Annotated in this window: 45 protein-coding genes and 1 pseudogene; 22 read left to right on the top strand and 24 right to left on the bottom strand. The window is 65.3% G+C overall.

Annotated elements, in window-relative coordinates:
• Positions 1-195: 195 nt before the first annotated feature.
• From FJ423_RS30630 to rph, 5 genes are all read right to left on the bottom strand, one after another.
• On the bottom strand, positions 196-516 hold the full coding sequence (locus FJ423_RS30630; protein WP_140847066.1) for a low molecular weight protein tyrosine phosphatase family protein: 321 nt from the start codon (positions 514-516) through the stop codon (positions 196-198).
• 4 nt (positions 517-520) lie between these two features.
• On the bottom strand, positions 521-1,693 hold the full coding sequence (gene hemW / locus FJ423_RS30635) for a radical SAM family heme chaperone HemW (protein WP_181174957.1): 1,173 nt from the start codon (positions 1,691-1,693) through the stop codon (positions 521-523).
• The gene (rdgB, locus tag FJ423_RS30640) at positions 1,690-2,382 is read right to left on the bottom strand and encodes an RdgB/HAM1 family non-canonical purine NTP pyrophosphatase (RefSeq protein ID WP_140847068.1); all 693 of its coding nucleotides are present in this window, start codon (positions 2,380-2,382) and stop codon (positions 1,690-1,692) included. The genes hemW and rdgB overlap by 4 nt, the downstream gene beginning before the upstream one ends.
• A complete protein-coding gene (locus FJ423_RS30645) occupies positions 2,382-2,792 on the bottom strand; it encodes a VOC family protein (RefSeq protein ID WP_140847070.1) in 411 nt (136 codons plus the stop codon). The genes rdgB and FJ423_RS30645 overlap by 1 nt, the downstream gene beginning before the upstream one ends.
• A 184-nt stretch (positions 2,793-2,976) precedes the next feature.
• Positions 2,977-3,693 (bottom strand): ribonuclease PH, encoded by a 717-nt coding sequence (gene rph / locus FJ423_RS30655; RefSeq protein ID WP_027169620.1) that lies wholly within the window; start codon positions 3,691-3,693, stop codon positions 2,977-2,979.
• Between the two features lie 198 nt (positions 3,694-3,891).
• Here rph and hrcA point away from each other — a divergent pair, with 198 nt between their 5' ends.
• The 6 genes from hrcA (at position 3,892) to FJ423_RS30685 (ending at position 9,554) form a co-directional block, all read left to right on the top strand.
• A complete protein-coding gene (hrcA, locus tag FJ423_RS30660; protein WP_095767927.1) occupies positions 3,892-4,974 on the top strand; it encodes a heat-inducible transcriptional repressor HrcA in 1,083 nt (360 codons plus the stop codon).
• 71 nt (positions 4,975-5,045) lie between these two features.
• Positions 5,046-5,243, top strand: coding sequence for a hypothetical protein (locus FJ423_RS30665; RefSeq protein WP_095767926.1), 198 nt, complete (start codon positions 5,046-5,048; stop codon positions 5,241-5,243).
• Between the two features lie 119 nt (positions 5,244-5,362).
• Positions 5,363-6,703, top strand: coding sequence for a sorbosone dehydrogenase family protein (locus FJ423_RS30670; protein ID WP_140847073.1), 1,341 nt, complete (start codon positions 5,363-5,365; stop codon positions 6,701-6,703).
• A 331-nt stretch (positions 6,704-7,034) separates the two neighbouring features.
• Positions 7,035-7,652 carry a LysE family translocator gene (locus FJ423_RS30675; RefSeq protein WP_140645935.1) on the top strand — a complete coding sequence of 206 codons (618 nt, stop codon included), beginning with the start codon at positions 7,035-7,037 and terminating at the stop codon, positions 7,650-7,652.
• A 188-nt stretch (positions 7,653-7,840) separates the two neighbouring features.
• Positions 7,841-8,821, top strand: a complete 981-nt coding sequence (gene cysK, locus FJ423_RS30680) for a cysteine synthase A (RefSeq protein ID WP_140847075.1) — start codon at positions 7,841-7,843, stop codon at positions 8,819-8,821.
• Between the two features lie 109 nt (positions 8,822-8,930).
• Positions 8,931-9,554 (top strand): glutathione S-transferase family protein, encoded by a 624-nt coding sequence (locus FJ423_RS30685; RefSeq protein WP_140847077.1) that lies wholly within the window; start codon positions 8,931-8,933, stop codon positions 9,552-9,554.
• Between the two features lie 295 nt (positions 9,555-9,849).
• Here the strand turns inward: FJ423_RS30685 and FJ423_RS30690 are convergent, their stop codons facing one another.
• Together FJ423_RS30690 and FJ423_RS30695 are read right to left on the bottom strand one after the other, a co-directional pair.
• Positions 9,850-11,097, bottom strand: coding sequence for an RNA polymerase sigma factor (locus FJ423_RS30690; RefSeq protein WP_140847079.1), 1,248 nt, complete (start codon positions 11,095-11,097; stop codon positions 9,850-9,852).
• Positions 11,098-11,104: 7 nt separating this feature from the next.
• A complete protein-coding gene (locus FJ423_RS30695) occupies positions 11,105-11,476 on the bottom strand; it encodes a YciI family protein (RefSeq protein ID WP_140847080.1) in 372 nt (123 codons plus the stop codon).
• 260 nt (positions 11,477-11,736) lie between these two features.
• On the opposite strand from FJ423_RS30695, the gene FJ423_RS30700 reads away from it, so the two are divergent.
• The 3 genes from FJ423_RS30700 (at position 11,737) to FJ423_RS30715 (ending at position 15,423) form a co-directional block, all read left to right on the top strand.
• On the top strand, positions 11,737-12,696 hold the full coding sequence (locus FJ423_RS30700; RefSeq protein ID WP_140847082.1) for a TAXI family TRAP transporter solute-binding subunit: 960 nt from the start codon (positions 11,737-11,739) through the stop codon (positions 12,694-12,696).
• A 226-nt stretch (positions 12,697-12,922) separates the two neighbouring features.
• Positions 12,923-15,049, top strand: coding sequence for a TRAP transporter permease (locus FJ423_RS30710; protein ID WP_140847087.1), 2,127 nt, complete (start codon positions 12,923-12,925; stop codon positions 15,047-15,049).
• Positions 15,046-15,423 carry a DUF1850 domain-containing protein gene (locus tag FJ423_RS30715; RefSeq protein ID WP_140847090.1) on the top strand — a complete coding sequence of 126 codons (378 nt, stop codon included), beginning with the start codon at positions 15,046-15,048 and terminating at the stop codon, positions 15,421-15,423. Before FJ423_RS30710 ends, FJ423_RS30715 begins: the two co-directional genes overlap by 4 nt.
• Before the next feature lie 44 nt (positions 15,424-15,467).
• Here the strand turns inward: FJ423_RS30715 and FJ423_RS30720 are convergent.
• The 4 genes and pseudogenes from FJ423_RS30720 to FJ423_RS30730 all read right to left on the bottom strand — a co-directional run.
• Positions 15,468-17,060, bottom strand: a pseudogene (locus FJ423_RS30720) (DUF4166 domain-containing protein); the annotation flags it as partial.
• Between the two features lie 30 nt (positions 17,061-17,090).
• Entirely contained in the window at positions 17,091-17,537 is a 447-nt protein-coding gene (locus tag FJ423_RS30725) for a thiol-disulfide oxidoreductase DCC family protein (RefSeq protein ID WP_140847092.1), read from the bottom strand.
• Between the two features lie 85 nt (positions 17,538-17,622).
• A complete protein-coding gene (locus tag FJ423_RS34690) occupies positions 17,623-17,748 on the bottom strand; it encodes a hypothetical protein (RefSeq protein ID WP_263481806.1) in 126 nt (41 codons plus the stop codon).
• Positions 17,749-17,750: 2 nt separating this feature from the next.
• On the bottom strand, positions 17,751-17,897 hold the full coding sequence (locus FJ423_RS30730; protein WP_095770181.1) for a hypothetical protein: 147 nt from the start codon (positions 17,895-17,897) through the stop codon (positions 17,751-17,753).
• A 397-nt stretch (positions 17,898-18,294) separates the two neighbouring features.
• On the opposite strand from FJ423_RS30730, the gene FJ423_RS30735 reads away from it, so the two are divergent.
• The 3 genes from FJ423_RS30735 (at position 18,295) to ligD (ending at position 22,260) form a co-directional block, all read left to right on the top strand.
• Positions 18,295-18,801 carry a ferritin-like domain-containing protein gene (locus tag FJ423_RS30735; protein WP_095770182.1) on the top strand — a complete coding sequence of 169 codons (507 nt, stop codon included), beginning with the start codon at positions 18,295-18,297 and terminating at the stop codon, positions 18,799-18,801.
• A gap of 81 nt (positions 18,802-18,882) precedes the next feature.
• Positions 18,883-19,746: a Ku protein gene (locus FJ423_RS30740; protein WP_140847095.1), complete on the top strand. Its 864-nt coding sequence runs from the start codon at positions 18,883-18,885 to the stop codon at positions 19,744-19,746.
• Positions 19,747-19,758: 12 nt separating this feature from the next.
• Positions 19,759-22,260 carry a DNA ligase D gene (gene ligD, locus FJ423_RS30745; protein WP_140847098.1) on the top strand — a complete coding sequence of 834 codons (2,502 nt, stop codon included), beginning with the start codon at positions 19,759-19,761 and terminating at the stop codon, positions 22,258-22,260.
• Positions 22,261-22,336: 76 nt separating this feature from the next.
• Here the strand turns inward: ligD and FJ423_RS30750 are convergent, their stop codons facing one another.
• Positions 22,337-23,011, bottom strand: a complete 675-nt coding sequence (locus tag FJ423_RS30750; protein WP_140847101.1) for a winged helix-turn-helix domain-containing protein — start codon at positions 23,009-23,011, stop codon at positions 22,337-22,339.
• A gap of 168 nt (positions 23,012-23,179) precedes the next feature.
• Here FJ423_RS30750 and FJ423_RS30755 point away from each other — a divergent pair, with 168 nt between their 5' ends.
• Together FJ423_RS30755 and FJ423_RS30760 are read left to right on the top strand one after the other, a co-directional pair.
• Complete coding sequence (locus FJ423_RS30755; RefSeq protein WP_140847103.1) at positions 23,180-23,548, top strand: NIPSNAP family protein; 369 nt, start codon at positions 23,180-23,182, stop codon at positions 23,546-23,548.
• On the top strand, positions 23,545-23,889 hold the full coding sequence (locus FJ423_RS30760) for an antibiotic biosynthesis monooxygenase (protein ID WP_140847106.1): 345 nt from the start codon (positions 23,545-23,547) through the stop codon (positions 23,887-23,889). Before FJ423_RS30755 ends, FJ423_RS30760 begins: the two co-directional genes overlap by 4 nt.
• Before the next feature lie 163 nt (positions 23,890-24,052).
• Here FJ423_RS30760 and mbfA read toward each other — a convergent pair whose 3' ends face one another.
• Positions 24,053-25,036, bottom strand: a complete 984-nt coding sequence (gene mbfA / locus FJ423_RS30765; RefSeq protein ID WP_140847109.1) for an iron exporter MbfA — start codon at positions 25,034-25,036, stop codon at positions 24,053-24,055.
• 177 nt (positions 25,037-25,213) lie between these two features.
• Here mbfA and FJ423_RS30770 point away from each other — a divergent pair, with 177 nt between their 5' ends.
• Complete coding sequence (locus FJ423_RS30770; protein ID WP_095770189.1) at positions 25,214-25,537, top strand: hypothetical protein; 324 nt, start codon at positions 25,214-25,216, stop codon at positions 25,535-25,537.
• Between the two features lie 317 nt (positions 25,538-25,854).
• Positions 25,855-26,832, top strand: coding sequence for a threonine/serine dehydratase (locus FJ423_RS30775; RefSeq protein ID WP_140847112.1), 978 nt, complete (start codon positions 25,855-25,857; stop codon positions 26,830-26,832).
• A gap of 239 nt (positions 26,833-27,071) precedes the next feature.
• Here FJ423_RS30775 and FJ423_RS30785 read toward each other — a convergent pair whose 3' ends face one another.
• Genes FJ423_RS30785 through FJ423_RS30800 form a run of 4 tightly spaced genes read right to left on the bottom strand, consistent with a single transcriptional unit; the run spans position 27,072 to position 30,776 of the window.
• Positions 27,072-28,208 (bottom strand): ABC transporter permease, encoded by a 1,137-nt coding sequence (locus FJ423_RS30785; protein ID WP_140847114.1) that lies wholly within the window; start codon positions 28,206-28,208, stop codon positions 27,072-27,074.
• On the bottom strand, positions 28,205-29,125 hold the full coding sequence (locus tag FJ423_RS30790) for an ABC transporter ATP-binding protein (protein WP_140847117.1): 921 nt from the start codon (positions 29,123-29,125) through the stop codon (positions 28,205-28,207). The genes FJ423_RS30785 and FJ423_RS30790 overlap by 4 nt, the downstream gene beginning before the upstream one ends.
• Positions 29,122-30,075 (bottom strand): HlyD family efflux transporter periplasmic adaptor subunit, encoded by a 954-nt coding sequence (locus FJ423_RS30795; protein ID WP_140847118.1) that lies wholly within the window; start codon positions 30,073-30,075, stop codon positions 29,122-29,124. The genes FJ423_RS30790 and FJ423_RS30795 overlap by 4 nt, the downstream gene beginning before the upstream one ends.
• Complete coding sequence (locus tag FJ423_RS30800; protein WP_140847120.1) at positions 30,072-30,776, bottom strand: DUF1956 domain-containing protein; 705 nt, start codon at positions 30,774-30,776, stop codon at positions 30,072-30,074. The genes FJ423_RS30795 and FJ423_RS30800 overlap by 4 nt, the downstream gene beginning before the upstream one ends.
• A gap of 90 nt (positions 30,777-30,866) precedes the next feature.
• Here FJ423_RS30800 and FJ423_RS30805 point away from each other — a divergent pair, with 90 nt between their 5' ends.
• Both FJ423_RS30805 and FJ423_RS30810 read left to right on the top strand, forming a co-directional pair.
• Entirely contained in the window at positions 30,867-31,340 is a 474-nt protein-coding gene (locus FJ423_RS30805) for a CYTH domain-containing protein (RefSeq protein ID WP_140847123.1), read from the top strand.
• Positions 31,337-32,269 (top strand): CHAD domain-containing protein, encoded by a 933-nt coding sequence (locus tag FJ423_RS30810; RefSeq protein ID WP_140847126.1) that lies wholly within the window; start codon positions 31,337-31,339, stop codon positions 32,267-32,269. The genes FJ423_RS30805 and FJ423_RS30810 overlap by 4 nt, the downstream gene beginning before the upstream one ends.
• Before the next feature lie 190 nt (positions 32,270-32,459).
• Here the strand turns inward: FJ423_RS30810 and FJ423_RS30815 are convergent, their stop codons facing one another.
• On the bottom strand, positions 32,460-33,245 hold the full coding sequence (locus FJ423_RS30815; protein ID WP_140847128.1) for a helix-turn-helix transcriptional regulator: 786 nt from the start codon (positions 33,243-33,245) through the stop codon (positions 32,460-32,462).
• 113 nt (positions 33,246-33,358) lie between these two features.
• Here FJ423_RS30815 and FJ423_RS30820 point away from each other — a divergent pair, with 113 nt between their 5' ends.
• On the top strand, positions 33,359-34,213 hold the full coding sequence (locus FJ423_RS30820) for an SMP-30/gluconolactonase/LRE family protein (RefSeq protein ID WP_140847131.1): 855 nt from the start codon (positions 33,359-33,361) through the stop codon (positions 34,211-34,213).
• Positions 34,214-34,382: 169 nt separating this feature from the next.
• Positions 34,383-35,309 carry a DMT family transporter gene (locus FJ423_RS30825; RefSeq protein WP_140847134.1) on the top strand — a complete coding sequence of 309 codons (927 nt, stop codon included), beginning with the start codon at positions 34,383-34,385 and terminating at the stop codon, positions 35,307-35,309.
• Between the two features lie 9 nt (positions 35,310-35,318).
• Here the strand turns inward: FJ423_RS30825 and FJ423_RS30830 are convergent, their stop codons facing one another.
• The 4 genes from FJ423_RS30830 to FJ423_RS30845 form a co-directional block, all read right to left on the bottom strand.
• A complete protein-coding gene (locus FJ423_RS30830; protein ID WP_140847137.1) occupies positions 35,319-37,040 on the bottom strand; it encodes a SulP family inorganic anion transporter in 1,722 nt (573 codons plus the stop codon).
• 132 nt (positions 37,041-37,172) lie between these two features.
• On the bottom strand, positions 37,173-37,442 hold the full coding sequence (locus FJ423_RS30835) for a helix-turn-helix transcriptional regulator (RefSeq protein ID WP_140847140.1): 270 nt from the start codon (positions 37,440-37,442) through the stop codon (positions 37,173-37,175).
• 91 nt (positions 37,443-37,533) lie between these two features.
• A complete protein-coding gene (locus FJ423_RS30840) occupies positions 37,534-38,235 on the bottom strand; it encodes a phosphatase PAP2 family protein (RefSeq protein WP_140847143.1) in 702 nt (233 codons plus the stop codon).
• A gap of 18 nt (positions 38,236-38,253) precedes the next feature.
• Positions 38,254-38,592 (bottom strand): hypothetical protein, encoded by a 339-nt coding sequence (locus tag FJ423_RS30845; protein ID WP_140847158.1) that lies wholly within the window; start codon positions 38,590-38,592, stop codon positions 38,254-38,256.
• A 252-nt stretch (positions 38,593-38,844) separates the two neighbouring features.
• On the opposite strand from FJ423_RS30845, the gene FJ423_RS30850 reads away from it, so the two are divergent.
• Positions 38,845-40,842, top strand: a complete 1,998-nt coding sequence (locus FJ423_RS30850) for a PhoX family phosphatase (protein ID WP_140847146.1) — start codon at positions 38,845-38,847, stop codon at positions 40,840-40,842.
• Between the two features lie 54 nt (positions 40,843-40,896).
• Here the strand turns inward: FJ423_RS30850 and FJ423_RS30855 are convergent, their stop codons facing one another.
• Positions 40,897-41,577, bottom strand: coding sequence for a GNAT family N-acetyltransferase (locus tag FJ423_RS30855; RefSeq protein WP_140847149.1), 681 nt, complete (start codon positions 41,575-41,577; stop codon positions 40,897-40,899).
• Positions 41,574-42,065 (bottom strand): MarR family transcriptional regulator, encoded by a 492-nt coding sequence (locus tag FJ423_RS30860; protein WP_095770137.1) that lies wholly within the window; start codon positions 42,063-42,065, stop codon positions 41,574-41,576. Before FJ423_RS30860 ends, FJ423_RS30855 begins: the two co-directional genes overlap by 4 nt.
• A gap of 234 nt (positions 42,066-42,299) precedes the next feature.
• Here FJ423_RS30860 and FJ423_RS30865 point away from each other — a divergent pair, with 234 nt between their 5' ends.
• The gene (locus FJ423_RS30865) at positions 42,300-43,337 is read left to right on the top strand and encodes a phosphatidylglycerol lysyltransferase domain-containing protein (RefSeq protein ID WP_140847152.1); all 1,038 of its coding nucleotides are present in this window, start codon (positions 42,300-42,302) and stop codon (positions 43,335-43,337) included.
• Positions 43,338-43,493: the final 156 nt, after the last annotated feature.

The following is a 43,493-nucleotide window of genomic DNA, read 5'->3' on the forward strand; positions in this document are numbered from 1 at the left end:
CAAGGAAGCTCCTGGTCGTCCTCAACGCTATCATTCGCGACAAAACCGCATTCGCGTGAACACAGTTGCCATGCCGTCACAGCGAAGCTCCGCCCGCGGTGCAGAATTCTGCACCGCCGCGCCTTTTGCACAGGTCACGGCATGGATTCTCGGGTCATGCCCGAGAATGACGAACGCGAGAGGCATTCGCCTCTTTCAAAGGTATCTGCCGACCCTCGCCTCCAACAGCCGCACCAGCTCCGGGTCCATGAAGTCGTAGTCGTCCGGGATGCCCAGGCAGATGACCCTGGCGCCCTTCAGGCTCGACCGGAACTTCTTCTGCAGCTTGGCGCGGTGCGCCTTTTCCATGACGAAAATGATGTCGGCCCAGGCGACCAGCTCATGCGTCAGCGGATTGTCGGCATCGTGATTGGTGCCTGCCGATTCGACCTCGATGTCTCGGCGCTTGGAAAACACCTGCTCGGCGGTTGGGCTGCGCAGCCGGTTCTGGCTGCAGACGAAGAGGACGTTCTTCAAAGGGTTACCTGGCCAAATCCGCCACCACCGCATCCAGCACGATCATCCCCGCCGTCGTGGCGCGGAGCCTTGCGTTGCCGACAGGCGCCACCAGGCCTTCTTCCTGCAGCACCGAGAGCCGCGCGCTTGAAAGGCCGCGACCCGAGAGCGCCTCGTAGCGCTGCAGGTCGATGCCTTCGGCCAGCCGCAGTCCCATCAGCAGGAACTCGTCCGCCTCTTCGGAACGCGTCAGGATCTCGCCGCCGGTAACGCCGTGGCCTTTGGCCTCGACCAGATTGGCCCAGGTCTCCGGCATTCTTTCCGCGATGGTCACCGTGCGGCGGCCGTTCTCGACGAAGCGACCATGGGCGCCCGGACCGACGCCGACATATTCGCCGTAGCGCCAATAGGTCAGATTGTGCCGGCTTTCCGCGCCCGGCCGCGCGTGGTTGGAAATCTCATAAGCGGGCAGGCCATGCGCCGCCGTTGCCTCCTGCGTCAGCGCGTAGAGGTCGGCGGCATGATCATTGTCGGGCAGCGTGAATTTGCGTGCCGCGTAAAGCGCGTGGAAGGGCGTGCCCTCCTCGATGGTCAACTGATAGAGCGACAGGTGGTCGACGGCATAGCCGATCGCCTGCTCCAGCTCCGCCCCCCACGCCTCCGGCGTCTGGCCGGGTCGCGCATAGATCAGGTCGAAGGAGAGGCGGGGGAAAATGTCGCGCGCGAGGCCAATGGCGTGCAGCGCCTCCTCGACATTGTGCAGCCGGCCGAGGAAGCGCAGATCCTTGTCGTTGAGCGCCTGCACGCCGAGCGAGACGCGGTTGACGCCGGCGGCGCGGTAGCCGCGGAAACGCTCGGCTTCGACCGAGGACGGGTTGGCTTCCAGCGTCACCTCGATGCCGGCCGGCACCGTCCAGTTCCTTGCCACGGCCTCCAGGACGGCGGCCACCGTTTCCGGCTTCATCAGCGACGGCGTGCCGCCGCCGAGAAAGATGCTGGTCACCTCGCGTGGCCCGGTGCGGGCCCGCATGGTTGCGAGCTCCGTCTCGAAGGCGCGGGCAAAACGCTCCTGGTCGACCGGCTGGTGGCGGACATGGCTGTTGAAGTCGCAGTAAGGGCACTTGGCTGCGCAGAACGGCCAGTGGATATAAACGCCGAAGCCGGGGCTGCGGTCGAGCGGTAGGGGCACTGCGCTCATGCGGGTCCTGATCGCGCCAAATCCAATCTGGCCAAATTCAATCGCACTTCGGCGAATTTCTGAAAGGCGCGGGCGCGGTGCGAAAGCGCCGTCGCCTGGCCGGGCCTCCAGCCATGCTTTTCTTGCGCGCTCATCTCGCCAAAAGTCTTGTCGAAACCGTTGGGCAGGAACACCGGATCGTAGCCGAAGCCGAGCGTGCCGCGCGGCGGCCACACCAGCGTGCCTTCGGCCTCGCCGCGATAATATTCGGCCTCGCCGTCGGGAAATGCCAGGCAGATTACGGCGACGAAGCGGCCGGTGCGCTGCGCGGGCTCCGTAGCGCCAACCTCCTGCAGCGCCACCTCGGTGCGCTGCATGGCCATGCCGAAATCCCTGCTGCCGTCCGGCGTCTCGGCCCAGTTGGCGGTATAGACACCGGGCGCGCCGTCGAGCGCGTCGACGCAGAGCCCGGAATCGTCCGACAGCGCCGGCAGGCCGGTCGCCTTGGCGGCGGCATACGCCTTGATATAGGCGTTCTCCTCGAAGGTGGTGCCGGTCTCGTCCGGTTCGGGCAGGCCGTATTCCTTGGCCGATTTCGCCTCGAATCCGAACGGCGCCATCAGGTCGGCGAATTCGCGCAGCTTGCCTTCATTGTGGCTGGCGACGACGATCTTTTTTTCCCCAAGGGAATGAAAAGGTTGCGAGTGCATCAGAAACCCCAGATCCTTGGCTCGGCGAACTCGATCGAATTGCCGGACGGGTCGCGGATATAGATCGAGTGCCCGCCCTGCGGCCATTCGAAATCGCTTTCGATGGCGATGTTGTTGGCGGCGAGATGCCTGCGCCATGCGGCGATTTCATCGGCGGTTGCCGCAAAGCAGAGGTGCCCTTCGCCGGCCGTGCCATGCGGCGGCACCTTCAGCCGAGCGTCCGGCGCCGGCGGGATTTTCGTTGCCTCGGCGTTGAAGAGAAGCAATACGCCGTCGCCGCAGCGGAAGAAAACGTGGCGCCCTTCGACCTTGCCCAAGGCTTCGAGGCCGATGACGTTGCGGTAGAAGGCTTCGGCGGCGTGTAGGTCTGTGACGTAGAGGGCGGATTCGAGGATTGCGGAGGGTATCACGAGGCCCCCCTCTCTGCCCTGCCGGGCATCTCCCCCTCAAAGGGGAAGATTGGCAGCTTCGGCGAAGGCGCCATTCTTGCAACGCTGGCGATTGGCGAAAGCCGTCGTGACACCCAATCTCCCCCCTTGAGGGGGAGATGGCCGGCAGGCCAGAGAGGGGGGCCTAGGCTCGGCATTCGGAAACCTACGCCACCGCCATCTGCTGCAGGCTCACCAGCCGCGAAATGCCCTTCTTCGCCAAGCCCATCAGCGCCGCGAACTGCTCCTCGGAGAAAGGCTCGCCCTCGGCCGTGCCCTGGATCTCGACGATGCCGCCCTTGCCGGTCATGACGAAATTGGCGTCGGTGCCGGCCGAGGAATCCTCCAGGTAATCAAGATCGATGACCGGCTGGCCGTCATGGATGCCGCAGGAAATTGCCGCGACATGGTCCTTCAGCACCTTGGCGACGCTCACCATCTGGCGCGCTTCCATCCAGCGCAGGCAATCGTAGAGCGCCACCCAGCCGCCGGTGATCGAGGCCGTGCGGGTGCCGCCATCGGCCTGGATGACGTCGCAGTCGACGGTGATCTGCTGCTCGCCCAGCGCCTGCAGGTCGACCACGGCACGCAGCGAGCGGCCGATCAGCCGCTGGATCTCCAGCGTGCGGCCGCCCTGCTTGCCGGCGGAGGCTTCGCGCCGCATGCGCTCGCCGGTCGAGCGCGGCAGCATGCCGTATTCGGCCGTCACCCAGCCCTTGCCGGAATTGCGCATCCAGGCCGGCACCTTTTCCTCCAGGCTGGCCGTGCACAGGACATGCGTGTCGCCGAACTTCACCAGGCACGAGCCTTCGGCGTGCTTGGAGACGCCGCGCTCGAAGGAGATGGCGCGCATTTCGTCGGCTTGGCGTTTGGAGGGGCGCATTCGGCCTTCTTTCTTGTCGTTTCCGGAATCGTGGCCGGCTTGTAGACGCATGCGGGGCAAGTCGCAAAGGAAAAGGACGCCGCGCAGGAAAACGGGCCGCGCGACTGCAAACGCGGCACCGTGTGACCGCGAGCGCGGCACCGGGTTGCGCCGCCGTAGCTTAAGTCTATATCTTTCGGAAGGAGGTTTCTCGCCGGAATGAACAAACCAGTCGATCCGACGTCGCAGTCGCCGGTACTTCAGTCACTCGACATGCGCTCGCGCGATATCTTCCGGCGGATTGTCGATTCCTATCTGCGCGACGGCGAGCCGGTTGGCTCGCGCAGCCTGTCGCGCATCCTGCCCTCCTCGCTGTCGCCCGCCACCATCCGCAACGTGATGAGCGACCTCGAGCATCTGGGGCTGATCTACGCGCCGCATGTTTCCGCCGGGCGGCTGCCGACCCAGACCGGCCTGCGCTTTTTCGTCGACGCCTTCATGGAGCTGGGCGACCTTTCCGACGACGAGCGCCGCACCATCGAGGCGCAGGTGCGCGCCTCCGGCTCGGGCGCGACGCTGGAGCATATGCTGACCGAGGCCAGCCAGATGCTGTCGGGCATGTCGCGCGGCGCCGGCCTCGTGCTCGCCTCCAAGCACGAGGTGGCGCTGAAGCACATCGAATTCATCCAGCTCGAGCCCGCAAAGGCGCTCGCCGTGCTGGTGTCGCAGAACGGTGATGTCGAGAACCGCGTCGTCGACCTGCCGGCCGGCACCACCGTGTCGCAGCTGCACGAAGCGTCCAATTTCCTCAATGCGCATATCCGTGGCCGGACGCTGGCCGAGGCGCGGGCGGAAATCGCCCGCATCAAGGACGAGACCAGGGCGGCCCTCGACACGCTGTCGCAGGATCTGGTCGAGAAAGGCCTCGCGGTCTGGGCCGGCGCCGAAAGCGGCCTGCCGGCGCGCCTTATCGTGCGCGGCCGCGCCAATCTCCTGGAAAACGTCACCGCCCAAGCGGACATCGAATTGCTTCGCCATCTGTTCGAGGATTTGGAAACCCAGGACGGACTGCTGCAGCTGCTCGATCTCGCCGAAGAGGGGCCGGGCGTGCGCATCTTCATCGGCTCGGAGAACAAGCTGTTTTCGCTGTCCGGCTCCTCGCTGGTCGTCGCCCCCTATCGCGACAAGGACGCCCGCGTCGTCGGCGCGCTTGGCGTCATCGGGCCGACCCGCCTGAACTACGCCCGCATCGTGCCGATGGTCGATTACACTGCACAACTGATTTCCCGCATGCTTCGTTAGGTGTATCGATATTCAGGTGAGGCCGGCCTGACCTGAACCTCGACACAGCTGAGGGTGCAAAGGAGAAGAACATGGCGCTGGAATCGCTCAAGGCCCAGATCAGCCTGCTGCTCGAGGAAATGGTGAACCAGCCCGAGGACGAGCACGAGATCCAGGAGCAGCTGCGCGAGAAATTGAGGGAGATGCGCGCCATGGGCCTGCCCCTGCCGGCTGATCTCGTCGAGTTGGAAAAGCGCCTCGACGACGACCTGGATGCCGAAGAGGCCTGAGGCCGGCAAGTCACGTGCGCGAGCTTCTCTTTTCGATCGTTAGCCCAATATGTTCTGTCTCCGGGGCCTTATCGACTGAGGCACCCGAGGGCAGGACATAGGCAGAGACGGAGGACAGCATGATGCGGATCGCCGGCCTTGCGGGCCTCGCGCTGGTTTTTGCCACGGCTGCCTTTGCGCAGCAGGCCGGTCAGCCCTTGCTCAGCGGCGAAAAAGCTTTCGGCGACTGGAAAGCCGACCGTCCGGGCGTGCGCCGGCTGCTGAAACCTGAGGATTTGCCGAAACCCGACATGACGGAGTCCGCTTCGAACGGCGGCGGCGTCACCGAGCGCCCCGAGGATGCGAAGCCAAAGCTTCCGCCTGGCTTTTCCGCCGAACTGATCGCATCCGGCATCGACAGTCCTCGCGTCGTGCGGGTGGCGCCGAACGGCGACCTCTTCGTTGCCGACAGCCGGGCGAACCAGGTGCGCGTCTATCGCCTGGCGGAAGGCAGCGCCAAGCCTGCACAGGAGTCGATCTTCGCCAAGGGCCTGACCCGGCCCTACGGCATCGCCTTCTACCCGCCGGGCGACAAGCCGCAATGGGTCTATGTCGCCAACAGCAACAGCGTCGTCCGCTTCCCCTATCGCGAGGGTGACCTCGAAGCGTCGGGCAAGCCGGAAACCATCGTCGCCAAAGTCCCCGCCAGCCACCACTGGACGCGCGACATCGCCTTCTCGCCCGACGGCAAGACGCTCTATCTGTCGGTCGGCTCCGGCTCCAACATCGCCGAGGACATGGGCGCGAAGCCGAAGGGCGGTGTCGAGGCGTGGACGAAATCGCAGCCGCTGGGCGAGGCCTGGGGTCCGGAACAGGGCCGCGCCGATGTGCTGGCCTTCGACCCCGACGGCAACAACCGCAGAACCGTCGCCACCGGCCTGCGCAACTGTTCCGGCATGACCATGCAGCCGGCGACGGGCGCGCTCTGGTGCGTCGTCAACGAGCGCGACGAGCTTGGCGACAACACCCCCTTCGAATATGCCACCGCGGTGAAGGAAGGCGCCTTCTATGGCTGGCCCTGGTATTATATCGGCGACAATGAGGACCCGCGCCACGAGGGCGCCCGCCCCGATCTCGCCGGCAAGGTCACGGTTCCGGACGTGCTGATACAGGCGCATTCGGCGCCGCTCAACATCGCCTTCTATGATGGCGCCAACTTCCCGGCCGATTTTAAGGGCGACGCCTTCGTCACGCTGCACGGCTCGTGGAACCGCAATGTCCGCACCGGCTACAAGGTGGTGCGGCTGAGGTTCAAGGACGGCAAGCCGACCGGCGAATACGAGGACTTCGCCACCGGCTTCGTCATATCCGACGACGCGGTCTGGGGCCGGCCGGTCGGCGTCGCCGTGGCCAGCGACGGCGCGCTGATCCTGACCGAGGACGGCAACGGGACGATCTGGCGTATTACGTATGGTGGGTAGCTCCCCCAACCTCGTCATTCCAGGGCGGAGCAGCCGCGAAGCGGCGTCGCGGAGACCCTGGAATCCATTCCGTGACCCTGATCAAAGAGTGCAGCGGCGCAGAATTCTGCACAGTTGTGGCGCTCGGAGGTCACGGAATGGATCCTCGGGTCTGCGCGCGTCGCTTCGCTCCTTGCTCCGCCCGTGGATGACGAGGTTGGGACGCTCCAGCCAATCTCCAAGGCGCCCGCCGGGCGACCGGCCAAATGCCCGTGCCAGTCGCGCTGGCGTAACGAATTCCAGTGCGAGGGAATTGATAAAAACCCAGCCCCACATACGCTAGGCCAGAACCATGACACTCACCGGATTCCTTGCCTACAGCGCCGCGCTCGGCGTCGCCGCCGCCATTCCAGGCCCCGGCGTCACGGCGCTTGTCGCCCGCGCGCTCGGCTCCGGCTTCCGGTCCTCGCTCGCCATGTCGTTCGGCCTGATGCTCGGCGACCTCACCTATCTCACCGCCGTCGTGCTCGGGCTCGCCTTCGTCGCGCAGACCTTCGGCATGGTCTTCCTCGCCATCAAATGGGCCGGCGTCGCCTATCTCGCCTTCCTCGCCTGGCGCTTCTGGACCAGCGGCATCACGCCCGAGACCGTCGAGGCGCGGAAGGCCAAAGGCGGGCTGGTGTCGAGCTTCATCGCCGGGCTGACGGTGACGCTCGGCAATCCCAAGACGATGATCTTCTATCTCGCCATCACGCCGACCATCGTCGACCTGAAGACGATCACGCTCGCCGACTACGCGATTCTTGCGATGCTCACCGTGGCGGTTCTGTTCGTGGTGCTGGTGCCTTATCTGGCGCTCGCAGCCAAGGCGCGCTGGTTCCTGAAATCGCCGCGCGCGCTGAAGGTGCTGAACCGCACCGCCGCCGGCTTCATGATGGGCGCGGCTGCCGCCATAGCGGCGCGTCAATAGGTTCCAATCTCAACCGATCCCGGATTCGGCCAAACTATTCCTGAAACCCGGCTTGGCGGAAAATGCATTTCCGGCCGCGGGCGCTTTTGAGCAACCGCCCCACTCGGATATTTTCCAGCCTCAGCCTATCTTGCGCGGCTGAAAGCCTTATTCTGTCTGCCTGTGCCATTGCCTTGGGAGCGAAACCAATGAACAAGCCCGTCACCTCCGCGCGCGTGCCCGGCCGCGGCCGCGTCTTCAACTCGATCACGGAGACGATTGGCGACACGCCGCTGGTCAGGCTGGACAAGTTCGCGAAGGAAAAGGGCATCGTCGCCAACCTTCTGGCCAAGCTCGAATTCTTCAACCCGATCGCCTCCGTCAAGGACCGCATCGGCGTCGCCATGATCGAGGCGCTGGAGGAGGCCGGCAAGATTTCGCCCGGCAAGACCACGCTGATCGAGCCGACTTCCGGCAACACCGGCATCGCGCTCGCCTTCGCCGCCGCCGCCAAGGGCTACAAGCTGATCCTCACCATGCCGGAGACGATGTCGGTCGAGCGCCGCAAGATGCTGGCGCTGCTCGGAGCCGAGCTGGTGCTGACCGAGGGCCCGAAAGGCATGAAGGGCGCCATCGCCAAGGCCGACGAGCTCGCCGCGACGCTGCCCAACGCCATCATCCCGCAGCAGTTCGAAAATCCGGCCAACCCCGAAATCCACCGCCGCACCACGGCCGAGGAAATCTGGAACGACACCAATGGCGAAGTCGACATCTTCGTCGCCGGCATCGGCACAGGCGGCACTATCACCGGCGTCGGCCAGGTGCTGAAGAAGCGCAAGCCTTCGCTGCACGTCGTGGCGGTCGAGCCGGAAGCCTCGCCGGTTCTGTCGGGAGGCCAGCCCGGCCCACACAAGATCCAGGGCATCGGCGCAGGCTTTGCGCCCAAAATCCTCGACACCTCGATCTATGACGAGGTCGTCAGGGTCTCGAACGAGGATTCGGTCGCCAATGCGCGTCTCGTCGCCCGGCTCGAAGGCGTTCCGGTCGGCATCTCGTCGGGCGCGGCACTCCAGGCGGCAATCGTCGTCGGCTCTCGGCCGGAGAACAAGGGCAAGACCCTCGTCGTCGTCATCCCCTCCTTCGCCGAGCGCTATCTCTCGACCATCCTGTTCGACGGGCTGGGGGCCTGAACGGACTGGACCGCTGAAAAGGCACCGGTGGCATTCGTCGGCGGCTTGAGGCAGGCGCCGCTTCCGGCTCATATCGCCGCCGGCCCAATCGGCCGATGGGAGGATTTTCATGTACAAGCTCTATACGCGCCCAAACAGCGGCGGCTTCGTCGTCGAGGCGGCGCTTGCCATGGCCGGCGCGCCCTTCGAGCAGATCGACGTGCCCAAGAAGGATCCGCCGGATCCGGCCTTCCTCGCCATCAGCCCTTTGAACCAGGTGCCCGTGCTGATGCTGCCGGACGGTCATTCGTTGACCGAATCGGCGGCAATCTGCATCCTGCTTGCCGAACGCCACCCTGAAGCGTGTCTCGCGCCGCAAGCGGGCTCGCCCGCCCGCGCCGATTTCCTGCGCTGGCTGACTTTCATGTCGTCGGTGCTCTACCCGGCGGTGCTGCGGCTCTATTATGCCCATCGCTACACCGCCGATGGCGACGGCCTGCAGCCGGTTAAGCAGGCGGCGGTCGCCGAGATGGATCGCGGCTTTGCCATTCTCGATCAGGCTTTGGCCGGCCGCGACTGGCTGGCCGGCAAGACGCTGTCGCTGGCGGACATCTACCTCGTCATGCTGGTGGCCTGGCATCCCGAGGTCCAGAAGGCGCGCGGCGCCTGGCCGAACATCGAACGCCTGTGGGCGAGGCTGCGCGAGAATGAGCTGATGCGCAAGCTGAACGCATCGCACGACATGTGGGCCTAGGGCAATTCCAGGCAAGTGCGCAGCGGTTGCGCTGGCAGATCGCACGCCTTGGAGATTGGCCGAAACGGTCCGGCATCGTCATCCACGGGCGAAGCAAGGAGCGAAGCGACGCGCGCAGACCCGAGGATCCATTCCGTGACTTCGACGCGCCGCAACGATGCAGAATTCTGCGCCGTTTGCATCCTTCGGCCAAGGTAACGGCATGGATTCTAGGGTCTGCGCGCGTCGCTTCGCTCCTTGCTCCGCCCTAGAATGACGAGGTCGGGAGGCTGCAGCCAATCTCCCTGGCATTGCCCTAATTCCTGACGAGCTTCGCCTTCTCGCCCTGCAGGAAACGCCGCAGCGCGGCGTCGCGCTCAAGGCCGATCGCCCGGTCGTAGGATTCTGCCGCCTGCTTGATATTGCCGAGTCTCGCCAACAACCCGGCGCGGGCGGCCCAATAGGGCTGGTAGTCCTGCAGCCGCTTGTCGTCGCCCAGCACGTAAAGCGCCGCTAGGCCGGCCGTAGCGCCCTCGGTTTCGGCGATCGCCACCGCCCGGTTGATCGCCACCACGGGCGAGCCGGCCACGGCCTGCAGCGCGTCATACAGCTGGCGGATCGCCGCCCAGTCGGTGCCGCTGCCGCGCCGGCGTGCCGTATGGGCGGACTGCACGGCGGCCTCCAGCTGGTAGCGGCCGATGATCCCCCTTTGCGCGGCGCGCACCAGCAAGGCTTCCGCCTCGTCGATCAGGCTGTCGTCCCAGAGCGCGATGTCCTGCTCGGCTAAAGGCACGAAATCCCCCTCCGGGCCGCGTCTCGCCGAGCGGCGCGCCTCGGCGAACAGCATCAGCGCCAGCAGGCCGAGCGCCTCGGGCTCGTCCGGCATCAGCGAGGCGACCAGCCGGCCGAGCCAAATCCCTTCGGCGGCGAGATTGCGCCGCCGGCTGTCGGTGCCGGTCGGATCCGACCAGCCTTCGGCGAAGGTGGCGTAGATCGCTTCCAGCACCGCGCCCAGCCGCTCGCCGAGCTCCGCCTGCTCCGGCACACGAAACGGAATCCCGGTCTCGCGGATGCGCGCTTTGGCCCGCACCAGCCGCTGGCCCATCGTTGCCGGCGAAACCAGGAAGGCCGAGGCGATCGTCGCGGCGTCGAAACCGAGGATCGTCTGCAGGATCAGCGGCGCGCGCACGCTGGCCTCGATCGCCGGATGGGCGCAGGCGAACATCAGCCGCAGTCGATCGTCGGGCAGATCTTCGCCCCGCACGCGCTCCTCCATCTCCTCGGCGATCAGCTTCAGATGATCGCGCGCCGCCTCGCCGGTCAGACGACGCCGCACGGCGTCCACGTCGCGCCGCCGCGCCACGGCGAGCAGCCAGGCTTCGGGCTGCGCCGGCACGCCGGTTCGCGGCCAGCGTTCGAGCGCGGCGGCGAAGGCATCGGCCAGCGCGTCCTCGGCGCCAGCGACGTCGCGCGTGCGCGCCGCGAGCCAGGCGACCAGCTTGCCGTAGCTGCGCCGGGCGGCCGCCTCGGCCGCCGCCCGCGCGATCTCCGAGCGATCATCCATCGCGGGGTCACTCCGCGGCGGCGACGTACTCTGCCATTTCCCAGATCGGCCGCAACTCGACCGTGCCGGTGCTGGACGCGGGGCAGCGCGCAGCCCATTCGATGGCCGTGTCGATGTCGGCTGCCTCGATCATGTAGAAACCTGCCAGCTGCTCCTTGGTGTCGGCATAGGGGCCGTCGAGCACGTTGGTCTTGCCGTCCGCCATCCGCACCGCGGTAGCCGCCTGCGTCGGGCGCAGCCGCTCGCCGGCGATGTACGCGCCGGATTTCTTCAGCGCCTCGGTATAGGCGCCATAGGCTGCGAGCACCTGCTGGGTCTGCTCCTTCGGAGCATTCGCCATCGCGGCTTCGTCATTGTAGATCAAAAGCATGTATCGCATGGTCTTCTCCCGTTTCTTGAGGGCCGCATCGTCGCGTGCCGGCCTATGTCGTGCGGCCTCGGCCGATTTCGACAGGCGCCGCGAGAATCTTTTTTTGCCGCGCCGCTGATGTGCCGGTCGATCGGCTCCTTTTGCCGCTACTCAACCATTGGTCTAACGCACGCAATTGCGGGTTGGCATTTGCCTTGCGCCGTCTAAACTCGTCGCGGGCTCGCCAGGAGGAGCGGATTGCGGGCCGGCATTTCAGGGAGGAAATCGCGATGTTCAATTTCAGGACCAAGCTTGTTGCCGCCGGCGCGCTGGCCTTGGCGCTCGGCCTTGGCGCCGTGTCGGCCGGGGCGCAGGAATTCATCAATGTGCTCACCGGCGGCACGTCTGGTGTCTACTATCCGCTCGGGGTCGCCCTGTCGGAGATTTACGGCAAGGGCATCGAAGGCGCCCGCACGCAGGTTCAGGCGACCAAAGCGTCGGTCGAGAACCTCAACCTGCTGCAGCAGGGCAAGGGCGAGATCGCCTTTGCGCTCGGCGATTCGGTCAAGATGGCTGCCGAAGGCAACACGGAGGCCGGCTTCCCGGGCAAGCTCGACAAGTTGCGCGGCATTGCCGCGATCTATCCCAATTACATCCAGATCGTCGCCAGCCAGGACTCCGGCATCAAGACGCTCGCCGACCTCAAGGGCAAGAGCCTGTCGGTCGGCGCGCCTGCCTCCGGCACCGAGCTCAACGCGCGCGCCATCTTCGCCGCCGCCGGTCTCAAATACGAGGATCTCGGACGGGTCGAATACCTGCCCTTCGCCGAGTCGGTCGAGCTGATCAAGAACCGCCAGCTCGACGCCACCTTGCAGTCGGCCGGCCTCGGCGTCGCTTCCATCCGCGATCTCGCCACCTCGATTCCCATCAACGTCGTCGCTGTGCCGGCCGAGGACGTCGCCAAGATCGGCGCGCCCTATCTTTCCGTGGTTATCCCGAAAGGCACCTATGAAGGCCAGACGCAGGATGTCGCGACCGCCGCGGTCGGCAATTTCCTGATTACCCGGGCCGACGTCTCCGACGAGACCGCCTACCAGATGACCAAGCTGCTGTTCGAGCATCTCGACCAGTTGGTAGCCGCCCATGCCGCCGCCAAGGCGATCGATCCGGCCAAGGCGCTGGACGGCATGCCCGTGGCGCTGCATCCCGGCGCGGAGAAATATTACAGGGAAAAAGGGCTGCTGAAGTAGAAAGAGTGGTGCGACTAGCTGAGATGTCTTCGCCAAGCACCCCCCTCTGGCCTGCCGGCCATCTCCCCCTCAAGGGGGGAGATCAGCAGCTTGGGCGCCGGCATTTCATCTACGCCGTTGGCGATTTGCGAAAGCCGCGACGACAGCCAATCTCCCCCCTTGCGGGGGAGATGCCCGGCAGGGCAGAGGGGGGTGCCTCGCATTCGTTCGTCTTGGAGCCCGTCGGATGAGCGAAGCCAAGCCCGCAACAACAAGCGACGGCAACCCGCCCACGTTCCATCTTCCCGTCGCCGAGGAACAAGTCGAAGGTCTGCCGCCCGGTTTTGGCGAAGGCCTCGCCGGCAAGGCGGCCTTCCTGATTGCGGTCGCTTTTTCGGTCTTCCAAATCTACATCGCCGCCTATGGCAGCCTGCCCAGCCAGGTGGTGCGGGCCATGCATGTCGGCTTCCTGCTGCTGCTCGGTTTCGGCCTGATCGCCAATCTGCGCGCCAGGAGCGCCGCGGCGAAGGTGGGCTTCTGGGTGCTTGGCGTGCTGGGATTCGCCACCGGCCTCTACAATTGGGTCTTCTATGCCGACCTCATCCGCCGCTCCGGCTTCCTCACCACGCCGGACCTGATCGTCGGCGCACTGCTGGTGGTGCTGGTCTTCGAGGCGGCGCGGCGGCTGATGGGCCTGCCGCTGGCGGTCATCGCCTTCATCTTCCTCGCCTATTGCTTCGTCGGCAATCATTTGCCGCCGCCCTTCATCCATCGCGGCTATGATTTCGCGCAGCTTGTCGACACCTTCGCCTATGGCACCGAAGGCATATACGGCACGCCGGTCTATGTTTCGGCGGCCTATATCTTCATCTTCGTCGTCTTTGCCGCCTTCCTCGAACGGGCCGGCATGATCGCGCTGTTCAACGATTTCGCGCTCGGTCTCGTCGGTTCGTGGCGCGGCGGCCCGGCCCAGGTCTGCGTGCTGTCCTCGGCGTTGATGGGCACCATCTCCGGTTCGGGCGTCGCCAATGTCGTCGCCAGCGGCCAGTTCACCATCCCGCTGATGAAGCGCTTCGGCTTCCGCTCCGCCTTCGCCGGCGCGGTCGAGGCGACCTCATCGATGGGCGGCCAGATCATGCCGCCGGTGATGGGAGCCGTCGCCTTCATCATGGCCGAGACGCTGAACATCCCATACGCCGAGGTGGTCAAGGCGGCGATCATCCCGGCGCTACTCTATTTCGGCGCCTGCTTCTGGCAGGTGCATCTGGAAGCCGGCAAGGCCGGCCTGCACGGCATGGCCAAGGCGGAGTTGCCCAATCCCTGGGAAGCGGTCAGGAAGCACTGGCCGCTCGTGCTGCCGCTCGCGGTGCTGGTCTATCTGCTGTTTGCCGGCTACACGCCGATCTTCGCCGGCACGATGGGCCTTGCGCTGACCATCGTGCTTATCCTCGGCACGCCGCTGGCGGCGTTGATCGGGCCGTTCGCCTTTCGCCTCGTTTTCTGGCTGGCGCTCGGTCTTGCGGCGGCATCCTTCATGCGCTTCGGCGTCAATGTGCTGAGCCTCGTCATCGCAGCGCTCGTCATTGCCTGCCTCGCCTTCAAGGGCGGGCGCGAGACGCTGCGCATTTGCGTCGATTCGCTTGCCGAAGGGGCGAAGAACGCCCTGCCCGTCGGCATCGCCTGCGCCATCGTCGGCATCGTCATCGGCACGCTGACGCTCACCGGCATCGCTTCCACCTTCATCGGTTGGATCATCTCCATCGGCGAGAACAATCTGTTCCTGTCGCTGGTGTTGACCATGCTCACCTGCCTGGTTCTCGGCATGGGCATTCCGACCATCCCGAATTACATCATCACCTCCTCGCTTGCCGGCCCGGCGCTGCTTTCGCTCGGCGTGCCGCTGGTGGTCAGCCACATGTTCGTCTTCTATTTCGGCATCATGGCCGACCTGACCCCGCCGGTGGCGCTCGCCGCCTTTGCCGCCGCACCCATGGCCAAGGAAAGCGGCCTCAAGATCGGCATCCAGGCGACCAAGCTCGCCATTGCCGGCTTCGTCGTGCCGTTCATGGCCGTCTACACGCCGGCGCTGATGCTGCAGGACGCCGGTCCCATCGCGGCGTCGTTCGGCTACCCCGTCGAGGTCGGCTATATCCTCATCAAAGCCTGCATGGGCATCGTGCTCTGGGGCGCCGCCGCCGTCGGCTTCCTCGCCCGCCGCATGGCCTGGTGGGAGCGTCTCGTCGCGTTCTGCGCCGGCCTGCTGCTGGTGGCCGCATTGCCGCTCACCGACGAGACCGGCTGGGCGCTGGGGTTTGTCTGGATCGGCTGGCACTGGTGGCGCGCCCGCCGGCTGTCCACGGCCGGGACCGCATGAGCCTGTGCATCCTCGCCGCAGGCAAGACGGTGACGCTTGCCGTCGCCGCCTTCACGCTTTCCTGGACGCATTCGGTGGAACGGACGCGCTGGCAGGAGGATTGGAAAGTGTTGCCGGCCGGGCTGCAGGCCGTTGAGGCGCGGGTCAAGGGCTCCGGCGCCGGCATGGAGCCGCCGGAGGGCTCTGTGCTGCGCAGCGGCTGGTGGGTCTATGCGCCACGGATCGGACCCCAGCCGCGCCTGGTGCTCGCGGCGTCCGGCGCCACCGGGAAGGGTTGGACGCTGTGCACGGCCGCCGGCTGCCGCGAATTGGGCGAGACGGCCGGCGAACCCACCGTGCTTGAACCGTGCGACGGCTCGAGCCAGCCGCGATAGCGCACGATCAGCCCGGCGACCGGGTGCGATATCTCGACATGGAAGCGGAAGCGGCCGTCCTCGACGGTTTCGTACGCGGTCGAGCGCGGACAAAGCCACATCGGCAGCGGCAGGCCGAGAAAGCTCCAGCGGCGCAGCACGAGCGACAGGCGGTTCTTGCCCGCCACCAACGCCATGGCGAAGGTGAGCGGGCCGAAGCGCTCGCAAAGCAGCCGCTCCGATCGGCGACGCCCGGCAAACTGCCAGCTCGAAAAACCGTACGTTGCGAAAGTCCGCGTCCAGGTCTCACCGTGCCCGTCGGCAGCGAAACGCACCTTGACGGGGACATCGGCCGCGCCAGGTGGGAAGCCGGCCATGCGGGCGGCAAGCCGGCTAAGAATGCCGCCGCCGCGTTCGATGCTGGCGCGTCCATTCGCCATTGCCGCTCCCTCATGCATGGCGCGGATTTCAGCCGGAAGGCTTTCCCACGCATCGCCGAGCAGATCGGGATAAAGCGCCTTCCCTTTGCCGGTGTCGTCCCTGAAGCCGGTGTAAATCGTCTTGCCGGCGAACGGCGTTTCATAGTCCTCCAGCTCGACGTCGCGCACGGCCGCCCGCGCGCCTGGTGGGGGCATGCGGCCGTCGAGCGCCTTGCGGACGATCGCCGCGACCGCCATGGACGGGATCAGCGGCCCGTCATCGCCCTCGGCCAACAGGTGCCAGGACCGCTTGTTTGGTCTGCCCTCTGCATCTGCGCCGTCGACCTCCACGAACATACCGCCGCGATGCTCGCCCCATGACAGCCGGTTGGTCGCCCAATGCATCAGCGGCGCCAGCGGCGACAGCGACCGCACCAGGCCAGCGCGGACCAGCCAAGCCAGGCCGATCAGCGCCCGGTGCAGCAGCTCGGGCACCGGGCCGGCGCCCATCCAGATCATCTTCGTTTCCGGCCACAACGCCTGCAGCGCGCGCAAATCCGGCACGTCGACCAGCGAGAACAGCGTGTTTCTCAACGGCACGCGCCCGGGCGGCGCGATCGTATAGCGCATCTGCTCGGTGAGCGGATAACCTTCGGCCGGTCTGCCGCCCCGCAGCATCTGCACCGGCCGGCCGGCATAGCTTGCAATGGCGCGGATGACGTTCTCGCCGACGCCGGCGAAGGGCGATGGCGCAATGCCGCCGCGGATGCCGTCGACACGCACCATGCCGGCCGAAAGGCGCCGCACGACCGCCGCCGTCAGCACAGGAAAGCTCGACACGCCGGAGAGCACCATCACGCCGGCCGCCTTAGCCGCCGCGTCGAAGGCTGATACCCCGGCGACGAAGTCCGAACCGTCGGCAAGGTCGAGATAGTGGATGCGCGCACCGATACAGGCTTGGACCAGCCGGTGGCGCCCCTCGCCATAGGCCTGGAACGGACCGCTGGCGTCGACCACGATGTCGGGCAGCATGCTGGCGAGTTGCGCGGCAAGGTCGCCGTCGCGGTCGAATGCCGTCGGCACAAGCCTGGCCTCGGTCGCGTCCCGTCCTCTGCAGTAAGCCTCGGCCCTGGCGAGCGACCGGCCGGCGATGATGAGCTCGAGGCGTGGCTCGTTCTCCAGCAATCGGACGATGCGTCCGCCGAAGGTGCCGTAGCCGCCGACGATGAGAAGCTTCATGCCTTGCCCCCAAGCCTGCCGTAACCGCCGTCAGCCGATCAATCGCTCCCGCAACTCGGCCGAGGGTATCTCGCAACTGTCTTTCCGGCCGAATAGCGCGTAGCGGTTCTTGGCGACGCGGTCATAGAGCCAGTCGCGCAGCGGCCGCGGCAGGATGAGCAGCGCCTTCGCGGAGCGCCATGGCCAGCCGAGCGCGTCCATGACGGCGACGAAACTGTCGAGCTTGGTGAAGGCCGCGCCGTCGATGATGGCGAGGTTGCTGTCGTAGTCGTCGGTCGGCAGGCCGTGCTCGCGAAACAGCGCCTCGCCGAGCGGCGACTGCGCGGTGGCGAAGCGGAAACGTCTTTTCCGGTCAAGCTTGAGGATGAGCTGAACGAAGCCCGAGCAGAACACGCAGACGCCGTCGAACACGATCAGCGGCTGGCGGGCGTCATAGGCCCGGTGCGGCAAGATGGGACGTTCGGGCAGGTCGGTCATGGCGGCCCCGGCTGCTTGTGACCCCCTTACGCTGTACCAAGGGGACACTAAGCTAGGGGAGACACTAAGGCAGCCGGCGGCGGCGTCAAAGTCGCGGCGTTGTCGCACGCCAGTTGCCGGCGAGCGTCAACCGCTCGGCGCGATAGGTGGTGGCGCGCTGGTCGGCGGCCGGCCGGCAGATGCGGCCATGGTGGGCTCGTTCGCGGGTCATGATCAGTTCACGCCGACGCCCAGCGAGTTGCCGCGGCGCGCGCAGGCCGGCCCTGGGCCGCGCATGTAGTAGCGCTCCGGCCGATAGGTCGGTGCGACGAATTCGCGAATGGCTGCTGCATAGCCGGCGATGTGATTCCAGAAGTTCATTTTACTGGTCCCTGTCCCGCTTTCGGATGTCCCGTCCGAATTGTTCGAGAGCATAGCGTCGAGGCGTGAATAGTCGGTGAACGTGATGTTAATTTCTGGTCCGAAACACGTTGCTTCGTGGCGGGATTGCGGCTGATTCGGGGTCTTTCGGCGCCTTTCGTCGCGATTCCGCTCCGTGTGACTTTTGCATCACATATGTTTCGTTCCGATGTCGCTTGCGCGCGCATCTGTTTCACGTCCGGCCGGTGACAGGGAATTTCCTTTCGTGCGCCTGGTCGGGCAGGAACCTGTCCCGGAACACGACGTTGACCCCTCAAGGCCGGGGGCGAACCGGCCGTGTTGGCGGCCCTCTGCCGCGCAACTTCCCGACAATGCGAAACATGGAAAGGCAACCGCCATGGGCTTCTTTTCGAAAGACATCAAGACGCTGGACGACCTCTTCATCCACACGCTGCGCGACATCTATTATGCCGAGAAGCAGATCGAGAAATCGCTGCCGAAGATGATCGACAAGGCGACCGATCCGCAATTGAAGGGCGGCTTCGAGAAGCATCTCGCGCAGACCAAGGGTCACATCGAGCGGGTCGAGCAGGTGTTCGAGCTGCACGGCGTCAAGGCCAAGACCGTCAATTGCCCGGCCATCGACGGCATCCTCGCGGAGGCTGACGAAGTCAGCGGCGATGTCGACGACAAGGAGGTCCTCGACGCTGCGCTGATCGCCTCCGCCCAGGCCGTCGAGCACTATGAGATAACGCGCTACGGCACGCTGATCGCCTGGGCCAAGCAGCTCGGCCGCAGCGACTGCGCCAACGTGCTGGCCAAGAACCTCAAGGAAGAAGAGGCGACGGACCGCAAGCTCACCGAGATCGCGGAAAGCAAGGTCAATCTGCAGGCCGCCGAATAGCAGGCTGCGTGGCCAGCCCTCCCGGAACCCAAGCGAACCCCTGTCCGTTGCGATTGAAACCGCATCGCGCAGGAGTTCGCAATGGCACCACGCCCGGCTTGGAAGGGCTATCTCAAACTGTCGCTGGTCACATGCGCCATCGAGCTCACCAACGTCGTGACCCATGCCGAGAAGGTCTCTTTCCGCATCCTCAACCGCAAGACCGGCAACACCGTCAAGCGCATCTATGTCGATGCGGGCACCGGCAAGCCGCTTGAGGAGGGCGACGAGGTCAAGGGCTATGAGGTGAGCGACGGCGACTTCGTCCATATCGAGGAGGACGAGATCGAGGCGGTGCAGATCGAATCCTCACACACGATGAGCCTCGACGGCTTCGTCGAGAAATCCTCGATCGAGCAGATCTACCTCGACACGCCCTACTATGTTTCCCCGGCGGACGAGGTGTCGCAAGAAGCCTTCGCCGTCATCCGCGACGCGATGGCGGCCAGGAAGATGGCGGGGCTTGCGCGCATCGTGCTTTATCGGCGCGAGCGGCCGGTGGCGATCGAGCCGCTCGGCAAGGGCATGGTGCTGACCACCTTGCGCTACGACGACACGGTGCGCCGGCCGGCGACGGTGTTCGAGGACATCGCGGCGGCGAAGACCGACAAGGAGATGATCGACCTGGCCCAGCACATCATCGACGGCAAGAAGACGAAGTTCGACCCGTCGAAATTCGACGACCGCTACGAGGAGGCGCTGCTTGAGCTGATCCGCGCCAAAAAGGCGGGCAAGAAGGCGCCCCAGGCCAAGGCGCAGCCAAAGCCGTCCAATGTGGTCAACCTGTTCGATGCGTTGAAGAAGAGCCTGAACGCGGAAGGCGGCGGCAAAGCCGGCAAGGCCACATCGAAAGCGGCGGCCGGGAAAAGCAAGAGCAAGCCCGCGCCAAAACGCAAATCCGCATAGGAGGATGGCGGCATGGCCGGCCTCGAGCAGTATCACGCCAAGCGCGACTTCAAGAAGACCGCCGAGCCGGCCGGCAAGGTCGGCAGGCAAAAGCAAGGCGGCGGCATCTTTGTCGTCCAGAAGCATGCGGCCACGCGGCTCCATTATGATTTCCGGCTTGAGCATGACGGCGTCTTGTGGAGCTGGGCGGTGACGCGCGGCCCGAGCCTCGATCCGCATGAGAAGCGGCTGGCCGTGCATGTCGAGGATCACCCGATCGACTACGCGTCCTTCGAAGGCACAATTCCGAAGGGCCAATATGGCGGCGGCTCGGTGATCGTCTGGGACGAAGGCAAGTGGACGCCGGATGGCGATCCGGCCAAGGGCATGAAGAAGGGCCATATCGACTTCGAGCTCGAGGGCCACAAGCTCAACGGCCGCTGGCATCTGGTCAGGCTGCGGCCCCGCCCGGGCGAGAAGCGCGACAACTGGCTGCTGATCAAATCCGACGATGCCGCCGCCCGGCCCGGCGAGGATGTTCTCGAGGAGGAACCGAAATCGGTGAAGTCGGGCCTGACCATCGAGGAGGTGGGCGAAGGCAAGACCGCCAGGGGGCAGACACCGAAAGTCTGGCAATCCAACAGGCCGGCTGCCGCCAAGACCAAGGCCGGGCCTGGCAAGCGTCTCGAATTCATCGAGCCGCAGCTGGCGACGCTGGAAAAGGATGCGCCCGCCGGCGAGGACTGGCTGCATGAAGTCAAATTCGACGGCTACCGCATGCAGGCGCAGATCGCCGGCAGCGAGGTCCGGCTGCTCACTCGCGCCGGTCTCGACTGGACGGACAAATTCGATGGTCCTGTCACCGCTGCGCTTGCCAGGCTGAAATGCCGCGACGCCATCATCGACGGCGAGATCGTGGTTTTGGCCGACAGCGGCGTGTCGTCCTTCCCGTTGCTGCAGGCGGACCTGTCGGCCCGCCGCGCCGACCGCTTCGTCTACTATGTCTTCGATCTGATGCGGCTCGACGGCAGGGACCTGCGCCGCGAGCCTTTGGTCGAACGCAAGCAGGCACTGGCAGAGCTGCTGGGCCAGCAGCCCGAACATTCGGCGCTGCGCTTCAGCGACCATTTCCACGAGCCGGGCAAGGTCATGCTGCAGCATGTCTGCCGCATGGGCCTGGAAGGCGTGGTGTCGAAACGCGCCGACGCGCCCTACCGCAGTGGGCGGGGGCTCTCCTGGATCAAATCCAAATGCACGCTGCGCCAGGAATTCGTCATCGGCGGCTATCTGCCCTCGGACAAGACCGGGCGCGGCCTGCGCTCGCTGCTGGTCGGCTTCAACGAAGGCGGCAAGCTGCACTATGCCGGCCGTGTCGGCACCGGCTTTTCCGGCAAGGTGATGACCGATTTAAAGAAGAAGCTCGACGGCCTCAAGGCGGCGGCCTCGCCGTTCTCGGCCGCCGTGCCCAAGGGCAAGGGCCTCACCTTCGTCAAGCCGGAACTTGTCGGCGAGGTGGAGTTCCGCAGCTGGACTTCCGACCGTATAATCCGGCACGCCTCGTTCCAGGGGTTGCGCGAGGACAAGCCGGCGGAGGAAGTCGTGCAGGAACAGCCGAAGAAGGCCGAAACCGGGGCGAAGCCGGGTGCAAAGACCGCGCCGAAACCCTCGGCCGGAACGGCGAAGACCTCGATCAAGCTCTCGCATCCCGACAAGCTGCTATGGCCCGACGAAAAGGTTTCCAAGCGGGACCTGCTCGATCACTACGCTCTGGTCTGGCCGCGCATGGCAGAATTCGTCGTCAACCGGCCGCTGAGCCTGGTGCGGGCGCCGGACGGCATCCACGGCCAGCGCTTCTTCCAGAAACACGCCTCGCCCGGCATGAGCGACAAGATCGCCAGGATGAAGGATCCGACCGATGGCGAGGAGATACTGTTCATCAAGGATTTCGACGGGCTGGCCGCGCTTGTCCAGTACGGCGTGGTCGAGGTGCACATCTGGGGCTCGACGATCGATAAGCTGGAAAAGCCGGACCAGATCATCTTCGATCTCGATCCCGATGAAGGCGTCGATGTCGGCCGCGTGCGCGAGGCGGCGCTCGACATCCACGAGCAGCTCAACGAGCTGTCGCTGCCGAACCTGGTCAAGACCTCAGGCGGCAAGGGCTATCACGTGCTGGTGCCGCTGAAGCCCTCGGCGGAGTGGGACGAGGTCAAGGATTTCGCGCATGATTTCGCCCGCGCGCTCGAGCAGGCCGCGCCCGACCGCTACACGGCGACGCTGTCGAAGAAGGCGCGCACCGGCAAGATCTTCGTCGACTATCTGCGCAACGGCAGGGGCTCGACCACCGTCGCGCCCTATTCCTCGCGCGCCAAGAAGGGCGCGACGATATCGATGCCGGCGACCTGGCCGGAGATAAAGAAGGGCCTGGCGCCGAATGCGTTCCCGCTTGGGGATGCTTCCACGCTGGCACAGCTGAAGAAGGCCGATCCGTGGAAGGAGTTTTTCAAGCTGGGGAAGGTGCTGAAGCGGGGGTAGGTTTGCGTGGACGGCAGAGCCGGCAAAGCCGCGATCCTTCGCGCCGACATTGCGAAGGTATCGCTTGCGCGTGACCCTACGCCAGAAACACCCGCTCAAACTCCTGCTTGCCCGTCGGCGAGAACACCACGGCACGGCTGTCCTTCTCGCGCCGCGCCCATTTCTCGGCGAGGATCTTGTCGAGGATGGCCGCACCCAGCGTGCCGGCGAGGTGCGATCGCCGCACGCTCCAGTCGAGGCAGGCGCGGCAAACCGGCCGCCGAGCCTTGACACCGGTCTCGATGCCGAGCGCGGAAAAATGCGCGGCGCCGGACGGCGAGAGCCTGATCTGGTTGTCGTCGCGCAGCAAAAGCTTCCTGTCGAGCAGCCGGTCGAGCATCGTAACCGCCTGCTCGCCGGCTAGGTGATCGTAGCAGACTCGCGCCACGCGCATGGCCGCGTCGCGCGGTCCCGGCCGCACCCGTCTCGGGCCGACCGCTTCGGCGACGCCGATGATCGCCTCGATCATGCCGGCCACCTGCGCGCCGGCGAGACCGTAATAGCGGTGTCGGCCCTGGCTGGCCAAGGTCAGCAGGCCGCCATCCATCAGCTTCGACAGATGCGAGGAAGCGGTGGGCAGCGACACGCCGGCTTCCAGCGCCAGTTCCGACGCCGTCAGCGCCGTACCGCCCATCAGGGCGTTCAGCATGTTGGCGCGGGCCGGGTCGCCGACCAGGCTGGCGATGCGGGCGATGTCGGGTCCTTCACGCATGGTTCGATCCTCATCGAAGCATTCCTGTCAGGGAAGCACTATTCTGCGGTCGGCTCAAGCAGCGCGGCAAACTCTCCTGGCAGGAGAATGCCTAGCACAAAGGCGCAAGCGATGTTTCGACCGCGGTCGAACCGTCGTCGTCCAAAACCAGCCGACGAGGAGACCGGCATGACCATCACCTGCTTTATCCGCTACGAGATCGACCCGTTCGGCAAGGCGGCGTTCGAGCAATATGCACGGGCCTGGGGCCAGGCCATTCCGCGCTGCGGCGCCGACCTGATCGGCTATTACGCCCCGCATGAAGGCTCGGCCACCACCGCTTACGCCGTCTACAACATCGAGAGCCTCGCGGCCTATGAGGCCTATCGCGCCCGGCTTGCCGCCGACCCGGCGGGCAAGGCAAATTACGAATTCGCGCGGCGCGAGAAATTCATCTTGAAGGAGGACCGCGTCTTCCTGAAGCTGGTGTCCGGGCCGCATGGGCCGAGACAGGTCTTTCGTACCGACGTGGTTGTCAAGGAAGGGGTCGAGACATGATCGCTGTCATCTTCGAGGTGGAGCCGGCGGAAGGCAAGCGCGATGCCTATCTCGGCATCGCCGCCGAGCTTAAGCCGCTGCTCGAGAGCATCGACGGCTTCATCTCGGTCGAGCGCTTCCAGAGCCTGACCGATCCCAGGCGGGTGCTGTCGCTGTCCTTCTGGCGCGACGAGGAAGCGGTGAAAGCCTGGCGCAACACCGAGGAGCACCGGCAGGCGCAGAAAGCCGGGCGCGGCGGCATCTTTGCCGGCTACCGTCTGCGCATCGCCCATGTCATGCGCGACTATGGGATGGAGGAAAGGGCCGAGGCGCCGCAGGATAGCCGCGAGGTGAATGGGTAGGCTCCCCCTTCTCCCCTTGTGGGAGAAGGTGGATCGGCGCGCAAGCGCCGAGACGGATGAGGGGTGGTCCAGCGGAGTGAGACGCTTGCTTTCCCTGGAGCACCCCTCATCCGTCGCCTTCGGCGACACCTTCTCCCACAAGGGGAGAAGGGGAGCGCCGGCGCTACGCATTGCCGATCAGCACGCCCGCCCCGAACACCAGCGCGCCGCCCAGCACCACCTGGAAGGCGGCGCGCCAGAAGGGGGTCTGCATGTAGCGGTTCTGAACGAAAGCAATCGCCCAGAGCTCGAAGAACACCACCACGGCCGCCACGGCAGTGGCCGTCCAGAAATGCGGGATCAGATAGGGCAGCGCGTGGCCGAGACCGCCCAGCGAAGTCATCAGGCCGACGGTCAGCCCGCGCTTGAGCGGCGAGCCGCGCCCCGACAGCTTGCCGTCGTCGGAGGCGACCTCGGTGAAACCCATCGAGATGCCGGCGCCGATCGAGGCGGCGAGGCCGACCAGGAGCGTCTGCCAGGTGTCGTGCGTGGCGAACGCCGCGGCGAAGATCGGCGCCAGCGTCGACACAGAGCCGTCCATCAGCCCGGCCAGCCCGGGCTGCACATAGGTGAGGATGAACTGGCGCTGCTCGGCCGTCGCCTCCTCCACCTTGACGGTTCCCGGCACATGCTGCTGTTCCAATTCATGGGCCGAGCTTTCATGACCCTGCTCGGCCGCGGCGAGGTCATTGAGCAGCTTGCGCGTCGAGGCATCGGTGGTGCGCTTGGCCGCCTCGACATAGAAGCGATAGGCCTGCCGCTCCATTTCCTCGGCCTGCCGCCGCACATGCTCGATGCCGAGCGGCCTCACCAGCCAGTCCGGCTTGCGCTCGAAATAGCCTTTCACATGCTCGCGTCGGATCAGCGGGATGCGCTCGCCGAAGCGCTTGCGGTGAAGCTCGATGAGCGAATCGCGATGGCCGTCCTCTTCCTCGGCCATCGCCTCGAAAACTTTTGCCGATTGCGGAAAGTCCTGCGCCAGGCCATCGGCATAAGCGCGGTAGATGCGTCCGTCATCCTCCTCGGAGGAGATCGCCAGCGCCAGGATCTCCTGCTCCGAAAGCGAATCGAAGGAACGGCGGCCGAAGCCGAAAACACGGGAAAGCATGATGGGATCACTCTACTTTAGAATTGTTCTAAACTAGGATCTTGGCAGCCGAAGGTCAATTGCCAACGGCGCGGGCTGCGGGCACGCGAATGCTGATCCCGCGGAGATCAAACCCTTCATTATTGCCGAATGTTTGCCTATATAACTGACCGCCACCGAAATTGAAGGACGCCCGGCATGACGGACAAGAAGCCCCCGCACGCATTTGACGCCAAGCCGGTTCTCGATCTCATCGCCAGCATCGAGGCCGACCTGCAGCGCCTGAAAGGTCTTGTCGAGGAACAGCTCGATAAATTCGACCCGGCCAACCCGCACAACAAGACGCCGGACGGCAAGCTGACCGAGGAAGGCGCCGAGTGCTGCTACCGCATGTTCGACGAAGGCAAGTCGCGCTACACGGTTTCGCAGCAGATGAAGATATCCTTCGCCGCCGCCACCCACCGCTTCAACTCCTGGCGCAAGCTGGGCGGCAGCAAAAGGACGAAGACGCTGCTGGGGTGAACCTGCGCTTTCGTCATCCTCGGGCTTGACCCGAGGATCCATGCCGTGACTTCTGCCGTAGAATGCGGCGGTGCAGAACAATCGTTCCAAATTCGCTGTAAAGGCGACCCAATTCTGGTCCGCTTTCGCGCGTCACGGACGTCACGGCATGGATTCCAGGGTCTGCGCGCGTCGCTCCGCTCCTTGCTCCGCCCTGGAATGACGAAGGTGACAGCCGCTGGCGCATCTTCCAAAACCTTGTCTCCATGACATTTTTTCGTTGGCGCGACGCCTCGGTTTGCGTGCACCATGACGGGGCTCATCCCGCGAGGCCCATCATGCTCACATTGCCCGGCATATCCGACATCCGCGCCGCCGCCGACCGGCTTTCCGGCCTGATCGTCGAAACGACGCTGATCGAATCGCCCGAGCTCAACAAGCGCTATGGCGGCCGCATTCTGTTCAAGCCCGAGACGCTGCAGCGAACCGGCTCCTTCAAGATTCGCGGCGCCTATAACAAGCTGTCTACCCTGAGCGAGGAAGAGCGCGGCCGGGGCGTCGTCGCCTTCTCCTCCGGCAACCACGCGCAAGGGGTAGCGGCCTCGGCCGCCATGTTCGGCGTCAAGGCGGTGATCGCCATGCCGGCCGATGCGCCGGCGCTCAAGATCGGCAATGTCCGCAAGATGGGCGCCGAAGTGGTGCCGTTCGATCGCTACAAGGACGACCGCATGACGGTCGTTCGCCCCTATATCGAAAAGGGCATGGCGCTGGTGCCACCCTTCGACGATCCGGCGATCATCGCCGGCCAGGGCACGATCGGCCTGGAACTGATCAAGCAGGCGAAAGCGCTTGGCGTGGCCCTCGACGCCGTCGTCGTTCCTTGCGGCGGCGGCGGCCTGTCGAGCGGCATCTCCGTAGCCGTCAAGGACGCTTCGCCGAGCACGCAAGTCTGGGCCGTCGAGCCCCAGCATTTCGACGACACGCGCCGCTCACTGGCCAAGGGCGAGCGGGTCGCGAACGAGCCCGGCCACAGCTCGATCTGCGATGCGCTGCTCACCGCCGAGCCGGGCGCCATCACCTTCGAGATCAACCGCCGGAATCTCGCCGGCGCCATCGCCGTCTCCGACAAGGCCGCCGCCCAGGCGATGCGTGACGCCATGGCTTATCTCAAGCTGGTGGTCGAGCCCGGCGGCTGCGTCTCTTTTGCCGCGCTCTCATCCGGCGAGATCGACCTTGCCGGCAAATGCGTTGCCGTGGTGCTCTCCGGCGGCAATGTCGATTTCGGCACCTATGCGGAGATCATGGCGGCGGCTTAGAGGCGCGGCCTGCACGCGAGAATCGTTGTGATCCTTCGCGCCCCCCTCTGTCCTGCCGGACATCTCCCCCACAAGGGGGGAGATTGGCAGTTTCGGCGCCTCGCCCATCTCTGCAACGTTTGAGGTTGGCGACGGTCGGCGAGGCGTCCGATCTCCCCCTTGTGGGGAGATGGCCAGCAGGCCAGAGGGGGCGCTGTCCCGCCAGCCTTAGGCTTTTGTGCGCAAGATTTTCCGTGATTTCAATCCAGCGTGCGCCTGAACCGCACCAGCGCTACGCCGGCAAACAATGCCACGAACACGACCAGCCAGCCGACTTCCGTCGCCACCGCCGGCAGCTCCGCCCCCTTCAGCATGACGGCGCGGGTGATGCGCAAAAAATGCGTCAGCGGGAAGATCTCGCCAAAGGTCTGCGCCCAGCCCGGCATGCCGCGATAGGGGAACATGAAGCCCGACAGCATGATCGAGGGCAGGAAGAAGAAGAAGGTGAGCTGCAGCGCCTGCATCTGCGTGCGCGCGATCGTCGAGATCGTGTAGCCGAGCAGCACCAGCGACAGCACGAACACCAGCACGGTGGACAGCAGCAGCGACAGCGACCCCATGAAGGGAATGGCAAACAGCAGCTTCGCTGCCGCCAGCACCACCACCACCTGCACCGCGCCCACCACCAGGTAGGGCAGCACCTTGCCCATCATGATCTCGAGCGGGCTCGACGGCATGGCCAGCAGGTTTTCCATCGTGCCGCGCTCGGTCTCGCGCGTCAGCGCGATCGAGGTCATCATCACCATCGTCATCTGCAGGATGATGCCGAGCAGGCCGGGCACGATGTTGTATTGCGAGATGCCTTCGGGATTGTAGCGCCGGTGCACGACGACATCGAGCTGGCCGCGCGCCGCCTCCTTGGCCGTTTCCTCGGTGCCCTGCGCCCTGAGCAGCGCCTGGCCTGCCACGGTGCTCAGCGTCGAGATCGCGCCGCTGGCCACCGCCGGGTCGGTGGCGTCGGCCTCGATCAGGATCTGCGGATTGTCGCCGCGCTCGACGCGGCGGGCGAAATCGGCGGGGATGGTGACGACGAAGGAGACGTCGCCACGCGCCATCAGGAACTCGGCTTCCGCCGCACTTTGCGCGACATGGTCGAAGCGGTAGTAGCCGGTGGTCTGCAGCGCCGAGACCATCGCCCTCGTGTAGGGGTCGCTGCTGGTCGCCACCAGCGCGGCCGGCAGGCTCTTCGGGTCGTTGTTGATCGCATAGCCGAACAGCACCAGCTGGATCAGCGGCACCCCCAGCATCATGGCGAAGGTGATGCGGTCGCGCCGCATCTGGATGAATTCCTTGATGAGCAGCGCGCCCAACCTGGCGAAGGAGAAGACCGCTTTCATGCCATATTGTCCTTCGAGCCGGCCATGAACTGGATGAACACATCCTCGAGGCTGGTCTCGCCTGGCTTCACGGTGACGCCCTTGTGTTCCTTCTCGATGTCGGCCAGCGCCTTTTCGAGCGCCGCCTTGTCGGAGCCGACGACATGCAGCGTCGCGCCGAACGGCGCCACCTGGTCGACGCCGGGCCTGCCCTGCAGCGCCTCGGCCACCTGGTCGAGCCGCGGCCCCTGCAAGACGAAAGTGGTCAGCCCGGCATTCTTCACCACCTCGTCCACAGTGCCGGTGGCGAGCATCTTGCCGTAGGAGATGTAGCTGATGCGGTGGCAGCGCTCGGCCTCATCCATGTAGTGGGTGGAGACGAGCACGGTCAGCCCGCCGCCGGCAAGGCGATGGATCTCGTCCCAGAACTCGCGCCGGGCCTTCGGATCGACGCCGGCCGTCGGCTCGTCGAGCAGCAGCAGCTTCGGCTCGTGCATGATGCAGGCGGCCAAAGCCAACCGCTGCTTCCAGCCGCCGGAAAGCGTGCCGGCCAGCTGGTTGCGGCGGCTGGCCAGGCCGAGATCCTGAAGCGTGCGCGAGACATACTCCTCGACCGGCCTCAGCCGGTAGAGCCGCGCCACGAATTCGAGGTTCTCGCCGATCGTCAGATCCTCGTAGAATGAGAATTTCTGCGTCATGTAGCCGACTTCGCGCTTGATCTTGAGCGCGTCGTTGCGGATGTCGAAGCCCAGCACCGTGCCGTCGCCTTCGTCCGGCGTCAAAAGCCCGCACATGATACGGATGGTCGTCGTCTTGCCCGAGCCGTTCGGCCCGAGGAAGCCGACGATCTCGCCTTCGGCGACCGTCATCGTCACATGGTCGACGACGGTCTTGTCGCCGAAGCGCTTGACCAGGCCGCGAACGTCTATGGCGTTCATTGCCCGAGATCCGCAAGATCAACATCGACGATCTGGCCGGGCTGCAGCGGTCCCGCATCGCCCTCCGGCCGCGCCTCGACGAGATAGACCAGCTTCTGCCGGTTCTCCAGCGAGTAGATCACCGGCGGCGTGAATTCGGGGTCGGGCGAGACATAGCTGACGCGTGCCTTCAGTCCCGTCCCGCAGCCGTCGCAACGGACGTTGAGCTCGGTGCCGACCTTGACCGCCGAGAACGCGCTTTCGGGCACATAGACGCTGAGCTTCACGGCGCCGTCCGGCAGCATCGAGATCACCGGCGCGGTCGGCCCGGCTGTGTCGCCTGGATTGCGGATGACGTCGTTGACGCGGCCAGGCGAGGGCGCCGCCAGCACCCGCTTCGACAGCCGCCACTCGGCCTGCTCCAGGGTCGACCGCGCCTGCTTGACCTGGTTGTCGGCGGCCTTGATGGTCTCGGCCCGCGCCGGCAGATTGCCGACGGCGAGATTGGCTTCCGCCTGGCCGACCTGGGCATTGGCGGTCTCCAGCGAAGCCGAGGCGGTGTCGTAATCGGCCTGGGTGCCGGTGCCGCGCTTGTAGAGGTCGCTGGCGCGGTCGTATTTGCGCTTGGCGTCGGCCGCCTGGGCTTTGGCCATGTCGACCTCGGCCTTGAGCACGGCGATTTCCTCGGGGCGCTTGCCGACCTGAAGGTCGGCAAGCTGCGCCTGTGCCTGCGCAAGTGCTGCTTTAGCCTGCGCAACCTCGATCTTGGCGTCGGCGTCTTCGAGCGTCGCCACCGCCATGCCGTTCTCAACGCGGTCGCCGCGCCGAACCGTCACCGTCGCCACCTGGGCTACTTCGATCGGCGCCATCAGCACATATTCGCCTTCGACATAGCCGACGGCCAAAGGTGCGGCCGGCGCGCAGGCGCCGAACAATTGGGCCGCGAGCGGCAGCGAACAAAGAAAGCTCATGATTTGCCCTTCTTGCCGGCGCCCCCCCGCGCGGCCAGCATTGCCCTGAGGTTGTCGGTTGCGACCGCCACCACCTTGGCAGCCTCTTCATTGCCGATGTCGTGCCAGCCCATCCGGCGCATCACCGCCTCGCGGCCGATGCGGAAATAGATGACCTGGCCAATCATGGTGAAGACGGTGAGCTTGGTCGCTTCGCTCTCGGCCGGCTCGCCGGTCGCGTGTTCCCAGACCTGGCACAGCCGCCGGTGCGTCGGCTCGAACACGCCGGCATAGATGCGGTCGAGCGCGGCCGTCGGATGCGAGAGCTCGCGAAGTACGAATTGTACGATCTCGCCGGCCTGCGGACTGGCCACGACGAAACCCACCATCCGCTCGAGCGCCGCGAAAAGCTGCGCCTGGGCTGCTTCCGGGTCCAGGGGAGCCGCCGTTGCTTGCACGCCGCCCAGCGCCTGGCCGGCAATCCCCTGGATGGTGTCGACGATGAAGTCGGCGGCGGCGGCGCGCAGGCCCTCCTTGCCGCCGAAATGATACGCGATGGAGCCGATATTGGCCTTGGCCTCGGCCGCGATCTCCCGCGTCGAGGTGCCGTCGAAACCTTGCCGCCCGAACAGCCTAAGCGCCGCGTGGACAAGCGCCGCGCGCGTTTGATCGGCGGTGCCGACCTCGCGCTGTGGCCTTCTTGCGATTGATCGTTTGTTCATGCCTACACTTTAATCAATCGATTGATTAAAGTCAAATTTGACTCCGGCTCGGCTTGCCTTCCCGACCCTCACAGGCTTTAGTGCCCGGCCATGAGCAAGGAAGTCGAGCGCAAATTCCTGGTCTCCAGTCCCGCCTGGCGCGATGAGGTCGAGGCGAAAATCCGCATTCGTCAATTCTATGTCGCCGCGCAGCCCGGCCGCACGGTGCGGGTGCGCATCAGCGACGGGCGCTCAGCCAAGCTGACGCTGAAGTTTGGCGACAGGGCGCGCGAGCGCGACGAATTCGAATATTCGATCCCGCTTGCCGAGGCCGAGGAATTGATGGCGTTCGCCGTCGGACGTGTCATCGAGAAGACACGCCACCATGTTAGACACCGCGGCTATCTCTATGAAGTCGATGTTTTCGGCGGCGAGCTCGCGGAGCTGGTGATCGCGGAGCTGGAGACGCCGGAGGACGTATCTGACGAAATGCTGCCCGACTGGCTCGGTCGCGAGGTCACCGGCGAGTCGAGGTTTTACAACGCGTCGCTGGCCCTCGGGGGGATTCCGGAGATCGCCGCATGAGCTTCCGCATCGATCCGCGCTTGCCGCTGACCGGCGAGGTCAGGCGCATATTGGCCGACGAGATCGGCAAGGCAGTCGCTCATCTCGAGATGGCGCGCGAGAAACCGGAGCAGGGACTGCACAAATGCCGCAAACGGCTGAAAAGCGTGCGCGCCTTGCTACGCCTGGTTCGTTCCGGGAACGAACCGTTCTGCCAAACCGAGAACGAATGTTATAAGCAGGTGTCGGCGCTGCTGGCCGGCCCACGCGAGGCGACCGCCTTGATCGAGACCGTCGACCGCTTGGCCGATGCCTTTCCGGAACAATCGGCAGGCGGCGGTCTCGACCTCGTGCGCGAGCGGCTGGTGCTGCGACAGCACGAGCTCCACGCCGGTCCGAGCCTCGACGCGGCCATCAATGCGGCGATCGCCGCATGCCGGGAAGGCCTGGAGCGCATCGACAGGCTGACTTTGCCCAATCAGCCGGAACAGGCGGCCGATATATTGGCCGACGGCGCCCGCGCCACTTTGCGGCGGGCGAAGAAGGCGCTGGACAAGGCGGAATCACGCGGCGCGGCCGACGATTTTCACGACCTGCGCAAGGCGGCAAAGACCCACGCCATGCATCTGTCGCTGCTCGGCCGCCTGTGGCCCACGCCGATCAAGGCGCGCCGCAAGGCGGTCGACAGGCTCGGCGAGCAGCTCGGCGAATTGCACGACGTCTTCGTCATCAGCGCCCTACTCGACGCCGAAGGCGAGCCGCTCGGCCCCGCCGACGAGACGAAGCTTCTGCGCAAGCTGCTGAAACGTGCCGAAAAGAGCCTGGCCAAGGCCTGCCTTGCCGATGCCGCCGAGCTGTTCGGCGACAGCCCCAAGCGCTCGGCCAGGAGATTGGCCCGCAAGGCGCGCGATGATCTCGCCGGACCGCAGGAAGAAGCAAAGGCGGCTTAGCGCGGCGTGTCCCCTTCTCCCCTTGTGGGAGAAGGTGGCCGCGAAGCGGCCGGATGAGGGGTGCTCCAGGGAACGAGGCGTTGGCGATTGCGGCTTTGGACGAGCGCTTCGGCCAAGCTGGAACACCCCTCATCCGGCTCGGCGCTGCGCGCCGATCCACCTTCTCCCACAAGGGGAGAAGGAGAAGGCGCTACGCCGGCAGCGCTCGTTTCTCCTTCGCCGCCCTGGCGCCCGCATCCCTCGGATGCGGCCCGATCGGCATGATCGCCGGAAACGGCGTCGCGCCGAAGGCGAAGGTCCATTTGTAGCCGGTGAGCTGGTCCTCGGGCGTGGTGTGCTGGTCGTGATGGGCGAGCAGCCTGGCGCGTTCGGCGAGCTCTTCGGCCTCGCGACGCAGCATTTCCGCCGTTTGCGGCCGCATGCGCCTGGAAAAGCTGATGAAGGTCGCGGCCTGCTCCATATGGCCGATCGCCCAGCCGATAAAGTTCTTGTTGGTCATCTCGAAATGCGGCTTCAGCGGCCCCTCGAAATCCCACTGGATCGGCGCGTCGACCAGTAGCCTTGCCGACAGGCCGCGCCCCAGGGCCACCAGCCCGAGCTCCTCGAGGTCGCGCAAATAGAGGAACATCGAAGCTTCGCCCAGGCCTTGCGAGCGCATGATGCCTTCGGGCGTGAACTTCTCCGACAGCATGACGAAGACGAAGAGCAGCGCCGGCCGCGCCGCCAGCCGGCGCTCGATCTCCGGCGCGATGCGGTTGGCCGGCCCCGGCCCACGGTTCATCGCGCCGAGCACGTTCTCCAGCTCGACATCGGCGGCGGCGCAGATCTCCGTCAGCCGGTCGAGCTTGCAGTTCTTCTCATGGAAGATGCGCTTCACCGTCGGCTCGGAAACGCCCATGCGCTCGGCGAGCATTCGGTAGGTCAGGCCCTTGGCCTTCAGCGTCCGTTTCAGCGCCTCGAAGATCGGACCGTTCATGGAATGCACCTCATTCGCGCGAATTCGTATTGAACTGCGATACTAGTCTCGTTCCGGCTTCCAGGAAAGTATCGAAAATCCTAGCTCTCTGCCGTCATCACAGGAGAGCACCCATGAAACACCTCGTCGCTTCAACCGTCTTCGCCGCCATCTCCGTGTCCGCCGTGCAGGCCGGCGAGCTCTGGCGCGCCACCGGCTTCGAGCAGCCGGAATCCGCGCTTGTCGATGCCGCCCACAACCGCATCATCGTCTCCAACATCGTCGGCAATCCCGGCGCGGCGGACGGCAATGGCTATTTGTCGCTGCTGTCGATGGACGGCAAGGTCATTTCTCGTCACTGGTTGGAGGGCTTGGACGCGCCCAAGGGCATGGCGATCGCCGGCGGCAGGCTCTACGCCGCCGATATCACCAAGGTCCGCGTCGTCGATCTCGCCAGCGGCAGGCTTGTCGAGACCGTCGATGTGCCCGGCGCCGTTTTTCTCAACGACATGACCGCCGACAGTGCCGGCAAGGTCTATGTCAGCGACATGCTGGCCGACACGATCTACCGCATCGACGGCGACAGGCCGGAGCTGTTCGTCAGGGATGCGCTGCTCGCCTCGCCGAATGGCGTGTTCGCCGATGGCGGCAGGCTGATCGTCGCGTCCTGGGGTAAGGGCATCAACAGGACCGATTTCAGCACCGCCGAGCCCGGCGGCCTGCTGTCGGTCGACCTTGCCACGAAGAAGATCACGCCGCTGCCCGGGGCCCAAAAATTCGCCGATCTCGATGGCGTCATCGCCATTGGCGACACCATCTACGCCACCGCCTACATGACCGGCACGCTCTACAGCTACAAGCCCGGCGGCGCGCCGACGGTGGTAGCGCAGTTCAAGCCGGGCAGCGCCGATATCGGCACGGACGGTAATGCGACCATCTATATGCCGTTGATGGGCGAGGGCGAGGTCGCGGCGCTGTCAATGGATTAAGCATGTCGTGGCGGAGAGCATTGCAACGCCGGCGGGACAGCGTTTCGCATCTCGGCACTCAGCGATGAGGCGAGCTTTTCGCCTCGCCGCTCGATATTGGACCGCCATGTCGGTGCGGCTGCCATCTGGTTTCGCCACCCGCTCCGGACTATTCGGCGGCAACCCTCATGTGAGCAAAGCCGTGAACACATCCAGCCTGAACGGCGCCGTTTCACCGACGATCCCGGTGCTCGTCTGCGCGCTGGCGATCTTCCTGCTGTCGGGCATGGATGCGGCGATGAAGTCGCTGGTCATCGCGGTCGGCGTCTACAATACGGTGCTATGGCGCAGCATGGTCGCGATCGTGGTCGCGGGCGCGGCCTGGTCGATGGGGCCGCGCTCGAAACCGACCCTCCCGGTGCTCGGTCTGCATGCGCTGCGCGCCGTCATTGTCGGCACCGTCCTAGTCTCGTTCTTCTGGGGTCTCGCCAGGCTGCCGCTCGCCGAAGCCATAGGCCTGAGCTTCGTCGCGCCTTTGTTTGCACTTTTCCTCGCCGCATTGCTGCTGGGCGAGCGCATAAGGCGGCAGGCGGTGTGGGCGTCGCTGGCCGGCATCGCGGGCGTCTTGATCATACTGGCCGGCCAGTTCGGGCAGGCAGGCCATTCGCAGGATGCGCTTTGGGGTACGGTCGCCGTGCTCGTATCGACGGTCTTCTACGGTTACAATCTGATCCTCGCTCGACGACAGGCACTTCTGGCCAAGCCGGTCGAGATCATGCTGTTCCAGAATATCTTCGTCGGGATCATCCTTGGTTGCGCGGCGCCCTGGCTTGCGATCGCGCTGCCGAGAGAACTTTGGCTCCCCTTGGCAGGCGTTGCGATGCTGTCGCTTGCCGGCCAGTTCCTGATGAGTTGGTCCTACGCCCGCGCCGAAGCGCAATATCTCATCCCGACAGAATACTCGGCCTTCATCTGGGCGATCGCGCTCGGCTGGTTCTTCTTCGGCGAGAAGGTGGCCTGGACCACGCTGGCGGGCGCATGTCTCATCGTCGCCGGCTGCCTGATCGCCGCACGGGCCAGCCCCAAGCTTGCCGAGCCGATCGAAGCGACCGTTTGAGCAGGGCGCCTACGCCGTCTCCGCTTTTCCGCCCAGCTGCGCCCGCGCGTCACGGATCGAGGCTGCATAGGTCACCAGCGGCCGCTTGACGCCATGGCTTATCAGGGTGCGCCTGACTTGCGACGAGGCGCCCGCGATGATGAAGCGTCCTCCGGCGCGCCTTGCGTTGTTCGCCGTGCTTTCGATGACGTTTGCCGCGGTCGAATCGAGGAAGGGCACAGCCGAGCAATCGAGGATGAAGTTCCTGTGCTGGTCGGCGATACGGTCCAGCACGGTCGCGATCGTTGCCGCAGCGCCGAAGAAGAACGCCCCCGATATGCGATAGATGACGGTATCCGGATCGGTGGCGGCGGCGAGGTCATAGGCAACGCGCCCGCCATTTGCGGCGTCGGCGCGGTCCTCCGTCACCGGCGGGACATGTGCCTCCACCTCGACCGAACGCGCCATCCGCCCGATGAACAGCAGAGCGCCCAGCGCAAAGCCGACCACGATGCCGGCAGTGAGGTCGCGGAAGATGACGAGTCCGAAGGTAACCAGAAGCACCAGGGCGTCGCCCCAGGACGATCGGATCAGCGCCAGGAAGGCGGGCTTCTCCACCATGTTCCAGGCCACCGTGGCCAGCACCCCGGCAAGCGCCGCCAGCGGGATGTAGCTGGCAAGCGGCGCAGCCACCAGCATGAACAGCAGCAGGAAGGCGGAATGGAATATTCCCGACAACGGTCCATGCGCGCCCGCGCGGATGTTGGTCGCCGTGCGCGCGATCAGTCCAGTCACGCAGATCCCGCCGAACAGCGCCGAGCCGATATTGGCGATGCCCTGTGCCACCAGTTCGCAGTTGGAGCGGTGCCGTCGTCCGGTCATACCGTCCGCGACCACGGCGGAAAGCAGCGATTCGATTGCTCCGAGCAGAGCGAAGGAAATTGCGTCGGGCACCACGGAGACGAGCTTCTGCGCATCCAGCGCCGGAAGAGCCGGATCCGGCAACATCCGCGGAATGCCACCGAATTGCGTTCCGATCGTCTCTACGGGAAGACCGAGAAGCGTCGTCGCCAGCGAGGCCGCCGCCACCGCGATCAGGAGGCCCGGCCACGAAGGGCGCCAGCGCTTCATGGCCACGATGATCCCTATCGTCAGCGCGGCGAGCGCAATGGCCGCCGGGTTTGCCGTTCGGGCCGCCTTGCCGAGCGCGATAAGCCGCGGCAGCAGGTCGCCTGGCTCCTTGCCCGGCAGCGTCAGGCCGAACAGGTCGTGCAACTGGCTGGACAGGATGATGACGGCGATGCCCGCGGTGAAACCCACCGTCACCGGATACGGAATGAACTTCACATAGGCGCCGAGCCTCAGATAGCCGGCCGCGAGCAGGAAGACGCCGGCCATGAGCATTGCCAGGATCAGCCCGTCGACACCGTGCCGGTCGACCGTCGAGGCCACGACCACGATGAAGGCGCCAGCGGGCCCGCCGATCTGGAAACGGCTGCCGCCAAGCGCGCCGACTATGAAACCGCCGATGATCGCCGTAAACAGTCCGCGCTCGGGCTCCACATGCGAGGCGATCGCGATCGCCATCGACAGCGGCAACGCCACGATGGCGACCGTCAGGCCGGCGATCACATCGGCCCTCAGCTGCTTGAGGTGGTAGCCCTCGCGCAGCACCGTCACCAGCTTTGGTGTAAACAGCTCGGCGAAGGTCGGCCGTGCTTGGTGGTGAATTGCCCGCCCCGCCTGATCCATGAACTGCTTCCGCTCCACAGGGCGGCGGGATCGTCGGCTGGATGTCGGCGGTCGCCGTCGCGATAAACCGTTGCGACGCCGCATCGCTGCCCGAAAACCGGCAACGGTTCCCGAGACGGACACGGTCGCGGCTCAGCCCTGCGGGTTCTGCGCCACGGTGGCCTTGAGGCGCACGCCCCTGCCGCCGCGTTCGCTGGTCTGGTTCTCGCCGATCAATTCCACCCCGGCCTCATCGAGGGCATGGATGACCTTCATCAGCGTGTCGACGACGCCTCGCACAACGCCCTCGCTCGCTTCCATGCGCTGTATCGTCGGAAGCGAGACGCCGGCGCGCTCGGCAAGCGTTCGCTGGTCGATACCGGCCAACGCCCTTGCGGCGCGCATCTGCGCAGCAGTGATCATCGGCCAGAACCTTTGTCTGAGTCTGCGATACCAATGGATAATACAATCATAGTGATGTTTCAAGTATCATCTAATATGGGTGAGACATTGGTTATTCGCTATCCTTGACGACTTTGCGTCGCTGCAGCAGCCGCGCCGCAAGCCAGCACAGCATGGCCCAGGCAAAACCTGCGCACCAGCCGGCAAGCACATCGGACGGCCAGTGCACCCCGAGATAGACGCGGCTGGCGCCGACCAGCACGGTGGTGAGCAAGGCGAGGCAAAGCACGAAGACTTTCGTCCTGCGGTCCGGCAGGAAGCGGGCCGCCAGGGAACCGAGCGTCAGATAGGTCACCGCCGACAGCATCGCGTGGCCGCTCGGAAAGGACAGCGACGTCTCGTTGACGAGATGCGAGACGAGATCGGGCCGCGGCCGGTCGACCTCGAGCTTGAGCAGGCTCGAAAGCACTTGCCCGCCGGCGACGGCCGCGAACATGAACAGGGCTGTCGAGGGCCTGCGGATCAGGAGCAGATAGGCGATCGTCGCCGTCGTGATCAGCGCCAGCACGGCCGTGCTGCCCAGCGCGGTGATGTCGCGCACCGCGCCCTCCAGCCAAAGCGGGCCGATCGGGCTATCCGGCTGCCCGGCGCGGCGGAAGGCGAGCAGGATCTCCGTATCGAAGGTATGCGGCGTCGTGGCGCGCGCCACCTCCATGAGTTCCACCAGGCCCCACAGCCCGCCGGCGATCACCAGCCCAGCCAGCAGCACCGGGAATTCCAACCTGTTGAGGAGCGCGTTGGCGGTCGATTTCATTCGAGCCCTCAGGTCCAGCTACAGCCGCTGCATATAGGGCCCGAGCGTGATCAGCGCGACCGCGGCGATCGCCAGCACCATGCCGATCGCCTGCAAGGCATTGAGCCGTTCGCCGAAGAAGGCGAGCGCCACGACATTGACCGCGACGAGCTGGATCACCGCCGACAGGCTGAACGATACCGACATGCCGAACTCGCGCACCAGTCTCAGCATGATCAGATTGCCGGCCGAGTAGAGCGCCAGCGTCAAAAGGAGCTTGGCCAAGCTCGGCGCCATCCCCCATTGCTTGGCCGCCGTCGCCGCCAGCAGGAATATCACGGTCGAAATGCCGAGCTGCGCCAGTCCCCAGAAACTCACCTTGCCGTCCCTTTTTTGAAGCGCCGTCGTCACGCCGGCCAGCCCTTGTTTCCGAAGCGGGCGATGCCGTCAAGCTGACCGCAGCGAAGCGCGGGCGCTCAAGGGACTGAAGCCGGGTGTCGCAAAAGCCGCCGCGAGCCGGCAAACAACTATTGCGGTTCTATCACGGCAGTGTCACGAAAATGTGATCGGCGCGCTTTAGGGGTCGAAAGGTCAAAATCCCCAGCCACTCAGAAGCCAGAGGACAAACTCATGACCGTGACCCCTGAGACCCGTTTCCGGACCAGCCAGCTCGAGGAAAATGACGGCCCGCCGGTCAACCCGACCGACAACAGCACCATGGGCGAGATCATCGCCGCGCGTTTCTCGCGCCGCGGCTTTCTCATGGGTTCGCTGGCCGTGTCGGCCATCGCCGCCACCGTCAGCCCGCTGGCGCTGATTGCGGCCGACGAGGCGCGCGCCGCTGAGGCTTCGGCCTTCAAGTTCGACGAGCTCGAAGCCGGCATCGACGACAAGCACCATGTCGCGCCCGGCTATGACGCCGACGTGCTGTTGCGCTGGGGCGATCCGCTGTTTGCCGATTCCCCCGACTTCGATCCGCTGAAGCAGTCGGCCGAAGCCCAGGCAAGACAGTTCGGCTACAACAACGACTATGTCGGCTATATTCCGATCGACGGCTCGGCCGAGCACGGCCTTCTGGTCGTCAACCACGAATACACCAATCCGCATCTGATGTTCCCCGGCATCGTCTCGGTCGTCGAGAAGGACGGCAAGAAGAAGGCCGAGGTGGCGCCGCTCTCGAAGGAGCAGGTCGATGTCGAGATGGCCGCGCATGGCGGCACCATCGTCGAGATCCGCAAGCAGGACGGGAAGTGGCAGGTGGTGCGCGACGGCAAGCTCAACCGCCGCATCATGTCGACCACCGAGATGGCGCTGTCCGGCCCGGTCGCCGGCCATGACCGCGTCAAGACCAATGCCGATCCGTCCGGCACCAAGGTCTTCGGCACGCTCAACAACTGCGCCGGCGGCGTCACGCCCTGGGGCACCTATGTGATGGCCGAGGAGAACATCCACGGCTATTTCTCGGGCGAATTGCCGGAAGGCCACAGGGAAGCCGCTAATTACAAGCGCCTCGGCATTCCGGAAGGCGCTTATGAGTGGGGCGCGCATTACGATCGCTTCAATCTTGCCAAGGAGCCGAACGAGCCCAATCGCTTCGGCTGGATCGTCGAGGTCGACGTCAACGATCCGAACTCGACCCCGAAGAAGCGCACCGCCATGGGGCGCTTCAAGCATGAGGGCGCCGAATCGATCGTCGCCAAGGACGGCCGCGTCGTCTTCTATCTCGGCGACGACGAGCGCTTCGACTATGTCTACAAATTCGTCACCAAGGGCATTTTCAACCCGAACGACCGCGCCGCCAACTTGGACCTGCTCGATGACGGCACGTTGCATGTGGCCAAATTCGCCGAGGACGGCTCGGTCGAATGGATGCCGATCGTTTTCGGTCAAGGCCCGCTGACGGCGGAGAACGGTTTTGCTTCCCAGGCCGACGTTCTCATCGAAACGCGCCGCGCCGCCGACCTGCTCGGCGCCACCAAGATGGACCGGCCGGAGGACATCCAGCCCAATGCCGGCAACGGCAAGGTCTATGTCATGCTGACCAACAATTCCAAGCGCAAGGCCGAGCAGGTCGACGCCGCCAATCCGCGCGCCGAGAACGCTTTCGGCCACATCATCGAGATCGTCGAGGATGGCGGCGACTTCGCCGCCACCAAAGGCAAATGGGAAGTGCTGTTGAAATGCGGCGATCCGTCCGTTGCCGATGTCGGCGCCACTTTCTCGACCGCGACCACCGCCCATGGCTGGTTCGGCATGCCGGACAATTGCGCCGTCGATTCGGCCGGGCGCCTGTGGGTCGCCACCGACGGCCAGGGCCCGAAGGCCACCGGCCGCACCGACGGTCTCTGGGCGGTCGATACCGAGGGCGCCGCGCGGGCAACGTCGAAACTGTTCTTCCGCGTGCCGATCGGCGCCGAAATGTGCGGCCCGCTATTCGCGCCGGATGACCAGACAGCTTTCGTCGCCGTGCAGCACCCGGGCGACGGTGGCGAGGACTGGGAAGGTTTTGGCCGCCCATCCTATTACGAGGACCCGTCGACCCGCTGGCCGGACTTCAAGCCGGACATGCCGGTGCGGCCGTCCGTCGTTGCGATTACGAAGCAGGGCGGCGGCAAGATCGCCGTGTGACCTCTTGTAGCCGAGACGTCGAGAGGGAGGGTTTCGATCAAATCCTCCCTTTCGTCACTCCGCGCGTTGGACCATGGCCATGTTCATCTTGCTTCTCAAGCGGAAGCCGATGGACTCGTAAAGCCTGATCGCCGCAGCGTTGCTGTCATAGGCGTGCAGGTATGGAACGTCGCCGCGTGCCGCGATCCGTCCGGCCGCGAACACCGACAGCAGGCGGGCAAGGCCGCCGCCGCGGAAATCCGGATGCGTGCACACGCCGCTGAGTTCCGAGTATCCGGGCTGCTTCATGCGCTCGCCGGCCATTGCCGCCAGCCTGCCGTCGATCCTGATGCCCCAGAAATCGCCGAGGCTCAGCGCCTCCAGCGTGAAGGGACCGGGCCTGGTGAGCGAGGCGAGCGCCAGCATTTCCGCCGCGTCGTCGTTGGTCAGCTGCCAGATACGCCCGTCTGATGCCGTCGGCATAGGCGCTTCGGCGATCATCTGCACCAGCGGCGCTGCCGAGATCGCGGAGATTTCCGGCGGCAGGGCGATCTCATCCGCCTGAACCAGGATGGCTGTTTCGCCCGACGGGAGAAGCCCGGCCAGAGCTTGCAGGCTGTCCGCATCGTTGGCGGCAGTGGCAGCGAAAGGCACGATCGACGGACGATATCGCCTGGCAAGGTCGCCGCCTTCGGCGAAAGCCTGGTGCCGCGTGGCAAGCGCGCTCCAGATGGGGCGGTCGAGAACATGTTTCATGATGCGGCCAGCTTGGCGTTTTCGACGCGGCGATGGAGCGGTGTTGCGGCAAGACGATCCTCGATTGCCGCAAGCTGGCCGAGCAGCGGCCCGGAAAGATCGGCGCACAAATCCGCCACGGCATTCTCGATGCTCGGCCAGATCTCCCGCTTCGCCTGGTCGACCAGCCGCCGGCCGTTGCGGCTCAGCGAAACGATCCTGCGCCGCTGGTCGTCTTCCGAAGGGTTGACCTCGACCAGCCCCAGTTCGGCAAGCAGCGCCACACTGCGCGTCACGCCGGGCTGGGCGATGCCCAAGGATTGGGCCAGCTCGCCGACCGGCAGCGGGCCCAGCCTGTCGAGCGCGGCGAGCAGCGGGTACTGGCTCGACTGGATGCGCATGTCCAGGCGGTCGAGCACGCGCTGCGTGTCGGCCTGCAACTGCTCGCCTATACGCTTCATCCGGCTGCCGAGGCACAGAAAGCCGAGGGATCGGAGAACGTCTTCCATAGCAGCCTCGTCGCATATTGATAACTTGATATATAACAATGTATGGAAAATATCAAGCCGATCTTTCGCATGTCCGTTGCGGCAGCCGATGAGCGACAGCACCGCCTTCGGACGTTTGCCCTTCATTCGCGGTCAATTGCATCCTATATCGCGTTGACGCACGCGGCCCGCAGCGGTCGCCAGCGATTCGCGACCTGAGGGCGGCAGGTCATCCATTCTTGGCACGCGGAGCTCATGGCGCCCCTGCGCATCTATTTCGACAGGCTTCTCGATGCCGTGGCGCCCAAGGTCCCGCGACGCGACCTGACGGACGACGAACGCCTGGCGCTGGTGCGCCGTTACGGCGATTTCTCGCTCGCCTATTCGACGGCGGTGCAGCAGAAACTGTCCTATTTCAGCGATGGCGACGGCTACATCGCCTTCGGCACCAAGATGAGCCGTCATTTCGCGCTTGGCGATCCGGTGGCGGACCCGGCCGACCGTCCGGCCTATATCAAGCGCTTCGTCGAGGCCGCAGGCAGCCCCTGGTTCGTCCAGGTCGGCGCCGACACGGCCAAGGTGCTCGCCGGCCTCGGCTACCAGGTCAATCGCCTCGGCATCGACACCAGGCTGCCGCTGCCTGCGCATGATTTTTCCGGCAAGCGCAACGAGACCGTGCGCTATTCCGAGCGCTGGCTGACGAAGAAGGGTTTTACCCTCGCCGAGGACAAGGGCGACGGGCTGCAGGACGAGATCAAGCAGCTTTCCGCCGACTGGCGCAAGGAGCGCATCATCAAGCGCTGGGAAATGGGGTTCCTCAACCGCCGTTTTTCCGAAGAGATCGGCGCCGACATGCGGCGCTTCCTCCTGCACGGACCTGAAGGTCGGCTTCTCGCCATCCTCGATTTCGACCCGTTGTTTCGCGACGGCAAGGTCATCGGCTACACCACCTCCTTCAAGCGCAAACAGGTCGATGCGACGCCACATGCCGAGATCGGCCTGACCAAATTCGCCGTCGACCGCTTTCGCGAGGAGGGCGTCTCACAGGTGACGCTCGGCCTCTCGCCGCTGCTCGACATCGAGCCGAGCGGCTTCGCCGAATCGAGCTTCTGGCGCGGCACCTTCCAGCGCGCCTATAACTCGTCCTGGGTCAACCGCTCGCGCTTCAACCTGCAGGGCCAGGCGGCCTTCAAGCGCCGCTTCCACGGTGTCGAGGAGCCGACCTATATCGCGTTCCGCAAAGGAACCTTCGTGGAAATGCTGGGCCTGCTGCGGCTGATCAAGGCGGTTTAGAGCAGGCGCTTCCTCTCCCCACTTGGTCTACGCTATGCACATATCTTCTGTGACTGGCGTGACTGATCAGGCCGAAGCGTTGATTGCCACGTGGTTCCCCCAATCCGTCGCTGCTTCGCAGCGCCACCTTTCCCCCCTCCGGAGGGAAAGGAAGGG

Origin of the sequence: Mesorhizobium sp. B2-8-9 (genome assembly GCF_006439475.1) — a bacterium.
Classification (GTDB): domain Bacteria; phylum Pseudomonadota; class Alphaproteobacteria; order Rhizobiales; family Rhizobiaceae; genus Mesorhizobium.

What these genes read in the sequence shown, in the direction of transcription:
- FJ423_RS30725 (WP_140847092.1), bottom strand. Translation starts at nt 17,537, where the DNA reads ATGACCGACCTGCCCGAACGTCCCATCTTGCCGCACCGGGCCTATGAC.
- FJ423_RS30755 (WP_140847103.1), top strand. Translation starts at nt 23,180, where the DNA reads ATGACCATCACCTGCTTTATCCGCTACGAGATCGACCCGTTCGGCAAG.
- FJ423_RS30685 (WP_140847077.1), top strand. Translation starts at nt 8,931, where the DNA reads ATGTACAAGCTCTATACGCGCCCAAACAGCGGCGGCTTCGTCGTCGAG.
- FJ423_RS30790 (WP_140847117.1), bottom strand. Translation starts at nt 29,125, where the DNA reads ATGAACGCCATAGACGTTCGCGGCCTGGTCAAGCGCTTCGGCGACAAG.
- FJ423_RS30750 (WP_140847101.1), bottom strand. Translation starts at nt 23,011, where the DNA reads ATGCGTGAAGGACCCGACATCGCCCGCATCGCCAGCCTGGTCGGCGAC.
- FJ423_RS30710 (WP_140847087.1), top strand. Translation starts at nt 12,923, where the DNA reads ATGAGCGAAGCCAAGCCCGCAACAACAAGCGACGGCAACCCGCCCACG.
- FJ423_RS30820 (WP_140847131.1), top strand. Translation starts at nt 33,359, where the DNA reads ATGAAACACCTCGTCGCTTCAACCGTCTTCGCCGCCATCTCCGTGTCC.
- FJ423_RS30795 (WP_140847118.1), bottom strand. Translation starts at nt 30,075, where the DNA reads ATGAGCTTTCTTTGTTCGCTGCCGCTCGCGGCCCAATTGTTCGGCGCC.
- FJ423_RS30675 (WP_140645935.1), top strand. Translation starts at nt 7,035, where the DNA reads ATGACACTCACCGGATTCCTTGCCTACAGCGCCGCGCTCGGCGTCGCC.
- FJ423_RS30860 (WP_095770137.1), bottom strand. Translation starts at nt 42,065, where the DNA reads ATGGAAGACGTTCTCCGATCCCTCGGCTTTCTGTGCCTCGGCAGCCGG.
- FJ423_RS30670 (WP_140847073.1), top strand. Translation starts at nt 5,363, where the DNA reads ATGATGCGGATCGCCGGCCTTGCGGGCCTCGCGCTGGTTTTTGCCACG.
- FJ423_RS30865 (WP_140847152.1), top strand. Translation starts at nt 42,300, where the DNA reads ATGGCGCCCCTGCGCATCTATTTCGACAGGCTTCTCGATGCCGTGGCG.
- FJ423_RS30760 (WP_140847106.1), top strand. Translation starts at nt 23,545, where the DNA reads ATGATCGCTGTCATCTTCGAGGTGGAGCCGGCGGAAGGCAAGCGCGAT.
- hrcA (WP_095767927.1), top strand. Translation starts at nt 3,892, where the DNA reads ATGAACAAACCAGTCGATCCGACGTCGCAGTCGCCGGTACTTCAGTCA.
- mbfA (WP_140847109.1), bottom strand. Translation starts at nt 25,036, where the DNA reads ATGCTTTCCCGTGTTTTCGGCTTCGGCCGCCGTTCCTTCGATTCGCTT.
- FJ423_RS30715 (WP_140847090.1), top strand. Translation starts at nt 15,046, where the DNA reads ATGAGCCTGTGCATCCTCGCCGCAGGCAAGACGGTGACGCTTGCCGTC.
- FJ423_RS30730 (WP_095770181.1), bottom strand. Translation starts at nt 17,897, where the DNA reads ATGAACTTCTGGAATCACATCGCCGGCTATGCAGCAGCCATTCGCGAA.
- FJ423_RS30770 (WP_095770189.1), top strand. Translation starts at nt 25,214, where the DNA reads ATGACGGACAAGAAGCCCCCGCACGCATTTGACGCCAAGCCGGTTCTC.
- ligD (WP_140847098.1), top strand. Translation starts at nt 19,759, where the DNA reads ATGGCCGGCCTCGAGCAGTATCACGCCAAGCGCGACTTCAAGAAGACC.
- rph (WP_027169620.1), bottom strand. Translation starts at nt 3,693, where the DNA reads ATGCGCCCCTCCAAACGCCAAGCCGACGAAATGCGCGCCATCTCCTTC.
- FJ423_RS30690 (WP_140847079.1), bottom strand. Translation starts at nt 11,097, where the DNA reads ATGGATGATCGCTCGGAGATCGCGCGGGCGGCGGCCGAGGCGGCCGCC.
- FJ423_RS30665 (WP_095767926.1), top strand. Translation starts at nt 5,046, where the DNA reads ATGGCGCTGGAATCGCTCAAGGCCCAGATCAGCCTGCTGCTCGAGGAA.
- FJ423_RS30835 (WP_140847140.1), bottom strand. Translation starts at nt 37,442, where the DNA reads ATGATCACTGCTGCGCAGATGCGCGCCGCAAGGGCGTTGGCCGGTATC.
- FJ423_RS30850 (WP_140847146.1), top strand. Translation starts at nt 38,845, where the DNA reads ATGACCGTGACCCCTGAGACCCGTTTCCGGACCAGCCAGCTCGAGGAA.
- FJ423_RS30800 (WP_140847120.1), bottom strand. Translation starts at nt 30,776, where the DNA reads ATGAACAAACGATCAATCGCAAGAAGGCCACAGCGCGAGGTCGGCACC.
- rdgB (WP_140847068.1), bottom strand. Translation starts at nt 2,382, where the DNA reads ATGCACTCGCAACCTTTTCATTCCCTTGGGGAAAAAAAGATCGTCGTC.
- FJ423_RS30810 (WP_140847126.1), top strand. Translation starts at nt 31,337, where the DNA reads ATGAGCTTCCGCATCGATCCGCGCTTGCCGCTGACCGGCGAGGTCAGG.
- FJ423_RS30855 (WP_140847149.1), bottom strand. Translation starts at nt 41,577, where the DNA reads ATGAAACATGTTCTCGACCGCCCCATCTGGAGCGCGCTTGCCACGCGG.
- hemW (WP_181174957.1), bottom strand. Translation starts at nt 1,693, where the DNA reads ATGAGCGCAGTGCCCCTACCGCTCGACCGCAGCCCCGGCTTCGGCGTT.
- FJ423_RS30785 (WP_140847114.1), bottom strand. Translation starts at nt 28,208, where the DNA reads ATGAAAGCGGTCTTCTCCTTCGCCAGGTTGGGCGCGCTGCTCATCAAG.
- FJ423_RS30775 (WP_140847112.1), top strand. Translation starts at nt 25,855, where the DNA reads ATGCTCACATTGCCCGGCATATCCGACATCCGCGCCGCCGCCGACCGG.
- FJ423_RS30815 (WP_140847128.1), bottom strand. Translation starts at nt 33,245, where the DNA reads ATGAACGGTCCGATCTTCGAGGCGCTGAAACGGACGCTGAAGGCCAAG.
- FJ423_RS30700 (WP_140847082.1), top strand. Translation starts at nt 11,737, where the DNA reads ATGTTCAATTTCAGGACCAAGCTTGTTGCCGCCGGCGCGCTGGCCTTG.
- FJ423_RS30840 (WP_140847143.1), bottom strand. Translation starts at nt 38,235, where the DNA reads ATGAAATCGACCGCCAACGCGCTCCTCAACAGGTTGGAATTCCCGGTG.
- FJ423_RS30805 (WP_140847123.1), top strand. Translation starts at nt 30,867, where the DNA reads ATGAGCAAGGAAGTCGAGCGCAAATTCCTGGTCTCCAGTCCCGCCTGG.
- FJ423_RS30740 (WP_140847095.1), top strand. Translation starts at nt 18,883, where the DNA reads ATGGCACCACGCCCGGCTTGGAAGGGCTATCTCAAACTGTCGCTGGTC.
- FJ423_RS30830 (WP_140847137.1), bottom strand. Translation starts at nt 37,040, where the DNA reads ATGGATCAGGCGGGGCGGGCAATTCACCACCAAGCACGGCCGACCTTC.
- FJ423_RS30735 (WP_095770182.1), top strand. Translation starts at nt 18,295, where the DNA reads ATGGGCTTCTTTTCGAAAGACATCAAGACGCTGGACGACCTCTTCATC.
- FJ423_RS34690 (WP_263481806.1), bottom strand. Translation starts at nt 17,748, where the DNA reads ATGACCCGCGAACGAGCCCACCATGGCCGCATCTGCCGGCCGGCCGCC.
- FJ423_RS30695 (WP_140847080.1), bottom strand. Translation starts at nt 11,476, where the DNA reads ATGCGATACATGCTTTTGATCTACAATGACGAAGCCGCGATGGCGAAT.
- cysK (WP_140847075.1), top strand. Translation starts at nt 7,841, where the DNA reads ATGAACAAGCCCGTCACCTCCGCGCGCGTGCCCGGCCGCGGCCGCGTC.